This is a genomic window from Corynebacterium sp. HMSC066C02, assembly GCF_001814945.1.
GTDB lineage: Bacteria > Actinomycetota > Actinomycetes > Mycobacteriales > Mycobacteriaceae > Corynebacterium > Corynebacterium aurimucosum.
On the sequence record NZ_KV818476.1, the window covers coordinates 169,259 to 225,281 of the forward strand.

Here is a 56,023-nt window from a genome sequence, read left to right on the forward strand (position 1 = left end):
CACACACGCCCTTAACCTGGGAAAACACGAGCGAGCTGGGAAAATCGAGGGTTAGGAAAGATTTACATGGGGCGTATAGAGTAGGGAGCGTTCATCCGCATCGGGAGGAAGGGTTGAAACATGACGGAACAGTATGACGTCGCCAGCGTGCGAGGTCTTTACACTGGTCTGTCCGATGGTTGGACCTACCTGAACGCGCACGCCGCGCCGCAGATTGCAGAACGCGTGGCCTCAGGCGTTGCCCGCTCGTTCCGTATGTCCGCCACGGTGAAACCGCTGGAGGATGCCGTGGGCGCGCACTCGGCGCATCACGACCCAGGGGAGCTCCACGCGGCGGACATGTATGCTTCCGCCCGCCGGGCGGTGGCGGATCTCACGGGTGCCACGGCGGAGCGGGTCATCCTGGGCCCGTCGCTGCCGGTGCTGTATCAGGCCCTGGGCGTTGCGCTGCGCCCGCTGCTGCGCCGGCAGTCTTCGGTGGTACTCTCCCGTTTTGATTCTCCGGAGTTTACGAGCGCGTTTGAGCATGTGGGCGCTGATATTCGGTGGGCGCAGCCGGATTTGGGAACTGGCGAGCTTCCGGCCTTCCAATACGCCGATCTGGTGGATGGCTCGACGCGTTTTGTCGCCTTTTCTGCCGCCCACGAGCTGCTGGGCACTGTAACATCGGCCTCGGAGATTATTGATTCGGTCCATGAGCGTTCGCGCGCTTGGGTGCTTGTCGACGTCTCCTCGATCGCCCCTTACCGCCTCCTCGACTTTGACGCGATTGGGGCGGACATTCTCGGTGTGGATGTAGGCGCGCTGGGTGGTCCGCAGATGGCGGCGCTGGTCTTCCGGGATACCGCGATGTTCCGTCGCCTCGATGAGCTTGTCGTTGGTCCGGTCTCCGCGGGTTTGGCGGGTGGCGTTGGCCCCCTGGTGGATCATCTAGCAGAACTCGCCGGCGGGGAGCGCGGTTCCCGCCGCGTGCGCCTGACGCGCTCGATGCAAGCTCTCTCCGGTTATATGGAGGATCTCACTGGGGATCTCTACAGTCTGTTGGGCACGCTTCCGGCCGTTCACATCCTTGGCGTGACGGGGGAGGCGGCTGCTGATGCCTCCGATGATCGCCTCCCGCGCCTGACCTTCGCTGTGCGGGACGTGCCTGCGGATGTGATTCACCGCCGGCTCTTCGACAATGGCTTGGTGACTACCATCGCTCCGCACACCCCACTGCTCACGGAGATGGGCGTGGAAGAAGTCGGCGGTGCCGTCACGGTCTCGCTGAGCCCGTTCAGCACCTACCACGATGTTGAGCACTTGATCCGCGTGGTCGCGTCGCTGGCTTAGACCTCGAGGACAAGCTTGCCCGTGACCTCGCCGGAGTCGAGGGCTTGGTGGGCTTCGGCGGCGCGAGCAAGCGCATACGTCGCGTGCAGGTGGTGCTTGACGCTGCCATCCTCCAGCCAGGGCCAGACGTTCTTGACGGTATCCGCAACGATGGCGGCTTTGTCTTCCGCCGAGCGGGAGCGCAGCGTGGTGCCCTGCAGGGTCAGGCGCTTGTTAAGGAGGATGCCCATGTTGAGCTCGGCCTTTGTGCCGCCCTGCATGCCGATGGTGACCATGTGGCCGCCCTTAGCTAGCGCGATGAGGTTCTTCTTGAGGTACTTCGCACCCATGATGTCGAGGATGACATCGCACTGGTTCTTCAGTTCCTCGGCGAAGTCCTGCTCGTTGTAGTTGATGAGGATATCCGCGCCGAGTTCCTTGCAGGTCTCGAGCTTTTCGTCCGAGCCGGCCGTCACCGCGACGGTGGCGCCGAGTTGCTTCGCCACCTGGATGGCGAAGGTGCCGATGCCGCCCGCGCCGCCATGGATGAGGATGGTCTGGCCCTTGTTGAGTTTCGCTTCCATGGCGATGTTGGACCACACGGTGCAGGCCACTTCGATGACGGAGGCGGCCTCGGCAAAGGAATAGCCGGTGGGGATGGGCAGCAACTGGCCTTGCGGTACGGCCACGTACTCGGCGTAGCCGCCGCCGGCCAGCAGTGCGCCGACCTTGGAGCCAACCTCGACGTCGGTGTTACCGGCATCGACGACCTCGCCTGCGACTTCGAGGCCGATAATCTTCGAAGCACCCGGCGGCGGCGGGTAGTGCCCGCGGGCCTGGAGCAGGTCGGCGCGGTTTACGCCGGCGGCTTTGACTTTAACGAGGACTTCGCCGTCTTGGAGCTGTGGCTTATCGGTTTCCCCCAACTCCAGCGAGTGTGGGTCTTCCAGATTGGTCTGAATGATGGCTTTCATGCCACACCACCGTACTTAAATCCAATCATCCTCGACGAGGAAGCCGTTGACCGTGATAGCAGCAGCATTGGCCTGGCCCATGGCCATCGCCACCTGTGCGGCTGGATTGACCACGTTGCCTACTGCCCAGACGCGCGGGTGGCTGGTGGCACCGGTGAGATCGGCCTTGATCAGGCTGCCGCCCATCGCAGGGGGCGGACTGTGGCGCTCGAGGTTGAGGTCAGCGAGGAACTCATCGTGGGGGCGGGGAATGGGCATGTAAAACAGTGCATCGACGGCATGCTCGTCGCTTTCCAGCAGGACTTTTCCGTCTTGGAAGGCGGTGACGGGGCCGTCGATAAGCGCAATGCCCCGCCGAGTCAGGTCCGCGCGCTGCTCGTCGGTGAATTCCATTCCATTGGTGAAGAAGGTGATGTCCTTCGACCACTGGCGCAGAACCGCGGCATGGTGGAAGGAGAACTCGCCGATGTAGAGAACACCGAGCTTCTTGTCGGCGACCTCGAACCCGTGGCAGTAAGGGCAGTGGAGGACTGTATCTGCCCAGTTTTCTTCGAGTCCCGGGATGTTTGGATGTACGTCGTCCACACCGCTGGCGACGATGATGGAGCGGGCCGCGACGGTATCTCCATTACTCAATGTGGCGGTGAGTGTTCGGTCATTATCGGTGACGGAATCCACGGTGGTGTTGACGATCTGTACGCCGTAGTTGCGCAGCTGCTCCTTACCGCGCTCCTGGAACTCGAGTGGTGGTGTGCCCTCGAGGGCGATGACACCATGGATTTCGTGGGCGAAGCGATTGCGGGGAGTGGTGGAATCAACAACGAGGACACTGCGGCGGGCGCGGACCATGACCAGTGCTGCCTGAAGGCCGGCCGCGCCACTGCCGATGATGAGGGTATCGACTGTCTGCATAGGCCCGAGTAAACCAGAGCAAGGTATATGCGGCAATGGCTTTCAGTAGGTTGCGCTTTGCACAACGTGATGAGGCGAATTCTTCTCCCGCGGCGGAGTCTAGTACTCTGAACGTGTTGCGCGCGGTGCATGCTGACGCGTGACGAGGAGGCGTGGCAGAGCGGCCGAATGCACTGGTCTTGAAAACCAGCGTGGGGAAACTCACCGCGGGTTCAAATCCCGCCGCCTCCGCCAATTGTTTTGGGGGTCATTTGTAGCGGCTTTGCTTCTGTCCCATGCGGCTGTAACGAAGCTCAGAACGCATCCTGCCAGTAGGAATCCGCTAATTTGCAGGTGGGTGGCCGAGTTTCCGCCGCCGCCAGCCACGACGAGGAAAATCGAAAATGCAATCGCGACAAGGCAGTGGATGACCAACCGGCTATGCGCTCCAAGGTGGCATTGCGGCCAAGCTTTCTCGATAGCCCAGCTCACTGCTGCGAGAATGACATAAAAGACGATTCCCGCTAAGGCTCCTGGAACTAGGTAGAGCATGGATTCATCTCCTCTCGGGGGGAATAATGGTTGTGGTAAGGAAGGCGGTTTCGTGATGTCAGAGGATAACTATTCGGCGTGGGTAGAGACTGATTATCTTTTCGGCTCCCCAGTCAATGCTCGCCGGCTATTGGAGTCTTACGAGCAAGTGCTAGACGGAAAGGCTAAGGAGCACGACATCGATCTAGCTGTGTAAGAACTATCTTCCGATCGAAGTGGAGTATTCACCTTCTGGCAGGGTGGAACCGGTTTTGTTTATCTGAGAGGAATTTTACCTATTTCCGGTAAACATCTCGTCGGTGAGCAATGCGCAGGACGAGCACCACGAGTTTTCCGTCTAAGATTTCATAAACTACGCGATAGTGTCCGACTCGAATTCTGTACAGGTCGTCTGAGGCTCTTAGCTTCTTTACTCCATCAGGGCGAGGGGTAACGGCCAAGTCTTCGATTGCAGCAAGTAGTCGCCTCTGTGTCGGTCTGTCGAGCTTGCGTAATTCCTTGGCTGCGGATGCTTTATAGGTGATTCGATAAGTGGAGTTAGCCATAGAAGGCGATTAGGTGAGTCCGAGTTCTTTTTTGAGGTCTTCGTGTGAAATCTCTGCGGCTTCTCCTCGGGCAATCTCAGCGGCCTGAACATCCTCACGATCTTCCAGTGCTTCGACTGCGCGGGCGAAAAATGAAGGAGAGACGACAAAAGCGCGAATCCGGCTTCCACGACTAGTGATGGCGACGGGCGTGTGCTGTGCCTCTTCAAGAATTTGGCTTTGGGATTGGCGAAACTGGCTGGATGCCACTGACATCGTTTTCATACAACGAATGTACATCTTGTACATTTTGGTGGGCAAGGGTCGCGGGATTTCTGGTTGCTACTCGTCTTTGCCATCGATCCGCCCCGCCAAAATGCGAGGCAGCGCCTCCGCTGCGGTGGCGGTGACCACCACGCTGGCAAGCGGCGAGAGATCCGTGGGCTGCGGGGTGACTTCCACGATGGGGATGCCGCGTGCGTGGGCAATCTGCGGCAGGCCGGCAGCGGGGTAGACCACGCCGGAGGTGCCCACAATGAGCAGCGCGTCCGCGGTGGACATGCGGCGTTCGGCCTCGGCCCATTCGTCGTTGGGCAAAGCCTCACCGAACCACACCACGCCTGGGCGTACGAGCCCGCCGCACACGGGGCACTCGGGTGGAGTGATGCTCTCGACCGGTTCCTTCGGCAGCGCAATGTCCTCGTCGTACGGTGTATCGCAGTCGGTGCAGCGGAAGGCGAATAGGGAGCCGTGTAGGTGGACCACGTCCTGGCTTCCGGCGCGCTCGTGCAGGTTATCGATATTTTGCGTGGTCACCGTCATGCCGCGTGCGGCAGCAATCGCGCGGTGCCCGGCGTTGGGTTCGGCCCGCTGCGCCAGCTGGGCGCGCCACAGGTACCAGGCGAACATGGGCTTTGGTTCATTACGCCATGCGCTTATCGACGCCATCGCGACCGGATCCACGTTCTCCCAGATGCCCGTCTGCGCATCGCGGTATGTGGCGATGCCGCTATCCGCACTCATACCCGCGCCGGTGAACACCTCAACGTGGGTGGCATCAGAAAGAATCGAGTGTGCGCGCTCAAACAGGTGCTCCATGCATCTAGAGTACGGCGATGAGCACGCAGAATGCTATGGATACGAGAAGGGCAATGCCCATGCGCCACAGGTAGCGCCGTCCCGGTTCGTGGGCGGTGTTGATCTGCAGCTTCGAAGGATTCGTGGAAAAGACTGCCATGCACATCGGGTCTTTAGGTTCTTTGTAGACTCCCATGCCACCGGCAAAGCGGAGTGCTTCGTTGCGAACCTGTTCATCATCGTCGGTTGGTATGGCTTTCACGGCCTTCGCAGATGTCAGCGTCAATCGGACGCCTTGAATCATGATGAACAGGGTGAAGGCTATCCACGCGGCCACGAGGAGAAAGCCCGAGAAGGGGATGTCCGGTACAACCGTGCAGACCGCGGTGAGGCACACGCAGGTCGTCATGGAGAGGACTGTCTGAGCGATGAACGTGGCGGTCTTTTCAGCGAGCAGCTCCGCGCGCTGTGCGGTGGCCTCGGAGAAAGGAAGCGCTGACTCCGCCGGAACCCGTGTTGTCTTTCGCGCCAGCGAGACCGGTGGCACGCACAGCGGCAGTGCAATGGCGAAGACAACGCCGATCCACACCAAGGCGGTGGCGTTGAAGAAAGACTTGGGTTCGAAGCGGTCCGGGTTGCCCGAGCCATCGAAGTGGACCGGGATGGGATCAGGCACCGAATCCCAGCGCAGCAGCATGTACACCAGCGTGAGAGCACATACGATAGCGGTGGCGACGTAATACTGGCGGCTTCTCATGGCAGTGAGCTTACAAGGTTGCCTGTTGTTGGTTGCGCTGCGGGAGTCGGATTCTTACATGGTTCCAGTCATAAGGTTCGCTTGGGGGCAAGTAAACCATCTGCGCCTAGGTAGATGGTTCGTTTGGGTGCAAACAAACCAGCTGACTAGAACCTGGTGAAGGGAACCTTTTGTGGGGCAAGTAGTGCGGACTCTTGGGGCTGATTGGTCGATGAAGGGGAGCTGTAAATGGTCCCTTCAAATTGGTCTCTTTACTTTGGTCCTTTCACTGAGCAAAAGGACCATCTGGGCGCAGGAAACTGACGGTAAAAGGTCCCTTTGCGGTGAGTAGGGACCAGAGTATGGGGACCAAACTAAAGGGACCATGTGGCAGGGGTGTCGAGAAGGTGACGCTGCCGGCTACGGGGTTAGAAAATCTCATAGCGAGCGGCGCGAAGCTAGTCGTCCAGGTCCTGCTCGGCCTCTAGGTCATCCAGAGAGATGGTCTCCACTTCGCCGCGATGCGCGGTAGCGGCTTCGGACTCAAGCTCAGAAATGTGTTCTTGCCAGGCATCGATGCCGCCGCGCAGCGAGTAGACGTTGCTGAAGCCACGGGCGCGCAGGGCCTCGACTGCTTGGGAGGAGCGCAGGCCGCTGGCGCAGTAGAGGACGGCGAGGTCGGCGGGGTCGATGGGCGGGTTGTGGCCAGCGAGGATCTCATCGAGCGGAAGATGCTGCGAGCCGGGGATGAGGGAGGGAGCGCGTTCGGGGGCGGTGCGGACGTCGATAAGCGTGGCGTCCTCAGGGATCTCGCGGACGTCGGTGGGGTTGTCGGGGCGCGCCGGGGTGGCGCCGTTCGCGCGCACGGGGATGTATTCCCAGGTCCCGACGAGGGAATCGTAGTAGCCAAGCGTACCGATGAGCGGGGTGCCGATGCCGGTGAGGAGCTTAAGCGCCTCCACGGCTAGGGCGGAGCCGGCCACGCCGACGACCGGGCCCATCACGCCGGCCTGTGAGCAGGAGGGTACCTGCGGGTCGGTGGGGAAGAGGTCCTCGTAGACCGGGCCGTGGCCGGAGTGGAAGACGGTGAGCTGCGCGTCGTATCCCAGCAGCGATGCCCACACGTGCGGAATGCCCAGCTCATGGGCGGCCCAGGAGGCCAGGTGGCGGGAGTAGAAGTTATCGGTGCCGTCGATGATGAGGTCAGCGCCGCGCAGTTGCTCCAAGGCGGTATCGGGTGTGAGGCGTGAGAACTGCTCGACGGTGCACTCTGGGTTGAGGGCGCTCAAGGCTTCAGCGGCGGATTCAGTCTTGGGCTGGCCCACGGTCGCCGTGCTGTGGATGACTTGGCGGTGCAGGTTGGAGAGGGAGACGGTGTCGTCGTCGAAAAGCAGGATGCGCCCCACGCCTGCGCCTGCCAGGTAGAGAAGGGCAGGCGAGCCCAAGCCACCGGCGCCGATGACGGCGACGGTTGAAGCGTGAAGCCGTTGCTGAGTGGAGGTTCCCCAGAGAGCTTCCTGACGTGCGTAGCGTGAACTCATTCTGAAGTGCTCCGAGTTTTCCTAGACTTTTGCCTTGATTTCTATTGTTTCCTGCAGTGGATTCTGATTAAAGAATTCGGTTTCAATCCCGGTTGGTGTCGATATTCTAAGCTCTGGCGGAATCGTGCTTCGTCCTACCTCGACGCTCACTCGAACGTCATGCACGCCCTTGATGGCCACCAGTGTGTTGACCTTGATGACGAGTTCATCTTTGTCAGAAATGTCGGCTAGGCGCATCAGCCAGGCAGTGGACTTGCGATTTCCATGCGAGGTAAAGAGCAGAAAATAAAGCTCTTCTAGGCATTATTCCGTCCGTTTATCGAAAGGGTAAATAGACATCGGAATTGTGTATGCACCTTTTGCAGTACCACCTTGCATAAGCTGGCTAAGCTTCGCGATATGCGCGCCATCCTTATCCGCAGCTGGGGCTTTGAATGAAAAAGAATGTACGCGAAGCTCCTCAGCACCGTCAATCGGCTGAGTCACGATATATAGATTTCCGCCGTCGATAGTTGCAGATACAGGACGGCGATCTGCGCCGATTAGCGGTTCAGTTTCTTTAACTTCCTGACGCTCGAGATCAAGTGCCACGATCGTTCCTCGACTCGTAAAGTACGACACGCTTCCTTCTTCGTAGCGAGAGGACCTATTTACGCCTGGTATCGGCAGCCTTTCGATATTTCCTTCGTGTTTTAAAGTTGGTTTTTCATTCGAGGTACCAACCGAGACAACATACGCACCACCAGTATCGTCAGGAAAAGAAATATATGATTTTTCTTTCCCGCACCCAAGAGCAGAGAAGTATTCGGATGCGACTGTTCCGGCAGGTATATCAAGGCGAGATTCAGACAACAACCCGTCGACTCCCATACGCACAAGCGTTAAACCGCTTCCGTCATCTTCATCACGTTCTATCCAGACAGCTTTTTCATCAGTACAAGCCCTTAACGCGACTGGTCTCCTATCGCGAGTTACCGTGCTTGTAGATTCCTTAGTTGCGAGCACTATGCGGCTCGCATACGGACTATCGCTCATGCCTTCGTTAAAAACAAACACTGCTGCTTTATTGTCCACAGAACCAGCAGAAGCTGTTTGGGTCGGTAGACCTAAACCTGCGAGAGGTTTCTCAGATTGTTTGCGAAAATCTGAATCAAAGACAACCAATTGATCCTTATCTGGAGCCACATACCCTTCACCGAGCCTCTCCATCGAAGGGTTATACACCGATGCAAGTTCAGCGAGAGAGTCCACCTCATCAGTGCTCGTTCCAAAAACATAATTGTGATTATTTACGGAAGGAGTCACAGAGACAGCCCTAGCGATCCCGCCCCATTCCCAAGTGGCAAAAGATTTCGATGTCTGTGAACGCTCTTGCACGCACGAAGAAACGACAAGTGCACAGACGCCTAGAGCGCAAACCGCTAGGAGTTTTCGAAGTAGTGCTATGAGCATTGCGCTTTCACTTTCTGGATCTAAGCCCATTTCCCGTCCGTACCGAATTCCGACATTGCATACGACTGTTCAGTCCAGTCCTACCCACGTGGTGGTGTCATCGGTATGCAGCTGCTCTTTCCAGATGGGGACTTCCGCCTTGACGCGGTCGGCGCAGGTCGAAGCAGCCTCGAAGGCGTCCTTGCGGTGCGCGGAGGAAGCGGCGACGAGGAAGGCGGATTCGCCAATTTCTAGTGGGCCAGTACGGTGTGCGCACCAGAGGCGCACGGCGGGGAAGGCGGCGGCGACCTCGCCGGCCACGCGCTCGATCTCTTCTTGGGCGCTGGGATGTGCGGTGTAGGTCAGGAGTTTGACACCCCGGCCGGAGTCGTGGTTGCGCACGATGCCGTCGAATACAACGACGGCGCCGGTTTCAGCGGTGGCGATGTCGGGGGCGGAGATGGGCTCAGCGCTGATGTGGGCGCCGAGTAGGCCGAAGTTAGTGCTCATGAATGCCTTCCAACTGGTTGATGATGTGGTGAAGAACTGGTTCGAGGACCGCGCAGCCGTCCTTGGCCGCGCCCGTGGAGCCGGGCAGGGCCATGGCGAAAGTGGACCCGGTGACTCCGGCAACCGTGCGGGAGAGCGCCGCGGTCGGGATGGCCGCCGAGTGCGCGTAGAAGGCATGGGCCAGGCCGGGCAGTTCGCGCTCGAGGTGTGGGGTGAGCGCTTCGACGGTGCGGTCATCCGGTGTGATGCCGGTGCCGCCGGAAGTGAGGATGACGGAGGGGGCATCGGCGAAGGCAGTGGCCAAGGCGGAGTCGATGTCGGCGTCCGCGACAACGAGGGGCTGTGGGGTATCGAATCCCTGTTCACGCAGGAAGTTCACCAAGATCGGGCCGGAACGGTCCTCGTATTCGCCGGCGGCGGCGCGGGTCGAGGCAACAATAACGAGTGCGCGGCGGGTCATGAGAGTGGGAATACCTCCACGAGGTCGCCGGGCTGAAGCCGGGAGTTGGCAGGGACACGAATGAGGGCGTTAGCGCCGATGGCCTGGGATATCAGGTGGGAGCTGGTGCCGCCGAGGAAGGAGGCGTGGGCGGTGCCGTCGGTGATAGCTAGGGTGCCACGGCGGAACTGTTCGCGGTTGTTGAGGCCTTCGGCGGGCTCAGTAAGGTGTGCGCGAACCGGCTCCGAGGCGTGGCCGAGAACGGGCGCTAAGTAGAGGCGGAAGCTCACCAGCGTGGAGATGGGGTTGCCGGGGAAGCAGACCACGGGGACGTCGCCAAGGCGGGACAGGCCCTGTGGGCCGCCGGGCTGCTGGGCCACATGGCCGAACCAGCCATCCTCTTCAAAGATTTGGCGGATGACTTCGAACTTGCCGTGGGAGATGCCGCCGGAAGTCACGATGGCATCGGGACGATGGGTGATGACTGCCTCGGCGAGGTCGGCGCGAAGGGCAGCGGGATCATCATTGGTGCGCACGAAGCCGGCTACGTCGATGCCATACTGCGTGGCCAAGGCCGCGAGCATGGGCGCATTGGAATCGGGGATGGTGGCCTCGCCCTCGCCGCCGATTTCAGCGCCGCCGGTGCAGATAAGAATGCGGGCGGGCGCGTACGTGAGAACCTCGGTCAGGCCCTGGGAGGCGAGGGTGGCGATGGAGGGGGCGTCGAGAAGCGCGTGCTCATTGATGAGGGTCGTGCCGGCCTTGACATCGGAGCCCGCGCGGCGGATGAACTGCTCGGGAGTTGCCGGCACGGTGACCGTGGCGCCTTCCTCCGGGAAGTGCGGGGGCTCGCAGTGCTCGACGGGGACGATGGTGACGGTGCCCTCGGGGATTTTCGCGCCGGTCATGATGGGCAGGGCGGTGCCTTGCTCGAGCGAGCCCGGGGGATCCCCCGCCGCGATAGTGCGGCCGACGGTGAAGGTGCCGCCGTCACATGTGGGAAGCGCATAGCCGTCCATCTGTGAATTATCGAAAGGCGGAAGGTTGTGTTCGGCGCGGTACGTCGCGGCGGCGCGTCGGCCGAAGGCGCTGTTCAGGGGAGTGGACACCACCCGGGGTTGCGGAAGGGCCGCGCGAACGGCGGCGAGGTGTTCCTCATAGGTGCGCATCAGGTTCCTTCCTGTCACGGAGGCTGGCATAGTGGCAACCATGGTTGACATACACTACTTTGCCGCAGCCCGCGCCGCCGCGGGGCGCGCGCAGGACACAGCGCAGGCAGCGACGCTGGAGGAGTTGCTGGACGTGTTGCGTGCTCAGCATACCGGCAGCACCGAGGCCGGAATGAGCTTTGCGGAGGTGCTGGAGCGCTGCACCTTCCTGGTGGATGGCGCGAGCGCTACCGAGGACGCCGTGCTTGCCGACGCCTCCCGCGTCGACGTCCTCCCGCCTTTCGCTGGGGGTTAGTGTCGAGTTCGCAGCGGGCTGGTGAAGAAGTTCACCACGCCGGAAACGATCGCGAGAACAATCGCGCCGATGATGGCGGCGCCCCAGCCGTCGATGACGAGTGAATCCATTAGCGCGCTGACGAGGAGCAGGACCGCGCCGTTAATGACGAGCGCGAAGAGGCCCAGGGTGAGGCAGGTCAGCGGGGCGCCGAGGAAGCGGAGCACCGGGGTGACGACCTCATTGACGATGATGAAGACCGCCGCGATGAGCAGGAAATTCTGGGTGCTAGCGGGGACGATGTCGATTCCGGGGACAATCGCCACCACGGCCCAGAAGGCCACCGCGACGGCAATGACGTTGAGTGCAAAATTGATAAATGTCTTCACAACTGCACTCTAACGCGGAAACTACTCCTCTGCAGCGAAGGCAGCGTCCCACGCCTTAAGCAGCACGTCGGTTTCCTCAGCTGTGGTCACGGTGACGCGCACGCCCTCAGGGAAGGCGCGGACGAGAACGTCATTCTCGGCAAGCTGTGCAGCAACGTCCTGCGGGGAGCCCAGCTTCGCAATGGAGTCGGCGGCGAACCAGATGTGGTTGGCCTGGGATTCCGGCACACCAAAGTCGGCGAAGTGCTCCACCAGGCGGTCGCGCTGCTCCACGGTCTCGTCGGTGCGCTCACGCAGCTCCTTCTGGGCGGACAGCGAGGCCACAGCGCCAGCTTGTGCCACCGAGTTCACGGAGAACGGGATGGCCACCTTGCTTAGCGCCTCGATGATCTCGGCGTTGCCGAAGGCATAGCCTAAACGGATGCCGGCCAGGCCATAGGCCTTGGAGAAGGTGCGCAGGCCAATGACGTTGTCGTGAGTGTGGACGTAGTCGGTGGCCAGCGGGACGGCGTCGTTGCGGTTGTACTCGATGTAGGCCTCATCGAGCGCCACGATGACGTCCTTCGGGACCTTGGCCAGGAAGGCGTCGAGCTCCTCCTTGGTGATGATGGAGCCGGTGGGGTTATTCGGGTTGCACACGAAGATCAGGCGGGTCTTGTCCGTGATGGCAGCCGCCATGGCCTCCAAGTCCACGCGGTGATCCGCGGTGAGCGGGACCTTGACCGGGGTAGCGCCCACGACCTGCGCGAAGATGGGATAAGCCTCGAAGGAGCGCCAGGGGAAGACAATCTCATCACCGGGCACCGAGGTGATCTGCACCAGCTGCTGGCAGATGGCGGAGGAACCCGCGCCGCAGGTGACCTGCTCCGGTGTGACGCCGAGGTTTTCGGCGAGCGCCTTGCGGATTTCCACCGCGCCCATATCCGGGTAGCGGTTGACGTGCGCGGCTGCAGCTTCCATGGCCTTGAGCGCGCCGGGCAGCGGCTCCTGAGTTGCCTCATTGGAGGAGAGCTTCAAGGCGTGCTCGGCGTTCTTTCCGGGAACGTAGGCGGGCAGGGAGGAAAGGTCTGGTCGAATCATGTTTTCTACCTTAGGCGTTGCGGGGCCCACGAGGCCCGAAGTCGAAGTCAGCGGTCTGCGGCCCGAAGGCCTGAAGGCCCTTCGGCGCGTCGAAAGCATCAAGGCGCACCTCAAGGAAGGCGCCGCGCTCTGGGTGAGCAGCGATGTCGTCTAGGGCCTTCGCCAGCTCGCCTTCGGTTGAGGCCACGTAGGACTCCATCGTGGTGTCCTTCATGAAGGCCTTCGGCAGAGCCGTGTAATCCCACATCTGAATCTCGTTGTATTCGCGCTCCATGCCCAAGATGTAGCGCTCGATGGTGTAGCCATCGTTGTTCACCAACACGATGATGGGCTTCAAGTCCTGGCGCAGGATGGTGGACAGCTCCTGGGCGGTGAGCTGGAAGGAGCCATCACCGATGAAGAGAACATGGCGGCGCTCCGGGTTGGCCAGCTGTGAGCCCAGCACGCAGGGCAGGGTAAAGCCGATGGAGCCCCAAATGGTGGAGTTAATGTACTGCACGCCCTCGGGCATGCGCTGCTGGCCCAAGCCAATGTTGGAGGTGCCGGCTTCGGCGATGACCACGTCATCGTCTTGGATGAAGCCGAGCATCTGCGGCCAGATGCGCTCCTGGGTCAGCGGGGCATCCGGGTTCGGCTCGAAGGGCTCGGGTTCGAAGGCCGCGCTTGGCGACGCCTCGGCTTCCTGGATGCGGTCGAGGAGGACGTCGAGAAGCTCCAGCGTATTGATGCCCACGAAGAACTCGCCGTCGGCGTTGAGGTGCTGGTCGCCGAAGTTATAGACGCGGGCATCGGCCAGATTGTGGGTGAAGGAGCCGGAGTTGACCTCGATGAAGCGCGGGTTCGTGGTGACCAGGAAGTCGGACTTTTCGATGCGCTCCTGCACGCCCGGTGCGGAGGCCGCGCCGTTATAGGTGCCGATGAACAGCGGGTGGCGCTCAGACAGGATGGCTTTGCCGGAGGAAAGCTGGGAGTAAGGCAGCTGGGCCTTGTCGATGATGGCGCGGAGCTTCTCCGTGAAACCGTGGCGGTTGGTGTCCTGATCGATGAGGATGATCGGGTCCTTGGCCTTCGCCAAGTGCTCCAGCACGTAGTCCGCGGCAGCGTTCAGGCGCTCCGGATCGGAGGGGGCGAGTTCGGTGGAGAAAGGCTCGTCGGGGACCTCGATGGTCAGGTGAGTGATATCGGAAGGAATCTGGATGTGCACCGGGCGCTTCTCGCGCAGGCAGGTGTGCAGGGCGCGGTCGAATTCCTCGACCACGTTCATGGGGGACACGCGCGTGGCCACTTCGGTGAAGGGCGCGAAGGAATCGAGCATGTTGGCAAAGTCGCCGTCGGCAAGCGAGTGGTGCAGGTTCCAGCGGAATTCGGTCGCATACTGCGGCGGCGCGCCTGCCAACGACACCAGCGGGACGTGCTCGGCACGTGCGCCCGCAATGCCGTTGAGCGCGGAAAGCTCGCCCACGCCATAGGTGGTGAGCAGGCAGCCCACGCCGCGTTGGCGGGCGTAGCCGTCAGCGGCATAGGCGGCGTTGAGCTCGTTGCAGGCGCCGACGAAGCGGATGCCCTCGGAGGCCTCGATCTGCTCGAGGAAGCTCAGGTTGAAATCACCGGGCACGCCGATGATTTCAGTAATACCGATGGCCTTGAGGCGGTCCAGGATGAAATCACCAATGGTGGTCTGCATGAGAGGGTCCTTTCTATGTGTTTCGTGCGTCGTGGCGCTTCTTCCCCAGCCAGATGAGTGCCAAGGTCACAATCCAACAGGGTAGGACAATGGCACCGGTGCGGTAGTCCGGCAGCATGAACATCAAAGCGATGACGAGGGCGAAGAAGGCCAAGCACAGGTAGTTAGCGATGGGGTAGAGGGGCGCGCGGAAAGCAGCATCCGGGCAGCGTTTGCGGAAGTTCAGGTGAGCTACGGCGATGGCGGACCAGGAGATGAGCTCCGCGCCCACGATGATGGCGAGGAGAACAATCAGGATTTTGCCCTCGAAGAGGAAATTAAGCAGCACGGCAGAACCCATGAGCAGGGAGTTGAAGAGCAGGGCGCGAACCGGCACGCCCTTAGCGCTGACGGAGTTGAAGAAGGGCGGAGCTTGGCCGCCGCGGGAGAGATCCCGCAACATGCGCGCGCCGGAGAAGGTCATGGTGTTGAACACGGAGACGGCGGCGACGAGCACGATGAGGTTGAGGCCCGTGGCGGCAGCCGTGATACCTAGGGTGCTCAGCGCGCGTACGAAGGGTGAGGTGGAAGTATCGAGTTCGTTCCACGGAGCGAGCAGCACGATGATGCCGATGCCGCCGACGTAGAAGATGAGGATGCGCCAGATCACGTTGTTGATGGCCTTGGGCAGGCTTTTAGCGGGATCCTGCGCCTCGCCCGCGGCGGTGCCGATGGAGATGATGCCGCCGAAGGAGAAAATAACAGCGACGAGGGAAAAGAGCACACCGGAGGCACCGTTGGGGAAGAAACCGCCGTGCTCGGTGATATTGCTTAAGCCCAGGGCCGGCTCCGGGGTGAGGCCAAAGATGATGGCCGCGCCGACGACGATCATGAGGATGAGCGCGGCAACCTTGATGAGCGAAAGCCAGAATTCTGCCTCGGCGAAGGCGCCGACGTGCACCAGGTTGATGGCGGTGACGATGACGAGAGCGACGAGGGCGGTGAGCCAGTGCGGGATGCCGGGGAACCAGAAATCCATGATGGTGCCAGCGGCGGTAAGCTCCACCATGCCGACAACGATGGTGGTAAACCACCAGTTCCAACCAGTGACAAAGCCGGCGATGGGGCCGATGTATTCGCGGGCGTAGGCGCTAAAAGAGCCGGCGACGGGGTGCTCCACGGCCATCTCACCGAGCATGCGCATGATGAGGAAGATGATGAAACCGCCGATGGCATAGGCGGCGATAACACCCGGACCGGCCTCCTGGATGGAGGCGCCGGAGCCTAAGAAGAGGCCCGTGCCGATGCACGAGCCAAAAGCGATCATCTGCAGATGGCGCGACTTCATGCCGCGCTGCAGGCCGTCGTCTGTACTGGCGTTGTCGCTGGCGACAACGTCCTGTGCCCTGACGGAATTGTTGGTTGTGGTCATGTAGACGCCCTTCATGAACGTATATCTGTGACGTGAGTCATTGAACTGTAGGAGATTATTGCGCACCACAGTTTTGTTTGTCACTAGACAATATTCGGAAGTATCTTTGACATATGTCAAAAGTGACACCCCCGCAGCTGACGAGCATTCAGGATATCGTCGACGAATGCGCCCAGATCCTGCAGCGCTCCGTCGAGGTGACTACCCCCGCCATCGCGGTGATTGTCGCCAGTGCCCAGATTGGTGCCATCGATAAGAACCGTGCGGCCTCTATTCTTAACCGCACCCCGCCCCCAGAGCCGATCCCGTGGATGTTGAGCTTCGGTATTCAAGAGGCTGTGCTGCCGGTTCGCCTGCCCGCCAACCCGCGCTATGACATGCTGGCCCGCGTAGTCATCCCCCTGCGTCATGAGGATCGGCTCGTGGGCTACCTGTGGATTATTGATGAGCCCGCGCTGGGTGATGCTTCCCTGGTCCGCCTCGGTTCTTTAACGGCTCCGCTAGCCAGGCTTATCGACGAACGCGATGCGCCCCTCGCCGCCCGCGCCCAACAGCTCGGCGAGCTGGCTCGCGAGGTGCTCACCGGTGATCCTGCCGCGCTGGCGGGTGCGCGGGAGCGCGATCTTTTGCCCTCTGATGGCGAGCTGACCGTGCATCGCGTGCTGGTGGAAGGCGATCAGCGCGCGGTGGCCGTGGAACTTGCCCGCCCGTTGGTGCGCCGGCCCTTCTTGGTCGCGGACTCTCATGATTCCCTCGTGCTCGTTGAGTGCCGGCGCGATGACAAGGACACCGAGGCCCTCATGGAGGAGCTACAGAGTGCCGCGCTTGTCGCCGGCGCCGAGGTAGTGGCGCGCGGCTCGGCGCCGACGGCCCCGCAGGCGCGACTCATGGCGGACGTGGCCAAGCTCTGCGGCCAGGATTCACTGCGCTGGGAGGAGGCCGGCGCGTGGCGCCTGCTGCGCGGGTGGGAGCTGACCCCCGCGACGGTGGTGGCGATGAGCCCGGATGCCGCGGTGCTTCTCGACGACCCCCGCAACTCCTACTGGCACACCCTGCTGACCTATTTTGAGCATTCCCGCAACGTTTCTGCGACCGCTAATGCGCTCTACATCCACCGCGCCACGCTGCACTACCGCCTAGACCGCGTGCGTGAGATTCTCGGGCCCGGCGTGCTGGATGACGGCTGGCGTTGCGCGGCTCTCTACGTGGCCCTCAAGCTGCATGCGGCGCTTCAGGGAAAGAATAGGGAAGCCCGATTTTGTCCATAGGGGAAGCGCTCAGGTAGAGTGATGGACGGTTCATTGCGAATCGCTGGAGACGTGCCAGAGCGGCCGAATGGGGCTCCCTGCTAAGGAGTTGACTTACTTGCGTAGGTCCGGAGGTTCAAATCCTCTCGTCTCCGCAAACTACAGAACCCGAGTCATCGTTTCACCGGTGGCTCGGGTTCTGCGTTTTGTTGTTGTCATTCTGGAAGCGGGTGCCAGCGCAGATCTCGGTAGCGGGCAAAGCCCTGATCTTGGCTCAGTAGGGTTGCTTCTTCTTCTATTACGGCCGCAGCTATCCAGGCATCGGGGATGTCGCTGGCTTTAAGTTTGTGCAAGCGCGCCAATTCAGTGAAGGTTGTCCAGGTTCCTGGGCTGGAGCTTAAAAGGGTGCCGTTTGGGGCTTCTAAAATGGTATTGAGTGCAGTCAGCGCTTGCTGGGCGGTAAGTGGTTTGTGAAAAAGCTTGTGGTTCGTCATGACTCGAAGAAAGCCCGTTGCCACAACATCCAGGAGTCCAATTGTTTCATGTCGATTTAGAGCACTACTTAACCATTGTTGAGCGGGTTTATGTTGCGGTGCAGCGGAGTGGAAGGCATAAACGAGAATGTTGACATCAGGAATGATCATCGAGCACCGCCCACACAGCTTCTTTGTCGCTGAGATCAACTAGAGCCGGTCCGCCGCAATCGAAGGAGGGCAGGTTAACGGGGGTGTCTTCGGTACTGATGCGGGATTCCTTCTTGAGGGCAGCGCGGACCGCCTCTTCGACGTATGAGCTCAAAGTGACATTGTTGGCTTTGGCTTGGACCTTCGTTTCTTCAAGGAGTTTCGGGGGGAGGTTTATCGTGGTACACATACCTTTAGGGTAGAAAGCATCAAGTCATCAATCAAGAGGTGAAATGATGTATCTGCCTTCAGGAAGCCGTGAAAGGTTGACTGGTGTCTTAATTCAGTGCGAGCGTCAGGGTGAGCACGCCGATTGAGAGCGCGAGCATGCCTAAGCAGTTAATCCAGAATGCGCTACCGAGGAAGTGGGCGTGGGCATGGGCTGCTGCGGCCGCGCAGAAATAGGCGATGACGCCAACCATGGCTGCGATTCCTACGCCGGGGAACCAGAGGCCGGCAATGAGTCCTGCGGCGGCGAGGCACTTGATGACAATGAGCGCCCACCACCAGTCCTTGGGGAGTTTGACGCCGCTGAGGCAGGCTTCGATGAAGGGGACTGGTTTGAGGGAGAGGGCGGCGTCGCCAAGCAGAATGGCTGCTAGTAGTAGGGAGGGCCAAGCGGGGGAGGATTCTAGGATCATTGGGTTACTCCGAATGCGGTGTTGAGGCGTTCGATCGATGAGGCGGCTTGGGATGTGAGGTGCTCGGTGTCGTAGATTCCGGCGGCCCAGCCAATGAGTAAGCCGAGGTAGACGTTGTACAGCAGGTTGGAGTACTCGGCCGCATCGTCGCTGTTGAGTCTGGAGCCAAGGCGCAGGGCGATTTCATCGGTTAGGAGCGCTTTGAGCGCGGTGAGTGCCTTACCTTGGTTGCCTTGTTGGATGAGCGCCGCGCCGAACGCGCGGGAGAGTTCATCGTGGCCGGTGAACATCTGCAGGAATGGTTCGAGGACGTCGAGGAGGCTATCGGATTGTCCCCGGATGTCGTCGTGGAGTTCTGAAATGCGTTGGCCAATGGTGTGGATGAGCAGCGTTTGTTTGTCGCCGACTCCCATGACGGTTCCCACGCTGACGCCAGCTTCGGATGCGATAGTCCGGATGCTGGTGGTGGCGTAGCCCTGAGTGAGGAAGAGGTCATAGGCGGTGGCTAGGACCTTGCTGTCGGTGCCAGCTTTGGCGGCCGAGCGTGATGAGTGAACGTGTTCAGTGAACATGTTCAAAGAGTAGCGCTTGACAGTTTCAGGGTCAATGGCGTCAGAGTGTTGGTGATTGCAACTAGGTCAGCGCGGGGAAGACGCGGTCACGCAACAGGTGCGCAAGCTCGCGGTCGGGGGCCGCTGGGTTGACCCAGGCGGTGTCGCCGATTTCGGCGGCCGCATGGGGTTCGTCGGCGGTGACCGTGCGGGTGCAGGTGAAGATGGTGCCGACGACGACCTCGCCCGGTTCGTTGGCGGCGGGAGCGTCGAAGGTGCCGAGTTCGTTGAGGCTCTCGGCGTCGAGGGTGAGGCCTACTTCTTCGGCGACTTCGCGCAGGGCGGCGTCGACAAGCGCTTCGCCCGCCTCAGGCTTGCCGCCGGGCAGCTGGTATTTGCTGGAGGACTTCTTGCGCACGGTAAGCACGTGGCCTTGCGGGTTGCGGATGACGACGGCTGCGACTTCAATCATGGCCGCCGATTGTAGTGGGTAGTGAAAGTGCTAGAAAAATTTGTTTATCAATACAAGTTGGCGGGGTGTGGGCAAGGGTTTTGTTTTAGCAAACCATATCAACCTTTAATTGTTAATCATGGAAATTACGTTATGGGTTTCGGCAGGTTAGAGACTCGAAGCTTCAACGGGTACACTGCCTTCAGTGCGCCAAAGTTGGAAGATTTTTATCAGAGATGTAGCCAGGCTTGGCCGCGTCCCCAGGGCGTGGATCATCCTCATCGGACTCATCATCACCCCCGCGTTGTATTCATGGGTGAACATCGCGGCTTTTCGTGACCCTTATGGCCATACCAACAACATTAAGGTGGCCGTGGTCAACGAGGACAAGGGTGCTAACAATGAGCTCACTGGGGACATTGATGTCGGCAGCGAGGTCATTGAGAAACTGAAAAAGAATGACCAGATAGGCTGGCAATTCCTTGAGCGCGACGAAGCCGAGAAAGCCCTTTTAGAGGGAGACGTGTATGCCTCGGTGACGATTCCGGAGGACTTCAGTGAGAACCTCGTGAGCATGCTCGACGGGAAGTTCACGCAGCCGCAGCTGGTCTACCGCGTCAACGAGAAGAACAACGCCATCGCCGTCAAGATCACGGATACCGGTGCCAATGGTCTGGACAAGCAGATCACGGCGGCCTTTAAGGAGCAGGTGGCCACCGTCGCTGCGGAGAACGTCAAGGACACCGGTACCGACTTTGAGCGAAAAGTCACGCGCGCGATGAACAACACCAGCTCCTCTTTTGGGGAGACCGCGCAGGAGATTGACGGCAACCGCGAGAACCTCGCGCGGATCCAGGGAAAGCTTGACGCCGCTGCTGACTCCACGTTGGGAGCTAAGTCTACGGTGGCCAATGTGAGTGCTGCGCTGGGCGACGCCCAAACCGCCCTCGCCGAGGTCTCCTCCCTGGTCGAGGAGGCCCAAGGTGGTATTGGGGACTTCACCGACCAGACCACCGGCGCCTTCGTCAACGGTGCGACTGCGGTGGCGGACGGCACCGCCCAGGCGCAGGAATCCATCGCTGATGTCACCGCTGGCCTGAACCAGGCCGGTGACCGCTTCGATTACGCCACGCAGCGGGCTAATACCGCCATTGATGCGAGCGCAGAATCGATTGCGCAGCTTAAAGCCCTGCGCGATTCCGCAACACTCTCACCGCAGGTGGCTAAGGAAATTGATGACGCCATCCAGCGCCTTGATGAGGGTAATGAATCCAACCGCCAGTTGGTGGGAAACCTCAGTGCGCTGAGCAAGGATACGCAGGCCGCGGCGGATAACGTGCAGGCTAGCGCGGAGGCCATTAATCAGGCGGCGGCCGATACCAAGGCCACCTCGCAGACGCTGCGCGATACCGTGACGTCCGCCGTGCCCGAAATCAACCGTGCCATGAGCAACCTGAGCTCCATGGCGAGCGCTTTGAGCTCCACCCTGGAAGCCCAGAAGGGCACCATGCAGGAGGCAGACGGTCTCCTAGATGGTGTGGCCCAGCAGCTGCGTGCCACGAAGGACACCTTGTCCGATTTCGATGCCAACCTCCTTGCCCTGCAGGACAGTTTGCGCGCGATGCAGGGTGATGTGGGCTCGCTGCGAGCCGCAATGAACTCCAAGGTCGTTCAAGATGTCACCGGGCTGGATGCGGAAGAAATCGGTAGGTTCTTTGCCGAACCCATCGAGCTGAAGACCGAAACCGTGTACCCGGTGGACAGCTACGGCTCCGCCATGGCGGCGCTGTTTACCAACCTCTCCCTGTGGATTGGTGCCTTCGTCCTCATGGTGATCTTCCGGGTCGAGGTGGATAAGGAAGGCTTCGACCGCGTCACAGTGGGCCAGGCCTACTTGGGCCGCTTCCTCCTCATGGCGTTGATGGTTATCATCCAGGCCATCACGGTGACCGTCGGTGATCTGCTCATTGGCGTGCAGACCGTGAATGCGCCGGCTTTCGTCCTGACAGGCATACTCGTGGGACTGGCCTACTTGAGCATTATTTACGCACTGTCCTCATCCCTGGGACACCTGGGACGTGGCCTCTGCGTGGTCTTTGTCATTATCCAGATTCCGGGTGCTTCGGGCCTGTACCCGATTGAGCTTTTGCCCAACTTCTTCCACACCATCTACCCACTACTGCCATTCACGTACGGCATCGATGCCATGCGCGAAACCATCGGTGGGTTCTATGGGAACCACTATTTCAAGAACATGGCCGTGCTCGCCTTCATGTTCATTCTGTTCTTCGTCTTCGGCCTGCTGCTGCGTAAGGCGTTGGCGCACTTCAATGTCATCTTCAACCGCGAGCTGCGGGACACTGAGCTCTTTGACTATGAAAACGTGCAGGTTGTGGGCTCCGGCTACCGCATCGCGGACGTCATCCAGGCGCTGGATAGCCGCAGTGGCCTGAAGAAGGATCTGGACCGCCGCGCGCACAACTGGGGCTATTGGCTCAAGCTGGTGGGCATCGCCGGTGTTATCGGAGTGGTGATCCTCATCGTCGTCTCGGGTCTCTTGCCCGACCAGAAGCCGCTGCTTCTGGCTATTTGGACGGCATGGTGCTTCCTCATCATTATCGCCGCGGTCACCCTGGAGTACCTGCGCATTAGCCTGAAGCAGTCCGCAGAGCTGGTGACGTTGGATGAGGATGACATCAAACATCCAGCGCGCATTGGCGCGGAGTCCACGGAGGGGGATAACTAATGCGTGGAACACTCGATCTTTTTCTGAATGACATGCGCACCGCATGCCGCAACGTGATGAGCGCGGTGATGCTCGTGGGCCTCGTCGTTATCCCGATGCTGTTCACCTGGTTTAACGTTCTGGCCAGCTGGAATCCCTTCGATAACACCAGCCAGCTCAAGGTGGCGGTGGCCAGCAAGGACACCGGCTACAAAAGCGATCTGTTGCCGGTGCCCATCAACGTCGGCGACCAGGTGCTCAATGAGCTACGTGCAAACGAGCAGCTGGATTGGGTTGTGACCACCTCCGATGAGGCGATAGAAGGTACCAAGTCCGGTGAGTATTACGCAGCCATCGTGCTTCCGGAAGATTTCAGTACCGACATGATGAACTTCTACACGGATGGTTCCCAGCCTGCGGATTTGTCCTTCTATATGAATGAAAAGAAGAATGCGCTGGCGCCGAAGATTACAGGTCAGGGTGCAGAGGGCGTGTCGGCGCAGGTGGCCGAGGCCTTCACCACGACGGTCGGCGATGTTTCCTTCGACCTGGTTACCTCACTCTCCGACTTCTTGAGCCAGGGCGATACCAAGGCCGTGTTGGACCGGATGCAGGCGCGCGCGGATGGTGTGCAGACCCAGCTGGATATGGCGGCACGTACCGCGCGTTCCTTGGCTGGACTTGTGGATACCGCGGTTCCGCTCATGGAAAGCGCCCAGCGCATTGCGGACTCGGCGGACCTGGAGCTGCCGGAGGTCCAGTCCTCCTCACTCAATGTTTCGACGGATGCGCTGCAACAATCCCTCGATGCGACCAGCGCCAGCTATGATGTGGTGCGCCAACGCATTGATGCGCTTTACGACGACGCCTCCGCCTCCCGCGCCGACCGCGTCGCCGCGCTCAACACCTTGGCCGGCCAGGTAGAAGGCACCATTGCGCAGTACCAGAACCTGCATGGCCACATTGAGGCCCTCCCGATTCCCGTAGGGGATAAGGAGAAAGCGCTCAGCCGGATCGAGGACGCTATCGACGCCGAGCGTGCCCTTCACGCGCGCCTTACGGCCGCCGCCAACGCACCCGAACCTACGAAGCCGGATCTCTCCAGCCTCGATGATGCCAAGAAGGCAGTGGAGGGAATCTCCACCTCCGGTCTGCGTGAATCCTTGCGCGCGCTGCAGAATTCCCTGGGCCAGGTAAGCGCGGATCTGGATACCGCGAAGACTCCCGTCACCATTGATTCCTCTTCCTTGACGGATGCCCGGGATGCGGTACAGAAGCTCGCCTCTGGCTTGCAGGACAAGGCGAACAAGTTTGGTGATCTAAAGAAGGACATCGATTCCGCTGCGGAATCCGGGGATCTGAAGAAACTCGCGGACCTTATTGGTTCAGATCCGGACGCCTTGGCGCGTGCGATTGCGGCCCCAGTGGACGTCGACAGGCAAGCGGTCTACCCGGTCAAGAGCTTCGGCGCCGGCATGACGCCCATGTACACCGCCCTGGCGCTGTGGGTGGGTGCGCTGCTGACCGCAGTGAGCGTGCGCACCGACGTTGTGGACAAGGACAAGTATTCGCCGATGCAGCGCTTCTTCGGGCGCTTCGGTATTTTCGCGGCGGTCGGCCTCGTGCAGTCGACGATGCTCATCCTGGGCCTCATCTTCTTCGTAGGCATCGAGCCCGCGCACCCGATCCTCATGCTGCTGGCAGGCTGGATAAGCTCGCTCATCTTTATGCTGATTTGCTACACCTTTGTGGTGTCGTTTGCCAACGCGGGCAAGGCGCTAGCGGTGCTCATGCTGGTCATCCAGGTCTCTTCTTCGGGCGGTGCTTACCCATTGCCGGTGCTTCCGGAGTGGTTCCAGAACATTAGCCCCTGGTTGCCAGCGACCTACACCATCCGCGCCTTCCGCGCGGCCATCGCCGGAACCTACCACGGTGACTTCTGGCTGTCGCTGCTTGCCCTCTTGCTCTTTGCCGTACCGATGCTCGTGTTGGGCGTGGTCTTCCACAAGCCGCTGGAGAAGTTCACCAATGGCTGGGTGGAGACCTTGGAAAAGACCAAGCTGATGTAGTGCTTACCGCACGGTGCAGCCGATGCTATTTACATAAAACTCTGGAGATACTCACAGGTTAGTGGGGTCCCGTGAAACGGCACCCAGCGGTAAGCTGAAGCGCTGTGAAACGCGGTCATTTCCTGGGCCCAGCTCGGCTCACCGCCGCGGGCTTTATTCTGCTTATCCTCGTGGGAACGGTGCTTCTTATGCTGCCGATTTCCGCCAACGTTCCACAGTGGACTCCGTTCTTGCCGGCACTTTTTACGGCTACCTCGGCAGTCTCTTTGACGGGTCTCGTGGTGGAGGACACCGGAACTTACTGGACGCCCTTCGGCCAAGTGGTCATTATTACGCTCATCCAGCTGGGCGGCCTCGGCATCATGAGTTTGGCGTCGTTATCGGGCATGCTTCTGACCGGACGCATCAGCTTCAAAGCTCGCAGAACTAGTGCTGCGGAGGGCCGCGCCGTGGTCTCTGGCGGAATTCGCCGCGCCTTGCTGCTTACCTTGGTGATGACTCTGATCTGCGAGGCCATCGTTGCCGTATTTATCGGCGTGCGTTTAGCCACCGAACACGGAGTAGCACCAGGACGCGCGGTGTGGGAAGGCATCTTCCACGCTATTTCGGCCTTCAACAACGCCGGGTTCAGTACCTATTCCGATAGCGTCGTTTCCTTTGCCGCCGATGCTTGGATCCTGTTGCCCCTCGCCTGCGCCCTGATTACGGGTGGCTTGGGCTATCCCATGCTGGCGGAGTTCGTGCGACGGGCCCGCGCACGGCTAACACGCTGGCGTGGTGGCACGCCACGCATTCACCGCATGTCCATGACCGCCCGGATGACGCTGGGTGCCACAGCGTTTTTGTTGCTTAGCGGCACCGTTGTTTTCTTCCTCGCAGAAAACTCTGGGGTACTACACGGGATGCCGCTGGGACAGAAGCTCACTAACGCTTTTTTCATGAGTGCGTCGCCCCGCACGGCCGGTTTCAACGCCATTGACTACGGGGAAGCGCATCCGTTGACGCTGATGGTCACGGATATCCTGATGTTCATCGGCGGCGGCTCCGCCGGTACGGCGGGTGGCATCAAGGTGACGACCGCATGCGTTCTGGGCGCGGCGATGATCTCTGAATTCTTGGGCCGGGAAGACACCTCCATCGGGCACCGTCGCCTGCCGCTGTCCACCTTCCGCCAGGCCCTCGCGCTGACCGCCGCCGGAATGATCGTTGTTGCTGTAGGCGTGGCAACGCTGCGCATCTGGGACCCCGAGTTCACCGCGGACCAGGTCACTTTCGAAGTCATGTCCGCCTTCGCCACCGTGGGTTTGTCCACGGGTATTACCGCAAGTTTGTCCGCACCATCACAGCTCATGCTGTGTCTCATCATGTACGTTGGCCGCGTAGGCCCCACCACCTTCGTGGCGGCACTGGCCGCCCGGACTATTAGCCTGCGCTACCGCTACCCAGAAGAAAGGCCGTTCATTGGCTAACATGTTCAGCGCCCTGCGGCGTGAGAAGTCTTCCATCAATATTCCGCCGGTCGTCGTCATTGGCATGGGGCGGTTCGGTTCTTCCCTGGCCCGTGAATTGATGGAGCATGGCGTGGAGGTTCTTGGCATCGATGCCGAGGAGAAGCACGTGCGCGAGCACGCCGCGTACCTCACCGAGGCCGTGACCGCGGATACGACCGACGCCGAGGCCCTCCGCCAGCTGGGCGTTGATGAAGTGGAACGCGTGGTCGTGGCCATCGGCTCCGATTTGGAAGATTCCATCCTCACCGCCTCGAACTTGGTGGAACTGGGGGTAGGCGATATCTGGGCCAAGGCAGATTCGGATGCGCACGCCCGTATCCTGCGCCAATTGGGAGTGCACCACGTGATCCGCCCAGAGCGCGATACGGGCCGCCGCGTGGCGCACCTGTTGGGCGGGCGCTTCGAGGACTTTGCGGAGATCGCCACCGACTATGGTGTGACGGCGATGACCCCGCCGGCGTCGATAAGCAAGCGTCCGCTCAACCTGCACCAGGTGTGGGAAGAGCACAACGTTCAGCTCATCTCACGCTGTGAGGGGCCTGGCCAGTGGCGCCCGCTTGTCGACGGCACCGAGCTCACCCACCGCGACCTCATCGTCGTCGCCGGTAGCCCAGCGGATCTTGAGGCCTTCTCGCAGTCCTAAGCGCGGTGCTTGGGGTGCCTCGCACTGTGGAGCGAGGAGCGGGGCGCTACAGTGGCGCGTATGACGAAAGCACGTTTCCCGGGCTCGGTGTATGGAACAGGGGAGGAACCCGACCCGCGCTTCAGCATGGCTAATGAGCGCACCTTTTTGGCGTGGATCCGCACGTCGTTGGCCTTTATCGCCGGTGGTGTGGCTCTGGAGACCTTCGAGCTGCCGCTGAACACCACGCTGACTCGCGTCGTTTCCGTCATCATGCTGATCGTGGCCATAATCCTGCCGGCGGTGGCATGGTTTCACTGGGGTGCTTCGGAACGAGCGATGCGCCATGGGCGTCCGCTCCCGGCTAGCCCAGCGTTGGCGTTGATTGTTGGTGTGGTGATCATCATCGGCCTGATGATTCTGGTGGGCGAGCTGCTAGCGTGAGCGAGCTTTTTGATCCCGGCCTCCAACCCGAGCGCACCCGCTTAGCCTGGCAGCGCACGGGGCTCGCAGGTCTTGTTGCTGGTTTGCTCGTCGTGCGTTCCATTGCGCCATGGGCCGCCCTGATTGTTGGGGTAGTGGTGGCCGTGGTGCTGTGGTTGGCCACCGCCAAGCTTCGCCATGTTGACGAGATCCTGGCTCGGACCGAATCACCTGCCCTGCCCGGAGCTCCGGCGCTTGCCGCCGTTGCGCTGGGGACGATGCTCCTCGGGGCAGTTGCCTTTGCCGCTATCTGGTAGAGCCAAACCCCCAGACCTCGATCCCGCAACCCCCTGGTGGGTGGTGGGCGTCGGCAAGCGCTTGGCGACGCCCACCTGCAGGTTGCGGGATCGAGGTCTGGGGATCTGGGGGAGGGGAATTGGCTGCGGACTGCCCACACATTGGTGAGCATTCTTTGCAGCTAATCTGCAAAAGATTTTGCTAACAGGGGTGAATCTGTGGCCTTAGTGGGGGTAATGAGGCGAAAGTGTTTGTTGGCTGTCTGTGGTCTCGATAGCCTGAACGTGTAGGCCCATTCAGTGATTTCAGTAACTCTCTCAACTGAATGGGGGCTGGTTAACCAGGAAAAGGAGGGGGCAGATGACTACCCCGCAAACTCACGTCTCAACCGCACACACGGAGGGTGAAGACGACCGCGGCGTCGATACACGCGAATGGCGGCGCATGGCCATTGGCCTTATCGTCGGACTCGTCCTCGCCGCACTTGTGTGGTTTCTCTTCCCTAGTAACGCCGTCGACACGGTGTTGCAATCACCCGGCGCCAAGGATGATGTTGAATACACCCAGAGTGCGCTGCGTGCCGTGGCGGCCGTGACCATTCTCATGGGCGTGTGGTGGATGACGGAGGCCATCCCGCTGGCCGCTACCGCGCTCTTGCCCTTGGTCATCTTCCCGCTGGCGGGCGTAGGGGCCATCAAGGAAGTCGGCGCGCCGTATGCGTCCGCGACCATCTTCCTGTTCATGGGTGGCTTCCTCATCGCACTGTCCCTGCAGCGTTGGAACCTTCACCGCCGCCTCGCGCTGTACGTGGTGAAGTTGATCGGTACCTCGCCGAAGCGCCTGATTTTGGGCTTCATGCTCGCTACTGGCTTCTTGTCCATGTGGGTGTCTAACACCGCAACCGCTGTGGTCATGCTGCCGATTGGCACCTCGGTGCTGGCGCTGACCGCGGAGACCGTCGGCGGCTGGGATAAGCAGAAGAAGTTCGCCACCGCTCTCATGCTGGGTATCGCATACTCTGCATCTATCGGTTCGCTGGGAACCCTTATTGGTACTCCGCCGAATGCCTTCCTCAATGCTTACATGGCAGACACCTGGGACGTGACCCTGGGCTTTGGTCGCTGGATGGCCGTTGGTGTGCCGCTGGCTGCAATCTTCTTGATCATCGCATGGCTTTTGCTCATCACCGTCTTCAAGCCGGAGATGACCGAAATTCCGGGCGGTCGCGAGCTTATCGACGATGAAATTAAGGCCCTCGGCCCCTGGACCCGTCCCCAGATCATGACGGGCATTATCTTCTTGTTCGCTGCGGCGGCGTGGGTGACCCTGCCGCTCGTGCTCAAGGAATTCGAGAACTACGACGATGCCATCGTGGGCATCGCGGCCGGCATCCTGCTGTTCATCCTGCCTGCGGATAACCAGCGCCGCATTCGCCTTCTAGACTGGGAGACCGCCAACGAGATGCCGTGGGACGTGCTCCTTCTTTTCGGCGGTGGCCTGTCGCTGTCGGCCATGTTCAACAAGTCCGGTCTGTCCCTGTGGATTGGTGAGATGGCCAAGGGACTCAGTGTCCTACCAACTGTTCTCATCGTTGCCGCAGTGGCCGCTCTCGTGCTCTTCCTGACGGAGATCACCTCCAACACTGCGACCGCCGCGACCTTCATCCCGATCATGGGCGGTGTTGCCGTGGGTGTTGGCCTGACTGCGGAGGGTGACATCAACGTTCTGCTGCTCACCATCCCGGTGGCGCTGGCTGCAACCTGTGCGTTCATGCTCCCGGTTGCTACTCCGCCGAACGCCATCGCGTACGGCTCCGGCTACGTCAAGATTGGTGAGATGATCAAGGGTGGTCTGGGCCTCAACATCCTGGGCATCTTCCTCATCACCCTGACCGTCTATCTGTTGGCTGTGCCCATCTTCGGCCTGGCGGTCTAGTTTCTGGTAGTTCTGTCCCTGGCGCCGAAGCGATGACTCGGTGCCGGGGACAGAGTGCGTTTTAAGCTCAAGGCTCCTGCCGGTTAGGTGAACAGTGGGTAAAGTGGAAGCTCGAAACTCAAGGTGAAAAAATGGTCGTGAACTGCTGATTTGTTAGTTTTTCAGACCGTAGGTATAGTTATTCCTCGTTGCACAGCAGAGCACACGCACTGCTTACCAACGGACTGCGCCCGTAGCTCAACGGATAGAGCATCTGACTACGGATCAGAAGGTTGGGGGTTCGAATCCCTCCGGGCGCACCACCTAAACCCCCAGGTCAAACGGTACAAACGCCGGATAGCCTGGGGGTTTATTTGCGTTTTAGTCGCCTAAAAGTAGGCCCGAGTAATCCCAGGTAAACCGAGGTGGGTGCAAACGCGGTGCAAACAGATTGCAAACACCGATCCTTCACCTGGGGCTATACTTTGGCCCATGATTCAAGCGATTCTCTCCGCTATTCTGCTTTTCATTTCCTCTCTCTTTTCGTTTGCTGGCTCCTCGGAGCTGCCGGGGAGCTCGGGCATAGCGGGAGCTGGATCCTCACAGCGCAACATCGTTACTCAAACGCCCGCAGGCCTGGTCACTGCCAATGCGCAGCAGTTGGAGTTTGTGGTGAATGCCGAGTGGAAGTCCGCACAGCAGCCGGATTCCTTCTACGTGGACTTTTGGGACCAGTACTTGGAGTTCTCCTGCGATAATGCCGGTTTCCATTTTGAGAGTAACGAGGCTAGTGAGATAGATATCACGTGGGATTTGATGTCGGACAATATCTGCTTTGGCCCGCAATCGGACGGGGCTCTCATTGGCTTTCTTCAAAGACCAGTAACGGTGATGGTGGACCCCGATGCCTCCGCAACCCCTGAGCGCATTTACCTCGTGCGCGATGAGAAATCCATCGCCCTTAGCCGCTGAGACGCATATCACGCAGAGCTGAGTGAAACGCAGAGCTGAAAACGAACACAAATTAGAAGACCGGCCAGAGCCACTGGTCGGTCTTTCAACGTTTTCAACTGCAAGGAGATGAATAGGTGTCAGCGCGCGCCCGAATAGTGGGCCTTGATATTGCTCGTTCCTTGGCCATCATCGGGATGATTATTCTGCACATGGCCAACCTGGTGTGGAGCACCAAAGTGGTGCTCTCTGGGCTGCCGGCGGCGGGGTTCGCCATCATTGCAGGTACCACGATGATGATTCTTGCTCGCGACTACTCGCTGCGGGTCTTCCTCAAGCTGGTTGCCCGCGGTATGATAGTCATGCTCATCGGTGTGGCCTTGCTACCTGTGGGTGGTGAGATTCAGGTCGTTCTCGTGGTGATGGGCGCGGCAATGGCTCTTACCGCTTGGGTCCCACCGCTGGCTACCGTGTGGAAGGTTCTGCTCTTCGCGCTGGCCACCGCGGGCGCCACGGTGCTCTACGCGCCGTACACCCTCCCGCAGGTCTACCCCCTCGTGGCGTTCTTGGCGTACATGGTGGCAGGCATGCTGCTTTACGACGTCTACCTCACCCGCCCCACCCGCACCCAGATCGTCACGACCGCGGTGGCTGCCGTTGTCACCGGTATTGGCCTGTGGCAGCGCTTCAACCCGGATATCCCCGGCTGGCTGCGCTTTACCGGGCATACGGGTGTGCTTGGTGAAATCCTTCTCTCCGTGGCAGTCACCGCGGTGGTGCTGCACCTGTGTTTGATCATCGGCCGTCAGCTGCCGCGCTTGACCTTCCCCTTCGCGGCATTGGGCTCGATGTCGTTGACCATCTATATCCTGCATATTCTCACCGCACGCTACTGGCAAGCACACGTCTCACTGCACAACACCATGGCAGCAGCAGGCTTTGTGCTCGCGTTCCTTCTGTTGAGCGCGCTGTGGAAGAAGTTCTGTGGAAAGGGTCCGGCCGAGAGGGTCGTGTCTTGGGCAATCAAGGAGGTGGCCGCGTAATGGTGGCACGAAAGATAACTGCTGTCCTGGCCAGCTCTCTGGTCGTGGGGCTAGGCGCTGCGCCGGCCATGGCCTTGGAGTTTGCGCAGCCCGCTCCCCAGTCGGAGGAAAGCGCTGCCGTGGCTGCGCTGCGCATGGGCAAGATCGGAAGCTTCGGTGATTGCACCGGCACGCTGGTGGCTGAGCAGTGGGTGCTGACCGCCCGCCACTGCTTGGAGTCCGTCAACAACGAGGGCTCGCAGGCACGTTTTGGCCAGGGCAAGGACACCCGTGTCTATGACGTGGACTCCTGGGCTGTTTCGCCGACTATCGACGCCGGCCTCATGCACCTGACCGAGCCCGTCAAGGGCGTTAAGCCCGCCAAGCTCGCGGACGCTGTTCCTACCGCTGGTGAGAAAGGCCACTTCTACGGCTGGAGCAGCAGCTCCCGCATGGCCCGCAAAGGCCAGCTGCCGATGGCTGAGATGGAAGTAGGCGAACTCCTGTCGGGTGGCACCCCACCGGCAAGCCCAGACGAGTCTGGCGAGAAGATGACGCCGGTGGCGCCGGGCGATTCCGGGGCCATGGCTCCTGGCGACATGGCTGTGCCTGCCCCCGGCGGAATGGTCGCTCCCGCCCCCGACGCATCCGACGCGCCCCAGGTGATGGAAGGCGGCGACATGCCAGAGATCGCCGTTGGACCCGACGGCGCGGAAAGTATCCCGGCCGGTGAACTCGGGGGAGTAGGCCCGATGATTGCCGCTGCCATCATGGACGTGAAGTCCCTTAATGGTGAGGGCATGCAAGGCGGCGACTCAGGTGGTCCGTTCTTTGTCAACGGTCGCCTCGTCGGCGTGGCCACGGCTGGAACGTCGAACGCGGATCCGGATCTGCCTTCCCCGACCGCGGCGATTACGTCGGTGGTCGAGGTCCGCGATTGGATCGAGGACGTCACCAGCGGCCGCGATACCGACGGCGTCCTCAACGCCGATAACTCCCCGGCACCACCGACAACGATGCAGGTCAGCGCCCCGGTTGCATGGCCAGCGGGCGTTGCTTCGGTAGTAGGACTTATCGCCATAGCCATCATCTCGCGCCTGCTCAACCGCAAGTCTGTCGCCGCGCGGAGTACCAACTAGGCTGAATCTCCATGAAGGAGAAACTCGTTCCGTGTCTGATTGCCGGTGCCATCCTCGGCGTGGTCTTGTGGTTGGCCTCCGGCATGCTGTGGTTGTTGCCGGTGGGCCTAGCGGCAGGCCTGGCCGGCTATCCGCTGCTCGGCATCACCCGCGATGAGTCCCAAGCTCGCAAACGTCGCGACGACACCTTCCGCGACTAAGCGTCCCACGCCGCCACCGCACTTCGCCGCCCGACGCCCCATGCCACCTCACTACGCCGCTTCACAGCCCGCCGCCACCGCGCACACTCCTCCACGGTCGGTCGCTAGATGGCACCCCACAAAAGGCATCCGCTAGAAGGCATCTTTGGGGCTGAAAACGCCATCTGCACGCCCCAAAAGGCGTTTTCAGGCGAGAAAACGCCTTTTGACAGACGCCATCTGCAAGATGCCTTTTGCTATCTGCCCCATGCCCAGCAGCACGCAAAAGGCTTCACTCAGAAGTCTCCAGTCAAAAGGTTCCCTTGGGGGCAAGTAAACCATCTTTAACCCGGTAGAAGGTTCGTTTGGGGGCAAACAAACCTTGTGACGAGAACCATGTGTGGGAGCCCGTTGAAAACCGCCTGCCTAGGGTAAAGGTCAGGCCTAGAAGGCCACCGCCGGTTAGAAAATCTCGATGCGCCCGCCCAAAGACTCCGTCTGGCGCAGCTGCGCCACCCAGTTCGGCGCACCCGGGTGCAAACGCAGAACCGGGCGGGACGAGATCTTCACCGGGGAGACCGATTCCTTCCGGGCACCGGATCGAGCTTCGATGCGGGTACGGGCGCGGAAGCCAGCGTCGGCAAGCGCGGCGATGGAAGGCTGCTCCGAGGCCAGCGAGTCGCGCGCATCCTGCAGCAACTCGAGGGCCTCGTCGAGGGCCTGGATCAGCGCCGTCGAGTTGGTCTCGCACATCTGGCGCACCAGGTCCGGGCGTGTTCCTGCCACGCGGGTTCCGTCCTTGAAGGAGCCAGCCGCCAGGGACTGTGCCAGAATGCCGCCATTATCGCCGACCACCGCGAGGGTCTCCGCCAGCACGTGTGGCAGGTGTGAAATGCGGGCGACCGCGGCATCGTGATTTGCCACGCGTACCGGAACCGCTTCCGCGTGAACCATCTGGGTCATGCGGACAACGTCGGCAAAGATGTTCTCCCACTCGGCGGGGATGCGCTCGCCGCGTGCGTCGCACTCGGCGGCGTAGTCGTAGGTGATAACCCAAGCAGCGCGGTTGAATAGCCCGGTGTGGGAGTTCTCCCAACCGGACTTGGAGGTGCCGGCCATGGGGTGGCCGCCCACGTAGCGTGACTCCATGTTGCGCTCCACGATGAGCTGGCGAACCTCGGCCTTGACCGAGACGACATCCGTCAGCCCGCAGCTCGGGGCGTGTTCCTGAATGGCGTCGAGGACCGAGGCAACCGCATCCATGGGCACCGCGATGACGATGAGCGCATTGTCCTCCTCGGCGCGGCGCAGGATAGCCGGCAGATCATCGGTGACGTCATAGCCCTGCTTAATGGCCGTTCGCGCACCAGAAGTCGAGTGGTTATAGCCGTACACGGAATGGCGTGCAGCAGCTAGGTCTCGCAGGAGGGAACCTCCAATGAGACCGAGGCCGATAATGCAGACGGGGCGTTGAACATCTTGAGAACTCACGGTGACAATTGTCGCACAATCCGACTAATCTGACGAGGTATGAGCCACGACGATCTGTCCTTTGCTATCACCGTCACCAGCGCCGAAGGCGCGTGGGTGATTCGCCCCTTCAAGGATGACTTCACCGACGTCAACACCTCCATCAAGGCGGTGCGCAACCTGCGTTCGGAGGGAGCGGCATTTGCGCTGTTGTGCGTGGAGGATGATTATTTCGTCGTCGTGCGCCCGGTGCCGGGGGATGTGCGCATGCTGCTTTCCGACGCCACCTATGCCTCCGAAGACGATTTCGCCGCGGATTTCCTGGACCTGCGCGATATCGATATCCCGGATTTGGACGAAGACGAGTGGGAGGACGCCGACCCGTACGGTGACGGTGACTTCGACATCTTCGCGGACCTCGGCCTCGATGAGGACCAGGTGGGCTACATCATCGATAACGATGAGGACTGGCCTTCCGATATGCTCCTGCGCATCGCCGGCGAGCTGGGCTTTGGTGATGAGCTGGAGGATTTCATCGACGGCCTCGACTCGGATGATTCTTAAACCAGCGGCGGGGCTGGTCCGCGCGGAGTCTCGCATGCGTCGCGCCCTGGAGGTCGCACGCACCACGTCGGCGGGGGATATCCCGGTAGGAGCCGTGCTGTACGACGCCTCCGGTAAAGAACTCGCCACCGGCGTTAACCGCCGCGAACAGCTGAATGACCCCACCGCGCACGCAGAGGTGGAAGCCATCCGTCAGGCGGTGCGCGTGCATGGCGATGGCTGGCGGCTGGAAGGCTGCGAGCTGGTCGTCACCTTGGAGCCCTGCGCGATGTGCGCTGGTGCGATTCAGGCTTCCCGGGTGTCTTCGGTGGTCTTTGGTGCCTTTGAGCCGAAGATGGGGGCGTGCGGTTCGCTGGTGGAGGTATTGCGCGCCCCTGGCGCCCTGCACGTACCGGAGGTACGCGGTGGAGTACTGGAGGAAGAGTGCGCGGAGCTGCTCACAGGCTTCTTCGGGGGTCTGCGCGGAAGCAGCGAGTAGCCCTGAGTTGGGACGTGGTCTCGGATCCACCTTCCGATTCGCGTGTAGGCTGGGTGTCCCACGTGAGAGACGTAGAGAGTAAGGAGAAAACCATGGGTGATTTCGAGAACAAGAAGGACGAGTTTGTTGGCAAGGCTAAGGAAGCCGCTGGCAACGTAAGCGACAACGAGAAGCTGGAGAACGAGGGCAAGGCCGACCAGGTCACCTCCGAGGCCAAGCAGAAGGCTTCCGACGCCGTTGAGGGCGTCAAGGACAAGGCCAACGAGGTCATCGGAAACCTCAAGGACTAATTCCTAGCCTTAAGTAGCTGAATCGCTGTCCCGCCGCCTGGCGTGGGCAGCGATTTTGTCGCTCGGGGTTACTCGACGTAATCTGGAACGCGGTGGCGTGTCCGAGCGGCCGAAGGTGATCGCCTCGAAAGCGATTGTTGGGTAACCCCCAACCGCGGGTTCAAATCCCGCCGCCACCGCCACATCCGGCACTCCAGTTTTAGCTCTGGGGTGCCGGTCTTTTGTGTTTTAAAAGCCAGCCCGCCCTCTATCAACATCTCTTTGGAAATCCAGCGCGGCTTGGCGTGCCTCGGGGTCGTGGTCTTCAGTGCGCTTGTGAATCCGCCGGCTCATCATGCCTGCTGGGATGGCAATGAGGAGGATGGCCGCGACGGCGACAATGACGAAAGTAGACATGGTGGTGCTCCTAGAGTATTTCAGTAATTCCGCATTGTAGCGCTGGCCACGCTCTGGAGGGGTCGTTGAACTCTTACGAGACCGTTAGGGCTTCACAGCCCAACTGGTTAAACTGGTGCACATTCGTGTCCACCACCAAAGCTTCCGCGAGCAATAATCGCGCATGTGAAGGGGAATTTCCGTGGCAAAGCTGCTCTACCACCTAGGCCGCTGGTCTTACATCAATCGATGGAAGGTCATCATCGCCTGGATCTTCATCGTGGCGGCTGCGGGGGGAGCGACCCTCAGCTTGATGAAGCCGATGACCACGGAGTACTCCATCAGTGGCACGCCAGCAATTGACGCCACCCGTCGCGCGGTGGAGCTCTTCCCGGAGAACGGTAATCCGGCCAATGCGCCGTCGGTCAACCTCGTCTTCAAGGCCCCGGAAGGGCAGAAGCTCAGCGATCCGCAGAATAAAGAAGCGGTCGAGGACGTAGTGCGCCACATCGCAGAGGGCCTGGATATACCGGAGGGCAGCCAGCAGCGCTGGGGTAACCCGCTCGACGTATCGCCAGCACTGCAGCAGCAGGTTATCGAGCAGTTCACCTCCATGGGCTTGCCGGAGGAGACCGCACGGGCGGATGCCGACAACCTGGCCATGGTCAATGCCGATGAGACCATTGCTTATACCACCTTCGACTTCGATGCGGAAAGCCCCTATTCGGTGGACCCCGCGGATAAAGATGTGGTCCATGAGGCCATGGATATCGGCCGTGCGGCGGGTTTGGAAGTAGAGGCCGGCGGCGCGGGCTTCGGTGATGAAATCCAGGTCAACTCGATTTCTGAGGTCATCGGCCTGGCCGTGGCATTTATCGTCCTCATTATTACCTTCGGTTCCTTGGCCTCCGCGGGTATGCCGCTTATCTCCGCGGTTGTGGGCGTGGGCCTGGGCGCGATGGGCGTCATGATTGCTACCCACTGGATTGAGCTCAACAACCTCACCCCGGTGTTGGCCGTCATGATTGGCCTGGCCGTGGGCATCGACTATGCGCTGTTCATCATGTCGCGTTACCGGCAGGAGCGTTCCCGCATGGACGGGCCAGATGCCGCCGGCATGGCCGTTGGCACGGCGGGATCCTCCGTGGTCTTTGCCGGCGCGACGGTCTTCATCGCGCTCTTTGCGCTGCTCGTGGCGCGTATTAGCTTCCTTACCGCCATGGGCCTGGCCGCTGCGGGCACGGTCTTCATGGCCGTGCTTGTGGCGCTGACCTTGGTGCCCGCGATGCTGGGTCTGCTCGGTGATAAAGCCTTCGCCGGGCGCATCCCCGGCGTGGCCGGAAATCCGACGAAGCGCCGACCGCGCCGCACGAAGCCAACGATGGGTAACCGTTGGGTGCGCACGGTGCAGCGTGTCCCCGGTGTTGTTATGGCCTTGGTGGTGCTCGGCCTCGGTGCTTTGACCGCCCCGGTTCTGCACATGGAGCTGGCGCTTCCGGCGGATACCACGTCTAATCCGGATACCACCCAGCGCAAGGCGGCGGACCTCCTGTCCGAAGGCTTCGGCCCCGGCATCAACGGCCCCTTCCTGGTGATCGTGGATGGCGCTAACGCCAACCCGGATTCCGCGGCGCTGCAGCCCTATATCCAGGGCCAGGAGGGCGAAGAGGACGAGCAGAAGAAGGCCGCGCTGTCCTCCTTTATGTATTCCGTGCAGCGCCTGAACCAAGTGGGCGGGGTCAAGCACGCCCAGCTGGTGGGTGTGAGCCAGGATATGAAGGCAGCACAGATCATGGTCAGCCCCACCACAGCGCCGACGGATGAGGCCACGGTTGGCACCGCCTCCGCTTTGCGCACCGCCAGTGCGGAGCTGGAGGATGCCACCGGTGCCGAGATCGGAATGACTGGTCTGACCGCGGTGCAGCTCGACATCACCGAGCGCCTTGAGGGTGCCATGGGGCCATACCTTGCCATCGTGGTAGGCCTGGCCATCTTCCTGCTGTTGGCGGTGTTCCGTTCCATCTTGGTCCCATTGGTGGCGGGCTTAGGCTTCCTGCTTTCCGTCGGCGGTGCCTTCGGCCTGACCGTGCTGGTGTGGCAGGACGGTCTCACCGGCCTGGTGCCCGCGCCGGGCCCGCTGATTTCCTTCATGCCCATCTTCCTCATCGGCGTGACCTTCGGCCTAGCCATGGACTATCAGGTCTTCCTGGTCACCCGCATGCGCGAGCACTTCTCCCGCTTCCCGCAGGGCAGCGGTGGGAAGTACAGCAAGTACAACGCCAACGATGAGGCCACCATCGCCGGCTTTACCGCCGGTGCCCGCGTGGTCACCGCCGCGGCCATCATCATGATTTCCGTCTTCGTGGCCTTTATCAGCCAGCCGCTGCCCTTCATCCAGATCTTCGGCTTCGCGCTGGCGGCGGGCGTGCTTTTCGACGCCTTCCTAGTCCGCATGTCGCTTGTCCCCGCCACCATGTTCCTCATGGGGCACACCACCTGGTGGATGCCGAAGTGGCTGGACAAGCTGATCCCACAGCTCGACATCGAGGGCACGGCGTTGGAAGAAGAATGGGAGCGCAAACACGCGGCAGCATCCCGTGAAGCAGAGGATAAGGCAGCGCAGCCCGTAGAATAGTTCCCTATGACTCACCCTAAGCCGCAGCTTGAGACCGACCTTTCCTTCGACGTGAAGAAGGAGCTGGATTTAAGCGGTCCAGCACAACCGGGAAAGCACGGCCGCACCGGTGTTATCCATACCCCGCACGGTGATATCCAGACCCCGGCCTTCATCCCGGTGGCCACCAAGGCCACGGTGAAGACGCTGACCCCGGAGCAGATTCGCTTGACCGGAGCCCAGGCTATCTTGTCCAATGCCTATCACCTCTACCTGCAGCCGGGCCACGACATCGTGGACGAGGCCGGTGGCGTGGCTGCCTTCGAGAATTGGCATGGGCCGACGTATACCGACTCAGGCGGATTCCAGGTCATGTCCCTCGGCGTGGGTTTCAAAAAGGTCCTCGCCATGGACGTGGCGGACCTAACGGACTCCGATATCCGTGCGGCCAAGAAGGAGCGTATGGCGCAGGTCGATGAGGATGGCGTGGATTTTAAGTCCATCATCGACGGCTCCACGCACCGCTTCACCCCAGAGGTCTCCATGCAGATCCAGCATGGTTTGGGTGCGGACATCATGTTTGCCTTCGACGAGCTCACCACCCTGGTGGATACCCGCACCTACCAGGAGGAATCCGTGGAGCGCACGCGCCGCTGGGCGCAGCGCTGCTTGGATGAGCACGACCGCCTTACCCTCGCCCGTGGCCCGCAGAAACCCCGCCAATCCCTGTGGGGCGTGGTGCAGGGCGCGCAATACGAGGACCTGCGCCGACAGGCCGCGCGCGGGCTGGTGGAGCTTTCCGATCGCGCTGAGGCGAATGGCCGGCGCGGTTTCGGTGGCTTCGGCATCGGTGGCGCATTGGAGAAGGAGAACCTGGGCACGATTGTGGGCTGGGTATGCGATGAGTTGCCCGTCGATAAGCCCCGGCACCTGCTGGGTATCTCTGAACCGGATGACATCTTTACCGCCGTTGAGGCTGGTGCCGATACTTTCGACTGCGTGGCGCCGACCCGCCTGGCGCGCCGCGGTGGCGTCTACACCCTTGATGGCCGCATGAACCTCACCAATGCACGCTTCAAGCGTGACTTTGCTGGTGTGGATGAGGAATTTGGCGGCTACGTCTCGGAGAATTACTCCCGCGCCTACCTCCACCACCTGCTCAAAGCCAAGGAATTCCTGGCTGGCACGCTGTGCACTATCCACAACCTGGAGTTCATGATCCGCCTGGTAGATAACATTCGGGAGTCCATCGACGGCGGCTATTACGAGGCTTATCGCGATGAATTCCTGGGGCGCTATTACGCCAAGTGACCGGTGACGATGACGTTGTACTCCAAGTCTGATGTGCCGTCCACCGCACACGCAATGAGCACGATACGCCCGGGGACCTCGGTATTCATCAGGTCGGCGTCGCTGCCCAGCTGCTCCTTATCAACCAGGAAGGCGTTATCCACGATCCACTCGCGCCCGGCACCACCTTCAGAGGTCATGCGGATGTGGGAGCCGTTGAGGATGGGCGTCGCAAAGCGCTGCACCTGCGCCCCGTCGAGGCCCTCCACGGTGGTGGGGTTGTTCAGATCAACGTCGGCGGTGACCACTTCGGAGAAGGGGTTGAATACCAGTTTCTGCTGGCCCCAGGCATGGCCCAACACGTAGGTGGTGCCCTGCTCCGCCGTGGCGGGTGACTCACCCCAGTCCTGGACCCAGCGCACCATGGTCTCTTGCGGTCCGGCGGGGTTGAGGGGCACGACGAAGGGCATTGAATCATAGGTCGCGCCCGTGATGGTGGCTGGGCCGTCCATCTCAAACGTGCCGGTCAGTGCTGGTGCCGGGCCCTCATTGAGCGGGGGAGGGGTGGGCGCTGCGCTTGGCGACGCCTCACTACTCACCGTCGTCGTTTCCGGTGCCGCGTCGCTCGTCGTTTCGGGCGACGGGTCTTCTTCCGTACCCGAGCATGCAGCAATACTCAGAGCCGTGGCCAGGCCAAGGATAGGGAGGAGTGAAGTTCGTCGATGCTTATGCATCGTAGATGTCCTTCCGGTGGCCAATAGCGAATACCTCAATCGTTACTTTCTGGTCGTGGATGTACGCCAGAATGCGGTAAGAACCGACCCGATAGCGCCATTCGCCTGAACGGTTTGAAGTCAATCCTTTTCCGAGAGCTCGAGGGTCTTCGCAGCCTTCGAGGTTCTTTTGGATCCACGTCACGATGATTCGCGCATCGAATCGGTCAAACTTCTTTAGCTGTTTGCGGGCTTTCGACGTGAATTCGACGTGATATGAAGTAATTCTCTCCGGCATCTTTAGAGATCCTCGAGGACCTCATTAAGGCTAAACCGTTCGCCAGAATCCTCTGCCATTGCTGCGCGCAGTTCCTGAAGGTCGTAGTAGTCTTCGACCCGTTCTAAAAGCGCTGCTCGGGCAAAATCAGATATTGTACGGCCTTCAAATGTGGCTAGATTTCGAACGAGTTCAGCGTCGTTATCATCCATGCGAATTGTCAAAGTAGCCATATTTCCTCCTTAACCATCGTGAATACATTGTATTCAATGGGGAGAGTAAAGGGAAGAGAGAAATAGTCCCCCTCAGCACAGTGTGTGCCAAGGGGGTGAAAATTCGGGACGGGTAGCTGTTGCTGTTACTGAGGCTGTGTTGCCGTAGAGGTTTCGGCCTCGTCGATAGGTGCGTAATCCTCGCGGCGCTTGACCCAGGAGATAACCAGCGTGGTTAGCGGAAGCATGATGACCTCGCAGGCGGTCTTCCAGAGGAAGCCCACGATGACGTAGTTCAGGAAGCCACTGAAGGAATCGATGCCGATGACCGGTGCTGCGATGGCGCAGAACAGCAGGGTATCGCCGAATTCGCCGACGACGGTGGAAGCAACAAGGCGGGCGATGAGACCCTTCTCGCCTGAGCGGGCCTTCATCTTGACCAAGGTGAAGGAGTTGAGCAGCTGGCCCACGACGTAGCCGACGAGGGAAGCCAGCAGGATTTGCGGGACGAGGCCCAGCGTGGCGGCGAAGGCTTCCTGACCTTCGTAGAAATCAGCCGCGGGCAGCCAAATTGCAATATAAAAGGAAACTGCGGCCAGAAGCGCCATGGCGAAACCGATATAAACGGCGCGGCGGGTGGACTTGAAGCCATAGCACTCAGAGAGAACATCGCCCACGATATAGGCGATGGGGAAGAGGAAGAAGGCGCCATCGGTGATGAGTGGGCCGAGCTGGACGCCCTTCGTGGCGTTGATGTTCGAAATGAGGAAGGTAACGACGAACACCGCGACCAGCCACGGGTACAAGGTGGAATGTACCGGGATGAATCGGATGCTCTCGCCACCGTTTGTGGTGGTTGCGGTTGCCGATTGAGTTGTCATGGAACAGCATTTTTCCACGAAACTGGGGGAAGCAGAAATGGGGAGTTTCATTCGGTTCACGCGGGGAGCACTCCCTCACCCGGCTGCTTCCTGAGAAAAGGCAGCGGAACTGGCAGTTTCGGGGGTGGACTTGCGGCACTGTGCCCATAAAGATCTTTGAAGTGGGCAGAAAAAACGCCTCTAGTATGGCATTCTTTTGCTTGCAACGTTTTCGTATTCCCTGAACGTTTCCTGTCTATTGTGTGCACGGTGCGCGCTCGAAGTGATTCGGGCGCGTTCGAATTTCGAAGGCCGTGAAAGACACGTCGTGTCAGGGGATGCGGCTACCTTGGTTTCTAGTCCTTAGAGCTGTCCGGCTGATCTTCTACCTTCCGCGTCGCTAGATGGGGGGAGGCACCAGGTTCGCCGGTGGCCCAACTTCGTATTAGGGAAGGTCATCGATATGACGTTTGGTTCCCCAGGCTCGTCACCACAGTTTGGCGGGCGTCCGCCGCAAGGAGCTGATCAACCAGGTGGAGGTTCCGGGTTCGGTGCGCCCAGTGGGTCTGGGGGCTTCGGTGGCTTTGGAGCCCCCAATCCGGCCCAGAACCCCGCGCAGAAGCCTTCCCCCGGTGCTGATTTTGGCCAGGGCTCTGGTTTCGGTTCTGCCCCCAATCCGGCGAGCCCTGCGGGGAATAACCCAGGTTCGAGTGCAGGCGGCTCCTTTGGCGCGCCGGGCTCGTCTGATGGTTTCGGTGAATCCTCGCCCGCACCGGATTACCGCCGTCAGGTGACTGCACCGACCAGCCCAACGAAGGGGCCATGGCCGCTGCTCATCGCCGCTGGCGTTTCTGCGGTTATCGCGCTGATCCTGTTGGTGATCGCGCCGCTCATCGCTTCGCCGACACAGACTGTGTTCTTTGTCCTGGCTATCGGTGGATGGCTGCTGGCCGGAATCGTGTCCTTTATTCTCTTGGGCCTGTACACGCTGAAGAACACGCAGCGTCAAGCCGAGACCTTTTATGTTGAGGACACCACGCAAACCTTGCTCTACCGCATCATCATGGGTGGAAGTTTTGTTCTTGTCATTATTGCTGCGGTGGAAATCGCCTTCTACGTAGGAAAGGCGGTTGGCGCCTAATGAAGAAGTTCACTCGAGTTCTTGCCCTATCCGCGGCGATGGCAATCGCTGGCTTCGGTGGCAGCCTGGGAGCGGTAGCGCAGGACGCTCCGCCGCCACCTCCGGAAGCTCCTGAAGCCCCAGAAGCTCAGCCGGAAGAACGCCCTGAGGGAATCGGTTCCGAATCCTCGCTCTCAGAAGTCTCACAAAAGAACTTGTCTGATTTCGGCTCCTGTATTGCCAGCGAGAAATCTGCAGACCTGCTTTTCGTTCTTGACCAATCAGCGTCGTTGGTGGGGTATGAGGGCTCGCAGCCGACGGATGCCGATGCCTTCCGCGTTGATGCCACGGCGGACATCGTAAAGCAGCTGGCCAACCTCGGTGAAGACAATGGCGCAGACATCAACGTGAAACTCGCCGGCTTTGGTTCTGACTATTACAGCGATCCGGCCGAGTACGGTGGATGGACCAACGTCTCCGGTAACGGCGATGCCCTGCAGGGGGAATTGGACAAGTTCCGCAAGGAGGACCGCGTAGCGGACCTCGAAACCAACTACGGCGCGGCCTACAAAGGCGCGTTGAAGGAACTGGCTTCTCACCAAGGCAGTAGCTGCCGCGGCATCGTGTTCTTTACCGATGGCAAGTACTACACGGATGCCGAAGCCAACGATCTCCAGGGTGCGCAGGACAAGCTGTGTGAGGTCAATTCCTCTGTCACCGCGTTCCGCAACTCCAATATTCGCCTCTTCAACGTGGGCCTCGTTCCGGCTGCGGAAGCCCAAGATCAGGTTCGCCAGCTCACCCGCATGGCGGAGGGCGAAGACTGCGGTCAGGGTGCCCCGAACGGTGCATTCTTTGACGCGGGTGAGGACCCAGCAGCGCTGTTCGCGGCTTTCCGTAACCTCATCCCCACCTCAGGTGGTGTGACCAAGGACGGCAACTTCAAGGACCAGTTTGATTTCGTCCTTGATAACTCCGTGTCCCCTGTGCGCTTGTCGGCGGTGCCGAAGAATTCGGTGGATGAAGGCGAGCTCATCCCAACGTTGACTGGTCCCGATGGCGAAACCGTGGAGCTCAAGCCGGATACCACCAGCGTCGCCGGTGCGAAGGTTTCTGTCACGGAGAACAACAAGCTGCCGGGCATGGTTGATATCGCCATGGAAAAGGACGGCGATGCCTGGGCAGGCGCGTGGACTTTTGGTTACAAGGTGGCTGAGGGCACGGAAGGCGAGTACCTCGCATCCGTCGTCATGGTGCCGGGCCTCAACCTAGACCTCAAGACCGAAGATGGGGCCAAGGTAGAAGGCGGCATCAACTCTGACCAGATCCTGAAGGGACAGTTGGTCGATGGCAAGGGCGAGCCGCGTGCACTAGAGGGTGAGGGAACCCTGTATGCGGAGTTCGTACCAGAGGACGGCTCCCCGGTCACCCTCGTGGAGAATGCGCCGATCACTGATGGGCAGCAGGTAGATATTCCGCTGGAGAAGGTGGAAAACGCAGCATCCGGTCAGTTGCTCACCCGCGTGGAGATCACCACTAAGGACACCGGTGAGCGTCCGGGCTCGAAGCTGGATCCCATCAATGCAGAAACGCCGTTGACCGTTACCCCGGTCAATATGCCGACGGTGGGCTCGGCGCAGACGATCACCATGACGGAGAAAGAGATTACCGTCGACGTTCCCGTGACCGGCCCCGGCAAGGTGTGGGTAGCGGACCAGACCATGGATTCTGAGGGCGGAATGCTTCCCGCAGGAGTTCCTTCCGTTGCGGTGAGTTCCAAGCACAACTCGGAAGATTCCGCGCTCGAGCTTTCCAAGGATGAGAAGGCGACCATCCCGGTAACCCTCAGCGTGGAAGAGATGGCGGATGGCCCGCTGCGCGTGGAGCCGGTCATTAACCTGCAATCTGCTGAAGACAACCAGCAAATGGAGCTGCCGTTGACGCTGCAGGGTTCCATGACCGCACCATTGAGCAAGTCTGCTTTTGGCTTTTCCTTTGTCCTGGCGGTACTGCTAGCACTGCTGATTCCGCTGGCCATCCTGTACTTCATGAAGTGGTTTAGCGGCCGCATTCCGGAAAAGCCCCGCATGTTTGCGAAGACCATCCCGGTACGCCGTGATGGTGCGAACCTCGTGCGTACCGATAACGGCCGCCCGTTCGCGGTGTCCAAGGAAGAGTTCCAAGGTGCCGTTCCGGTGGAAGCCTCTGCACGTTCTGCCCGCTTGGGCAGCAATGATGCCAAGGTAAAGATGGGACTGAGCCCCTTCACTGCCGCCCACGTGGAGGTCCAGCGCGATGGCACTATCTCCGGCAAGGGCAAGAAGTCCGGTTACCGGGCAGTGTTGCCGCTTGCGGTGCAGAACACGTGGTTCTTCATCGGTAACAAGAAGGACCGCGATTCTGGCGAGATTGTCATGACCATCGATACGTTGGCACAGGCCAGCGCATACGACGAGATGTCGAAGGAGATCAGCCGCCAGGCCCTGCAACTCTTTGACCAAGTCGAATTCCCAGCCGAAAAGGCTGAGAAGGCACAGACGCCGCCGCAGGCAGGCCAACCGGGGCAGCCGGTCCAGCAGAACCAGCCCGGCTCCCAGCCGCCGAGCGGTCCGCCGCCGCAACGTGGACCGCAGCAGGGCGCTCCCCACCCGGGTGGGCGCCAGCAGGCGCCGCAACCTGGCGGTTTCGGCCAGTCCCAGCCTTCCGGACCGTCACCTCAGAACCAGCCAGGTCGCGCTGAAGAGCCGGGACGCCCCGGCTTCGGCGGAGCACCACACTTTGGTGGTGGATCTGGTTTCGGCGGCGGCCCGAGCTTTGGCCAACCGGGCCAGCAGCGCCCAGACAATCCTGGTAACCCTGGTAATAACGGCGGCTGGCCCCCAGCCCCGGGATTTGGCTCCCAGGGTTAAGCCGGCAGAGCAGCACACAACAGACATAAACAGCACAGAAGCGAACCTCCCCTTCGAAAGGTAGTTAAAGATGAAGAAGTTCCTCGTCGTCGGTTGCGGTGGCTCCGGCGCCAAGACACTGGCGTTCATGATGGACCAGCTCAAGGCCGAGCTGCGAAGCATCGACCCGGACATGACCGAGTTGCCCAAGGCCTGGCAGTTCGTCAACATCGATGTGCCGCTCGAGGAGGAGGCAGGCCCGCAGAAGCTGCCGAATGTTACCCAGAATGGCGGCCACTACGTGGGCATTGGTGCTCGCCAGAACTACAACACCTTCGATGAGGGCGTGTCCAGCATCCTGGGCCGTGCCGGCAAGCTCGGTGAGATCGCAACGTGGGCCACCCGCAACCCCTCTACCAATGACGTGAAGCTGGCTGATGGCGCCGGCCAGTACCGCGCGATTGGCCGTATGCTGACCCTGCCGAATCTCAAGAAGATCCGCCAGTCGCTCAAGGAAGCGGTGGATGAGATGTTCACGCAGGAGGCAATCCAGGAGCTCAACCGCCTCAACTACAAGCAGACCAAGCTGGACACCGATACCGGTGATTCCCAGCCGGTTGTCCTCGTTGTCTCCTCCATGGCAGGTGGCGCGGGCGCCTCGATGTTCTTGGATGTGTGCCGTGTACTCACCACTATTCCGAACGTGAACCCGCAGGGCACCCTCATCTTCATGTACACCCCGGAAATCTTCGCCGATAACAAGGCGGATGACATGGCCGGCGCGTGGCCGAACTCGCTGGCTATGTTCGGTGAGGTTGTCGCCGCACAGATGGGTAATGCGTATGATCACGACCGCGCTATCTTTGAGGCCTTCGACATGGGAACCCCGCCGGAGGGGCAGACCTTCGGCCGTATTTTCCCCATTGGTTCCAAGATGGGCACCACCAGCGCTCGCTTCGGCGATGGTTCCGCCATGTCCATCTACCGCGGCTTGGGCCGCGCGTTGGCGGGGCTGATGGCTTCCACCAAGGCCAGCGATAACCTCGTGTCCTACGCGCTGACTAACACCCCGGCCGGTGATGGCGGCCGCCGTTTCTTCGGTTGGGATCGCCCGGACGGCACGCCGTGGGGGCGCCTGCCCTGGGGTTCGCTGGGTTATGCCCAGGTTTCGATGGGCCGTGACCGCTTTGCCGAATACTCTTCCCAGCGCCTTGCCCGCAGCGCCTTCGAGCGCCTCTTCAACGGCCACCTCGATCCGCAGAACCCCGAGGCCGGCGAGATGCAGATTGCGAAGAAGTTGGAGGAGCGCCTGCCTAGCGCCTTTAGCTCTATGACGCTTGATCCTTCCTGGGCACAGGGCGGACAGATCGATAGCGGTAGCGTCTGGAACTGGCTCAACAGTGTGTTCGGTGGCCAAGCCCAGCAAGCCGCGGACAGCGCCGCGAAGCACCTGCAGAACTTCATTCCGGTGGGCCAGGGCCGCAACGTCAACGAATGGCGCGAAGAGTTTGAGGGCAACATGGCCGATCCCCGCAATGAGCAGGCCATCGCATCGGTTCTGAACAATGCTGCGTATGACATTGTTTACCGCTACGCCAACTTCTTCAGCGATGGTGTCCTCGCCACCGTGGAGTCGGAGCTGGCTGCGGTGGGCGTGCCCTATGTGCGCGAGATGCTCTCCAAGATCACGGATGTGCTCACCAACTCTGACCGTCTCCTGCCGTGCCTGTCTGAGTACTCTGGCTACTACCAGAACACCCGCGTGTTGGCGAAGCCGGAAGGCGCGGATCCAATCCTCAGCCCGCTGACTGGCAAGGGCCAGATGACGGACCCGACTCCTACGGTTAATGCTCTGATGGGTCTGTACTTCAACCAGTTCTACAGCTACGCCCTTATGGCCATTGCGCACCTGCTCAAGGATGTCCTGCAGGACTATGCCGATGAGAACCTCTTCCACCTTAAGCGCGAGCTGGGGGATGCCCACGCGGTGTTGGAGAAGGCCGTGTCAAAGCGCCCGGAGACCAACAAGTTGGCCGACGTCCGCACAGACGAGGTCAACTCGTGGCCAACAGAGCTCGATGAGGTCGTGGAAACCCGCTTCAAGGGTGCCGAGAACGAGATCATGCTGACTGATGTCAACACCTTCATCTCAGACTACCGGGACCAGATGCTGCGTACCATCCAGGGCCAGCAGTCCACCTCGGATGTCACCAACTACGAGCAGGCTTATCCCTTTGCGGTGCGTGCGGTCATCCGCGGTGAATGGGAGTCGCTCGATGCGGCCCAGGCGCCGAATGACACCCTGGCCCCGCAGAAGCGTACCAACGATGCCTACTCCAACCGTGCTGGTTGGGTGTCCAAGTACCTCTCGCGCCATCCGCAAAGTGGTGAGTCCCGCGAATCGCAGCGCGCGCACTACCACGCTAAGATCCGCCCGACTGATCTGCTGGAGCGCTCGCGCCAGTGGATTAACCGCCGTGATTATGAGTTCCAGAAGTTCAACTCGGTGGATCTGCGCCGCTACCTCACTCTTACCCCGGACATCAACGAGGTCGAGCACGCTGAGCGCCAGCGCCGCTTCATCGAGGCTTTCCAGCTGGCCCTGAGCTATGCCCGCCCGTTGGCTGCTGTTAACGACGACATGGTTCAGCGCATCCACGGCAAGTCCGTGCAGTACACCTACTCCTTCTCCGATATCCCATTTGCGGAGCTTGGCTCCGCAGAAACTGGCATTGCCTCCCAGCTGGAGTCGGTGCTCAGCCGCCCGGAGATTGACGGGCCTTCCACGGTGGCTCTGCGCAACTCGCTAAACATGTCGGATCACGTTCAGCACATCGAGATCTTCGGTTCCTACCCCAACTACTCGCCGATCGTCTTCTCTTCGATGTTCAACTACATCGCCAAGGACATCGAGAAGCAGGACAATTTCGATGGTTCCTGGTGGTCGGAGCGCCGCACCCGTCCGCTGCCGGCAGCCCTGCCGCTGACGAAGACGGAGCGTCAGGCCATGGTGGCGGGCTGGATCATCGGACGCATTACCGGCCGCGTCTACATTTCCAACGCCGATGCAGCCAATGCGGCAGCCCACATTTTCGATGACACGGATGGTGGCGTGAACGGCTGGGTTGATTTCCCGGATCCGCTGCTTATCTCGCCGCGCCGCATGATCAAGAAGTCCGACTGGATGCCTTCGGTTCTGGAGTCCATCTTCATCGCCTACGCGAAGGTGCAGGAAACCGGGCGCTACGGATTCGCTTCCTCGCTCTACCCATACCAGCTGTTGCGCGGGCTTTTCGACGACGGCCTGGACTTCGCCCATTCCGGTGCATCCACGCACCCGGTGGTTCACCGCCTCGCGCAGTTCTTGGCATCCGGTGAAGCTCCGAACCGCGGAGTCATGGGTACCTCCATCCAGGACCGCTACGAATCCTTCGTGGAGGAGCTGGATAAGTTCACCCGCGGTGCGGACCACTTCGTGCCGGGCCACACCAATTCCTTGCCGGGACAGGGACGGAAGGAAAAGCCCTTTGCGGAGGTACGCTCTCGCGAGGTCGCATCGCATACGCCGTACTACCGTGACTTGGCGCTGGACGTCATCGAGGTGGTCCCGGTCATCCGCAATTACCTGAACCAGGCCAAGACTGTGGCGGAGAATCCCGTCGCCCAGCCTGCCCCGCAGGTGCGTAGCTCCGATTCCGGCTTTGGCCAGGACGTCGCACCGGAATTCAACCTCAACGACCTGGATGACACCTTCTAATGACGAACGTAATCTTTTTCGGACACGGCGCCACGGCGGATGATATCCGCTCGCGCCTGAGCGATTTGCGTGCGGTTGGCCTCCTGCAGGACTTCCTCTGGATTGACTATGCCCACCCCACCAACGGGGCCGTTGTGCGCTCCTTCACGGAGGAGGGCACGGCGCGCTTGTCGACGCTCGACGATGCCCTCCGCAGCTTCAGCGGGGACGTCCTCCTCGCCACCATTGACCCGATGGATGCTCAGCAACCGCAGGACGTCGCCAAGCTCACGGAGTGGGTCGGGGCCGTCGATCAGCGCCTGATTCAAGCCTCCAACCTGCGCGTGCGTTTGCTGCTCTCCGCCCTGCCGCGTGAGAGCGTGGACATCGCTCCGCTGCAGGGCTGGAGTAACCTCGTGCTCTCCCCGGAGGAGGGTGGAACCCCGGCCTCCTCGCGTATTCGCCCCATCAAGCGCACTGCCAACGGTTTCGAGCTTGCACAGTTTGCAGCCCCAGCCGTAGCCAGCATCTTCGGTTTGTGGCGCGGCATGCCCGAGCCGGCAGTGCTGGACCCGGATACGCATCGCGTCATCGAGACCGGTGACCGGCAGCGCTTCCGTTTGGTGCGTGCCTTCCACCGCACCATCGATGCCGGTGATATTGAGGACAAGGTCAGGAAGGCCGTCTTCGATCCCGGCCAGCGCCTACCGCAGCCGCAGGTCAATAACATTTCTCGCGCCGTGCACTACGCCAATCCGGAGCAGCTGACGGATCAGTGCGCCCAGATGTTCATCAACCAGGAGATTTCCCCGTTGGTGAGCGCTCCGACCGCTTATGAGGAGCTGCAGTCCCACAAAGTCAGCGGCTGGGCGGCGTTGAAGGATAACCTGCGTTTGTACTGGTCCACCGTGGTGGGCAAGCCGCAGGATTGGGTCGAGGGCCAGCGCGGTGCAATGAACAAGAACGCGGCTACCTTCCTGCAGAAGATGCTCTACGGTGCGGACTCCAGCGTGGAGGTCGTCTTGGCCGGGCACTCCGGTAAGGGCAGCGGTGCGACGAGCGTCGACGAGCTGCGCCAAGCCAGTGAGCACACCATGCGAGTTGCCCGCGAGCAGCAGTTCTCCTTGGGCCAGGAGCCGCAACTCTCGCGCACGTGGGAGGCCTATCACGATTATGCGCTGGGGCTTGTCGATGGATCCTGGCGCGACAGCATCGACACCAAGGGGCTGCGCAATAACCAGGGCAACATGTACATCGTGCAATACGGTGGCCAGTCCGTGCAGGATGTCAGCGCTTCTTTCGAGGGCTTCCATCCGCTCATGACCAGCACTCTGGGCTATACGCACGAGTCCCAAGCAACCGTCGCGCCTTTCGATCCGGTGGGTGCCGAGCGCTTCGCCGCCGATATTGAGTACACCAGCCAGCAGACCCGCAATGAAGCTGTCAGCCGCAAGAAGCACGAGTTTGCTTCGTGGCGAGCAAAGAACAGCACCACCTTCGCGTGGAAGGTGGGCCAGGGCCTGTGGGAGAAGCTGGGGCACGCCCAGCAGAAGTACCGCGACGCACACGCCAAGGCACGTGAACTGCAAGAGTTGGCCAACAGCTTCCAAGCGCGTGACTTCAACGCGGAGAACAAAGCGCTGACCCGAAAGCTGCGCACGATGTGGATTGTGTTCTTCGTAGTGCTTGCTCTGATGACCTACATGGTGGCCGGCCGCTACAACCCGGACTTGCCGTTGGGTGAGTACCTGCAGTGGTTCGACTGGCCGTGGTACGTCGTGGGCATCATCCTGGCTGTTCTTCTTTTCCTTGTGTGTTCTTGGGCGGTCTTTACCAAGGCTCAGCGTGAGATCTTTGACTACGTGCAGCGCCGCAAGCTGTTGAACCGCAACCAAGAGATCGCCGCGCAGAATCTGGCGACGGCCTCGGCCGAGATCTCGCGTATCTCTAATGCCTATAACCAGTTCCTGAGCTGGTCGGCATTGCTGGGCCGCGCTATCTACGCGCCCTTTGGGCGCAAGGAGACGTCGAGCGATCACCTGCGGACGCCGCAGTCGGGCCTTCCGGAGAACGCTCGCATTGCTCAGGCCGTGCTCAACCGCGATGATGCCGTGCGCATGACGGATGAAATCCGCTCCCACATTTTCCAGACGGAGTGGGCACACCGCTCGCTCAAGTCCCTCCTCGATGACATGAATGACACCTTTGAGCGCAACCGCACTGGCCACTCGGCCGTGGCGCTCAATGAGATGTGGGGCATGGCTGGCCTCGGCTCCAGCACTGCGTTAGATAACCTATCGCGCAGCCTTGACCACCCTTATATGCAGGACCGCGACCTCAAGCAACAGGAATGGCAGAAGGTCATTACGGATCCACGCATGGCCCGCAGCTTGCAGCAATACCTCAGTCGCGTGACCTTCCGCGAGGAAGGCGGCAGCCGCGTTCAGAGCACCGCCGAGTTCCTCGACGGCATGAACCAGGAAAAGGGTGCTCTTCAGGCCTTTAGCCCCAATGCGCTGACCAATGCGGGCGGCGCTGAAGGATATACCGAAATCGACGGCTCGCGCACCCGCATCGTGGAGGTGGACAGCCAGACCGCACTGACCAGTCAGCTCTCACGTTCTGTGACCGTGGTGCAGTACGGAAGGATCACTGATTTCAAGTACCTGATCCCGGATGCGGCGTCTGGTGCTCCGTCCTTTAAGGATTCCTCGGACTTCTCCTTGGATGATCTGGATGACATGGACCACATGGGCTTCAAGTCGCCGGGGCAGAGCAATAGCGAAAGCCCGACTACGCAGCCGACGTTTGGCCGGCCGGAAGCGCCGGACCTCTCAGACCTCGACGAAACTTTCTGACGAGACCTTCTTAAGGAACGTTGATGACACACAATCAGAAACCTTCGATTGCGGATGTGCCGCTGAGTGAGCTTAAGTCCCTGCACCAGCTCAAGCGCGTAAACGCCGATGATGTGCGTGCAGCTGTATCAGCGCCGTTTAGGCAGTTCGCCGAGCAGATTGCCGCCGCGTATAACGGCGAAGCGGTCGAGCACCCGGAGCTGAGCGCGCAGGCGCGCAATGCTGCGGTGGACCAGGAACGTGCTGCGCAGGAGCGCGCGGCACAAGAGAGGGCAGCGCAAGAACGTGCCGCGCAAGAACGCGCGGCACAGGAGCGCGCAGAACGCGAGCGCGCCGCACAGGCTGAAGCGCAGGCCCGCCAACGCGAGCAAGCACAGCGTGCCGCTGCAGCCGCCGGTGTAGCGCAGACAGGTTCCGCGGCTCAACCCCAACCGGCGCAAGCAGCGGCACAGCCGCACGATTTCTTCGCCGAGTGGGAGGCACTGCAGGCAGAGGAAGAGCAAAAGACTCAGGTTAACGAAGAGGACTACATCACCATCCCTGGTTTCGGGATTAAGGCGGAGTACCAGTTTCGCCAGGACCCGAACTGGGAAGCCCCCGGCATCGAGTTTGAAGTCGAGGTGCCGCAAGAGGCGGCGCTGGAGCAGGAATCTCAAGAAGAGCCTGGCTACGGCATAGAGCCAGAACCGGAGCCGGAGGATTCCGATCAGCGCCATCCGGTGCGCCTGTGGTGGCCGGAGCTCGAGCACGCGCCGGATGAGGTGGTGTTCTACCGAGTCGTCGCCGATGACGCAGAGATGGTGGCGTCCCCGGATGCCGGTGACACCCTCGTCTACACGAAGGGAACCGCCTACCGTGAACACGAGCCGGGCGAGACAGGCTTGCGCCACTACGCGGTATGGGCTTATAAGGGCCGCGACCTTCGTGAGCTTGTCAACAGCCAGCCGGTATTCATGGGAGACACGGGCGTGGTCTTCCCGCCGGTGAACGTTCAGGTGTCCACCATCAAGGGCGCCATTCAGGTGTCTTGGGACCTGCTGCCGGGGCACTCGAGCGCCATGGTTTATGCCTGCCGCGATAGCGAGAAGGAAAAGCTGTCCCCGCGCTTCGAACAAGACGTGGACAGCAGCGGGCGCAAGGCGACTATTCCGGTGCAAGAGACCGGACAGACCGTCGTCATCTCCTTGCTGGGCCAGGCGGAGTTCCACGGCGCTACTGAGCAAAGCCAAGACGAAGTCGCAGTCCAGCGCTCCGTGAAGCTCGCCAGCGAGCTGGAGAAGCTGGAGCTCTCCCGTTGCGAGCGCCGCAGCGAATACGGACAGGACACCATCGAGGTGGATTGGTACTCGCCCAAGACCGGCGAGGTAAAGATTTATCTCACGCCCACCGCCCCGCAGGCGGACCTGCGCACGTCCGCAGTGCCGAAGACCTACGTCGAAAGCGCACTGTCGAGTGCTATCAGTGAGACCCGCGGTGTGTCCGAACCGGGCTCCTTCCAAACCACCACGGTGCCGTGGCCGCCAGATTGGTACGAGGTTTACATCACCCCAGTGAACTTCAACGATGCTGATGCCTGGGTAGGTGAATCCAAGGTGCTGCAGCGCGTGCAGTCCATTGAGGATGACCAGTTCCGGCTCATTGAGCGCGTGGACAGCCAGCTCATTACCTTCGATTGGCCGAAGGGTGCAACGGCGGTGGAGTACTCCACCAACCGCGAGCACGATCAGATCCGCGAAGAGGACTACGACCTCCAGGGAGGCATCCGCCTGCACCTCGATCAGCACGGTGATACCGTGCGGCTGAAGCCTTATGCGGTCTTCGCAGGCAAGCGCACCGAGGGCAATGAGCGCGTGATCCAGTACGAAGGTCTGCGCCCAGTGACCTATGACTTTGAGGTCGATTCCTCCCAAGGCCAAGCCAGGGTGTTCCTCTGGAGCTTGGGCAACGGCGATAAGCGCCAGTTCTCCTGCCAGGTGGTCTACCGAGCTGACCGCCTGCCGCTTTTCCCCGAAGACGGCGAGGCGCTCGGCATTGTGGAGACCAATCTGCAGAGCACCACGCACGTGGCTCATGGCTTGGGCCCGATGCGCGGGCAGCACCCAGATTTCACGGTGGCATTAGGCGAGCGCATTCAGCGCGGCGGCTTCATCCGCCTGTTCGCCGTCGAGGGCTTTGATAGCCAGGTTGATACCTCGTTCGACAGCTTCGGTGGTGATGATGCCTTCAGTGGTTTCTCGGAAAGCTACAGCGATGCTTCCTCGACGCTGAGCGCATCAGATAAAGCTGTGGTGGTAGAAGGCGATGTGTCCTACCGACTGGGGCTGTACCCACCCATGCAGAATCAGGCTCCGAACTATGAGGCGCAGTATGAGCAGCAGAACTACGACCAGCAGAACTACGGGCAGGATTATTCGCAGGATCAGTACTTTCAAGGAGGCCAGTAGTTATGGGCGGCGCCTTTAGCTATGCATCATTTTCCCGTGCCAATGGCCGCGCCGGTGGCTGGGGTGTAGGCCAGAAGGCCGGTGATATCACCCAAGAAGAGTTGGCTGAGCTCGTGTCCTTCGTGCCGACCTCTCTCAACAACGGCACGACGATCCCGGATTTCCCCTCTGCCCAGCAGCGCGCGGAACTGGTTCGCCGTACTGCGGTCTTTGCGCTCACCCCTGAGGCGGAAAAGTGGGTCACCATGGTATCCGTCCCCGCGGGCCTGGATGCGACCGGCCGCGGCGGCAACGTCTTTACCTACACCTCGATTTCGCGCACGGGAACCCCGCCGGCACCGGCGACGGTCCTGTTTTCTCCTGACATCCCAGCACCTTTTTCCATCTACGAGGTGGATAAGGTGCAGATTCCGGAAAAGATCTCAGCGCGCGGACCGTTGCACTCGGACGTGTTGTTGGAAGAGTTTTTGGATGGCGAATTCCGCTACCCAGAGAAGCTTCCCGCACCGTTCAAGGCGGTAGCCCCGAACCCGAATCCGAGCTTCAACCGTGCGCTGGTTTCTGCCATGGCCACAGTGTTGAATTCCCGCAACGGCCTGGTCATCCTCGTGGCCCCTGATAACCAGGCAGCGCTGTGGATTGCTGCCACCGCCCGCGAGGTGGGGGAGGATGGTTTCGGCTTCTCCACTTTTGAAAAAGCCGCCGCCATCAATGAGTTCCCGCTGAGCACCTCCACCATGCTCGTGGTGCCGCCGAGCGAGAAGCAGCGTCTCGCGGAGACGGCGATCCCCGGCAATCCGGTCGTGTTCGCCCTCGATGAGGCCCTGCCAGACGTCAGCTCCTATGCAGAAAATGCCGCGGAAGAAGCTGAGTCTGCGGCTCCGGAGCCACAGCAAGAGCAGGCCGAGCAGCGCACTGTTTCGACACCCATAGCAGAGGAGAACGCTGCAACGGGTAGCGAACCTGCACAGCGAGACGCGCAGAGCTTTGACGATTCTTGGGGTCAGGACCCAGCTGATTTCGGAGCACCTATCGCAGACTCCTCACCTTTTGCGCTCCCGGGTCATGGACCCGCGGGTACTCCGCCAAATCCCCTCGATGCGCCTGAGCCGAACACGGCGCAGGAGAACCCTTTTGCCACGAAGGCGGAGGCAGCGCCGTCAGCTGGTGCAGACACCGCGCCGGCAACGGCGTCGGGCGGCAACGCCAACGTTCCTGGGCTCAGCGCCGAGGAGTGGCATAGGCTCACGGAATTCGATCCGCGCTGGTGGATCGAGCACCTTGATACCCACCGTGGTCGCTCCATCCAGCTGGCCTACCTCGATAAAAACTCGTTGGGTGAGGGGTTGGACAAGCTGTTGATGTCCGCGATTGTTGCCTCCTGGGTTTTCTACTTCCCGCGGGATTTCAACCTCC

At 60.7% G+C, this 56,023-nt stretch carries 53 protein-coding genes and 4 tRNA genes (1 of these 57 only partly in view); 30 read left to right on the forward strand and 27 right to left on the reverse strand.

The window, feature by feature from the left end:
* Positions 1 to 120: 120 nt before the first annotated feature.
* Positions 121 to 1,332 carry an aminotransferase class V-fold PLP-dependent enzyme gene (locus tag HMPREF2996_RS11985; protein WP_070731471.1) on the forward strand — a complete coding sequence of 404 codons (1,212 nt, stop codon included), beginning with the start codon at positions 121 to 123 and terminating at the stop codon, positions 1,330 to 1,332.
* Here the strand turns inward: HMPREF2996_RS11985 and HMPREF2996_RS11990 are convergent.
* A complete protein-coding gene (locus tag HMPREF2996_RS11990; protein ID WP_070731472.1) occupies positions 1,329 to 2,285 on the reverse strand; it encodes an NAD(P)H-quinone oxidoreductase in 957 nt (318 codons plus the stop codon). The two genes, HMPREF2996_RS11985 and HMPREF2996_RS11990, sit on opposite strands and share 4 nt — an antisense overlap.
* Before the next feature lie 15 nt (positions 2,286 to 2,300).
* On the reverse strand, positions 2,301 to 3,197 hold the full coding sequence (locus tag HMPREF2996_RS11995) for an NAD(P)/FAD-dependent oxidoreductase (protein WP_070731473.1): 897 nt from the start codon (positions 3,195 to 3,197) through the stop codon (positions 2,301 to 2,303).
* Between the two features lie 146 nt (positions 3,198 to 3,343).
* Here HMPREF2996_RS11995 and HMPREF2996_RS12000 point away from each other — a divergent pair.
* Both HMPREF2996_RS12000 and HMPREF2996_RS12700 read left to right on the forward strand, forming a co-directional pair.
* Positions 3,344 to 3,431 (forward strand) — tRNA-Ser (locus HMPREF2996_RS12000).
* Between the two features lie 295 nt (positions 3,432 to 3,726).
* Positions 3,727 to 3,924 (forward strand): type II toxin-antitoxin system Phd/YefM family antitoxin, encoded by a 198-nt coding sequence (locus tag HMPREF2996_RS12700; RefSeq protein ID WP_141757489.1) that lies wholly within the window; start codon positions 3,727 to 3,729, stop codon positions 3,922 to 3,924.
* A gap of 79 nt (positions 3,925 to 4,003) precedes the next feature.
* Here the strand turns inward: HMPREF2996_RS12700 and HMPREF2996_RS12590 are convergent, their stop codons facing one another.
* From HMPREF2996_RS12590 to HMPREF2996_RS12050, 10 genes are all read right to left on the reverse strand, one after another.
* Positions 4,004 to 4,273, reverse strand: coding sequence for a type II toxin-antitoxin system RelE family toxin (locus HMPREF2996_RS12590; RefSeq protein ID WP_083308526.1), 270 nt, complete (start codon positions 4,271 to 4,273; stop codon positions 4,004 to 4,006).
* Positions 4,274 to 4,282: 9 nt separating this feature from the next.
* A complete protein-coding gene (locus HMPREF2996_RS12010) occupies positions 4,283 to 4,552 on the reverse strand; it encodes a prevent-host-death family protein (RefSeq protein ID WP_246823040.1) in 270 nt (89 codons plus the stop codon).
* 42 nt (positions 4,553 to 4,594) lie between these two features.
* Positions 4,595 to 5,350, reverse strand: coding sequence for an NAD-dependent deacylase (locus HMPREF2996_RS12015; protein ID WP_070710429.1), 756 nt, complete (start codon positions 5,348 to 5,350; stop codon positions 4,595 to 4,597).
* A gap of 4 nt (positions 5,351 to 5,354) precedes the next feature.
* Complete coding sequence (locus tag HMPREF2996_RS12020) at positions 5,355 to 6,086, reverse strand: DUF1648 domain-containing protein (RefSeq protein ID WP_070710427.1); 732 nt, start codon at positions 6,084 to 6,086, stop codon at positions 5,355 to 5,357.
* Positions 6,087 to 6,523: 437 nt separating this feature from the next.
* Positions 6,524 to 7,606, reverse strand: coding sequence for a ThiF family adenylyltransferase (locus HMPREF2996_RS12025; RefSeq protein ID WP_246823041.1), 1,083 nt, complete (start codon positions 7,604 to 7,606; stop codon positions 6,524 to 6,526).
* A 21-nt stretch (positions 7,607 to 7,627) separates the two neighbouring features.
* The gene (locus HMPREF2996_RS12030; protein WP_070444330.1) at positions 7,628 to 7,843 is read right to left on the reverse strand and encodes a hypothetical protein; all 216 of its coding nucleotides are present in this window, start codon (positions 7,841 to 7,843) and stop codon (positions 7,628 to 7,630) included.
* 66 nt (positions 7,844 to 7,909) lie between these two features.
* Entirely contained in the window at positions 7,910 to 8,911 is a 1,002-nt protein-coding gene (locus HMPREF2996_RS12705) for a hypothetical protein (RefSeq protein WP_141757490.1), read from the reverse strand.
* A 216-nt stretch (positions 8,912 to 9,127) separates the two neighbouring features.
* Positions 9,128 to 9,547 (reverse strand): molybdenum cofactor biosynthesis protein MoaE, encoded by a 420-nt coding sequence (locus HMPREF2996_RS12040; RefSeq protein WP_070731475.1) that lies wholly within the window; start codon positions 9,545 to 9,547, stop codon positions 9,128 to 9,130.
* Positions 9,537 to 10,007 (reverse strand): MogA/MoaB family molybdenum cofactor biosynthesis protein, encoded by a 471-nt coding sequence (locus HMPREF2996_RS12045; RefSeq protein WP_070731476.1) that lies wholly within the window; start codon positions 10,005 to 10,007, stop codon positions 9,537 to 9,539. Before HMPREF2996_RS12045 ends, HMPREF2996_RS12040 begins: the two co-directional genes overlap by 11 nt.
* Complete coding sequence (locus HMPREF2996_RS12050; protein WP_070731477.1) at positions 10,004 to 11,155, reverse strand: molybdopterin molybdotransferase MoeA; 1,152 nt, start codon at positions 11,153 to 11,155, stop codon at positions 10,004 to 10,006. The genes HMPREF2996_RS12045 and HMPREF2996_RS12050 overlap by 4 nt, the downstream gene beginning before the upstream one ends.
* A 40-nt stretch (positions 11,156 to 11,195) precedes the next feature.
* Here HMPREF2996_RS12050 and HMPREF2996_RS12055 point away from each other — a divergent pair, with 40 nt between their 5' ends.
* Positions 11,196 to 11,450 (forward strand): MoaD/ThiS family protein, encoded by a 255-nt coding sequence (locus HMPREF2996_RS12055; RefSeq protein WP_070731497.1) that lies wholly within the window; start codon positions 11,196 to 11,198, stop codon positions 11,448 to 11,450.
* On the opposite strand, the gene HMPREF2996_RS12060 is transcribed toward HMPREF2996_RS12055, so the two are convergent.
* The 4 genes from HMPREF2996_RS12060 to HMPREF2996_RS12075 are packed head-to-tail and all read right to left on the reverse strand — an operon-like array spanning position 11,447 to position 15,993.
* Positions 11,447 to 11,818: a phage holin family protein gene (locus HMPREF2996_RS12060; RefSeq protein WP_070645473.1), complete on the reverse strand. Its 372-nt coding sequence runs from the start codon at positions 11,816 to 11,818 to the stop codon at positions 11,447 to 11,449. The two genes, HMPREF2996_RS12055 and HMPREF2996_RS12060, sit on opposite strands and share 4 nt — an antisense overlap.
* 21 nt (positions 11,819 to 11,839) lie before the next feature.
* Positions 11,840 to 12,898, reverse strand: a complete 1,059-nt coding sequence (gene hisC, locus HMPREF2996_RS12065; protein ID WP_070731478.1) for a histidinol-phosphate transaminase — start codon at positions 12,896 to 12,898, stop codon at positions 11,840 to 11,842.
* 10 nt (positions 12,899 to 12,908) lie between these two features.
* Positions 12,909 to 14,582 (reverse strand): alpha-keto acid decarboxylase family protein, encoded by a 1,674-nt coding sequence (locus HMPREF2996_RS12070; protein ID WP_070731479.1) that lies wholly within the window; start codon positions 14,580 to 14,582, stop codon positions 12,909 to 12,911.
* A gap of 13 nt (positions 14,583 to 14,595) precedes the next feature.
* The gene (locus HMPREF2996_RS12075) at positions 14,596 to 15,993 is read right to left on the reverse strand and encodes an amino acid permease (RefSeq protein WP_083313821.1); all 1,398 of its coding nucleotides are present in this window, start codon (positions 15,991 to 15,993) and stop codon (positions 14,596 to 14,598) included.
* Positions 15,994 to 16,106: 113 nt separating this feature from the next.
* On the opposite strand from HMPREF2996_RS12075, the gene HMPREF2996_RS12080 reads away from it, so the two are divergent.
* On the forward strand, positions 16,107 to 17,261 hold the full coding sequence (locus HMPREF2996_RS12080; RefSeq protein WP_070710415.1) for a PucR family transcriptional regulator: 1,155 nt from the start codon (positions 16,107 to 16,109) through the stop codon (positions 17,259 to 17,261).
* A gap of 45 nt (positions 17,262 to 17,306) precedes the next feature.
* Positions 17,307 to 17,395: transfer RNA gene (locus HMPREF2996_RS12085), tRNA-Ser, on the forward strand.
* Between the two features lie 60 nt (positions 17,396 to 17,455).
* Here HMPREF2996_RS12085 and HMPREF2996_RS12595 read toward each other — a convergent pair.
* The 5 genes from HMPREF2996_RS12595 to HMPREF2996_RS12105 form a co-directional block, all read right to left on the reverse strand.
* The gene (locus HMPREF2996_RS12595) at positions 17,456 to 17,884 is read right to left on the reverse strand and encodes a TA system VapC family ribonuclease toxin (protein ID WP_083276414.1); all 429 of its coding nucleotides are present in this window, start codon (positions 17,882 to 17,884) and stop codon (positions 17,456 to 17,458) included.
* Positions 17,871 to 18,038: a hypothetical protein gene (locus HMPREF2996_RS12090; RefSeq protein WP_246823042.1), complete on the reverse strand. Its 168-nt coding sequence runs from the start codon at positions 18,036 to 18,038 to the stop codon at positions 17,871 to 17,873. The genes HMPREF2996_RS12595 and HMPREF2996_RS12090 overlap by 14 nt, the downstream gene beginning before the upstream one ends.
* Positions 18,039 to 18,201: 163 nt before the next feature.
* Positions 18,202 to 18,564, reverse strand: coding sequence for a DoxX family protein (locus tag HMPREF2996_RS12095; protein WP_070444309.1), 363 nt, complete (start codon positions 18,562 to 18,564; stop codon positions 18,202 to 18,204).
* Positions 18,561 to 19,136, reverse strand: a complete 576-nt coding sequence (locus HMPREF2996_RS12100) for a TetR/AcrR family transcriptional regulator (protein WP_070444307.1) — start codon at positions 19,134 to 19,136, stop codon at positions 18,561 to 18,563. The genes HMPREF2996_RS12095 and HMPREF2996_RS12100 overlap by 4 nt, the downstream gene beginning before the upstream one ends.
* Positions 19,137 to 19,197: 61 nt before the next feature.
* Positions 19,198 to 19,587: an NUDIX hydrolase gene (locus HMPREF2996_RS12105; protein WP_070710743.1), complete on the reverse strand. Its 390-nt coding sequence runs from the start codon at positions 19,585 to 19,587 to the stop codon at positions 19,198 to 19,200.
* A gap of 184 nt (positions 19,588 to 19,771) precedes the next feature.
* Here HMPREF2996_RS12105 and HMPREF2996_RS12110 point away from each other — a divergent pair, with 184 nt between their 5' ends.
* From HMPREF2996_RS12110 to HMPREF2996_RS12165, 12 genes are all read left to right on the forward strand, one after another.
* On the forward strand, positions 19,772 to 22,312 hold the full coding sequence (locus HMPREF2996_RS12110; protein ID WP_070731481.1) for a YhgE/Pip domain-containing protein: 2,541 nt from the start codon (positions 19,772 to 19,774) through the stop codon (positions 22,310 to 22,312).
* Positions 22,312 to 24,360 carry a YhgE/Pip domain-containing protein gene (locus tag HMPREF2996_RS12115; RefSeq protein WP_070710745.1) on the forward strand — a complete coding sequence of 683 codons (2,049 nt, stop codon included), beginning with the start codon at positions 22,312 to 22,314 and terminating at the stop codon, positions 24,358 to 24,360. The genes HMPREF2996_RS12110 and HMPREF2996_RS12115 overlap by 1 nt, the downstream gene beginning before the upstream one ends.
* Before the next feature lie 104 nt (positions 24,361 to 24,464).
* Positions 24,465 to 25,829: a TrkH family potassium uptake protein gene (locus tag HMPREF2996_RS12120; protein WP_070444299.1), complete on the forward strand. Its 1,365-nt coding sequence runs from the start codon at positions 24,465 to 24,467 to the stop codon at positions 25,827 to 25,829.
* 1 nt (position 25,830) lies between these two features.
* Positions 25,831 to 26,514: a potassium channel family protein gene (locus HMPREF2996_RS12125; RefSeq protein WP_070444297.1), complete on the forward strand. Its 684-nt coding sequence runs from the start codon at positions 25,831 to 25,833 to the stop codon at positions 26,512 to 26,514.
* A gap of 60 nt (positions 26,515 to 26,574) precedes the next feature.
* The gene (locus HMPREF2996_RS12130) at positions 26,575 to 26,937 is read left to right on the forward strand and encodes a YidH family protein (RefSeq protein WP_046648866.1); all 363 of its coding nucleotides are present in this window, start codon (positions 26,575 to 26,577) and stop codon (positions 26,935 to 26,937) included.
* On the forward strand, positions 26,934 to 27,233 hold the full coding sequence (locus HMPREF2996_RS12135) for a DUF202 domain-containing protein (RefSeq protein ID WP_070524591.1): 300 nt from the start codon (positions 26,934 to 26,936) through the stop codon (positions 27,231 to 27,233). Before HMPREF2996_RS12130 ends, HMPREF2996_RS12135 begins: the two co-directional genes overlap by 4 nt.
* 340 nt (positions 27,234 to 27,573) lie before the next feature.
* Positions 27,574 to 29,148: an SLC13 family permease gene (locus HMPREF2996_RS12140; protein WP_070444291.1), complete on the forward strand. Its 1,575-nt coding sequence runs from the start codon at positions 27,574 to 27,576 to the stop codon at positions 29,146 to 29,148.
* A gap of 226 nt (positions 29,149 to 29,374) precedes the next feature.
* A tRNA-Arg gene (locus tag HMPREF2996_RS12145) sits at positions 29,375 to 29,450 on the forward strand.
* 169 nt (positions 29,451 to 29,619) lie between these two features.
* Positions 29,620 to 30,099 (forward strand): hypothetical protein, encoded by a 480-nt coding sequence (locus HMPREF2996_RS12150; protein WP_246823043.1) that lies wholly within the window; start codon positions 29,620 to 29,622, stop codon positions 30,097 to 30,099.
* Positions 30,100 to 30,215: 116 nt separating this feature from the next.
* A complete protein-coding gene (locus HMPREF2996_RS12155) occupies positions 30,216 to 31,121 on the forward strand; it encodes a DUF418 domain-containing protein (RefSeq protein WP_070731483.1) in 906 nt (301 codons plus the stop codon).
* On the forward strand, positions 31,121 to 32,239 hold the full coding sequence (locus tag HMPREF2996_RS12160; RefSeq protein WP_070731484.1) for a trypsin-like serine protease: 1,119 nt from the start codon (positions 31,121 to 31,123) through the stop codon (positions 32,237 to 32,239). The genes HMPREF2996_RS12155 and HMPREF2996_RS12160 overlap by 1 nt, the downstream gene beginning before the upstream one ends.
* A gap of 11 nt (positions 32,240 to 32,250) precedes the next feature.
* A complete protein-coding gene (locus HMPREF2996_RS12165; protein WP_070444283.1) occupies positions 32,251 to 32,439 on the forward strand; it encodes a hypothetical protein in 189 nt (62 codons plus the stop codon).
* A 441-nt stretch (positions 32,440 to 32,880) separates the two neighbouring features.
* Here the strand turns inward: HMPREF2996_RS12165 and HMPREF2996_RS12170 are convergent, their stop codons facing one another.
* Positions 32,881 to 33,909: a prephenate dehydrogenase gene (locus HMPREF2996_RS12170; protein ID WP_070444281.1), complete on the reverse strand. Its 1,029-nt coding sequence runs from the start codon at positions 33,907 to 33,909 to the stop codon at positions 32,881 to 32,883.
* 39 nt (positions 33,910 to 33,948) lie between these two features.
* Here HMPREF2996_RS12170 and HMPREF2996_RS12175 point away from each other — a divergent pair, with 39 nt between their 5' ends.
* From HMPREF2996_RS12175 to HMPREF2996_RS12190, 4 genes are all read left to right on the forward strand, one after another.
* Positions 33,949 to 34,452, forward strand: a complete 504-nt coding sequence (locus tag HMPREF2996_RS12175) for a tRNA adenosine deaminase-associated protein (RefSeq protein ID WP_070444279.1) — start codon at positions 33,949 to 33,951, stop codon at positions 34,450 to 34,452.
* Positions 34,453 to 34,486: 34 nt separating this feature from the next.
* Positions 34,487 to 34,930: a nucleoside deaminase gene (locus HMPREF2996_RS12180; RefSeq protein ID WP_070731498.1), complete on the forward strand. Its 444-nt coding sequence runs from the start codon at positions 34,487 to 34,489 to the stop codon at positions 34,928 to 34,930.
* A gap of 92 nt (positions 34,931 to 35,022) precedes the next feature.
* Positions 35,023 to 35,220: a CsbD family protein gene (locus HMPREF2996_RS12185; RefSeq protein WP_010188406.1), complete on the forward strand. Its 198-nt coding sequence runs from the start codon at positions 35,023 to 35,025 to the stop codon at positions 35,218 to 35,220.
* A 91-nt stretch (positions 35,221 to 35,311) separates the two neighbouring features.
* Positions 35,312 to 35,402, forward strand: a tRNA-Ser gene (locus HMPREF2996_RS12190).
* 46 nt (positions 35,403 to 35,448) lie between these two features.
* Here the strand turns inward: HMPREF2996_RS12190 and HMPREF2996_RS12855 are convergent.
* The gene (locus HMPREF2996_RS12855) at positions 35,449 to 35,616 is read right to left on the reverse strand and encodes a hypothetical protein (RefSeq protein WP_010188407.1); all 168 of its coding nucleotides are present in this window, start codon (positions 35,614 to 35,616) and stop codon (positions 35,449 to 35,451) included.
* A gap of 181 nt (positions 35,617 to 35,797) precedes the next feature.
* On the opposite strand from HMPREF2996_RS12855, the gene HMPREF2996_RS12195 reads away from it, so the two are divergent.
* Together HMPREF2996_RS12195 and tgt are read left to right on the forward strand one after the other, a co-directional pair.
* Positions 35,798 to 38,230 (forward strand): MMPL family transporter, encoded by a 2,433-nt coding sequence (locus tag HMPREF2996_RS12195; RefSeq protein WP_070731485.1) that lies wholly within the window; start codon positions 35,798 to 35,800, stop codon positions 38,228 to 38,230.
* A 6-nt stretch (positions 38,231 to 38,236) separates the two neighbouring features.
* Positions 38,237 to 39,520, forward strand: coding sequence for a tRNA guanosine(34) transglycosylase Tgt (gene tgt, locus HMPREF2996_RS12200; RefSeq protein ID WP_010188410.1), 1,284 nt, complete (start codon positions 38,237 to 38,239; stop codon positions 39,518 to 39,520).
* Here the strand turns inward: tgt and HMPREF2996_RS12205 are convergent.
* The 4 genes from HMPREF2996_RS12205 to HMPREF2996_RS12220 all read right to left on the reverse strand — a co-directional run bounded on the left by HMPREF2996_RS12205 (position 39,508) and on the right by HMPREF2996_RS12220 (position 41,582).
* Positions 39,508 to 40,233, reverse strand: a complete 726-nt coding sequence (locus HMPREF2996_RS12205) for a sortase family protein (protein WP_070731486.1) — start codon at positions 40,231 to 40,233, stop codon at positions 39,508 to 39,510. The genes tgt and HMPREF2996_RS12205 overlap by 13 nt on opposite strands.
* Positions 40,226 to 40,510, reverse strand: a complete 285-nt coding sequence (locus HMPREF2996_RS12210; RefSeq protein ID WP_070444271.1) for a type II toxin-antitoxin system RelE family toxin — start codon at positions 40,508 to 40,510, stop codon at positions 40,226 to 40,228. The genes HMPREF2996_RS12205 and HMPREF2996_RS12210 overlap by 8 nt, the downstream gene beginning before the upstream one ends.
* A gap of 2 nt (positions 40,511 to 40,512) precedes the next feature.
* Positions 40,513 to 40,722: a type II toxin-antitoxin system RelB family antitoxin gene (gene relB / locus HMPREF2996_RS12215; RefSeq protein WP_070444269.1), complete on the reverse strand. Its 210-nt coding sequence runs from the start codon at positions 40,720 to 40,722 to the stop codon at positions 40,513 to 40,515.
* Positions 40,723 to 40,847: 125 nt separating this feature from the next.
* Entirely contained in the window at positions 40,848 to 41,582 is a 735-nt protein-coding gene (locus HMPREF2996_RS12220; RefSeq protein ID WP_070444267.1) for a queuosine precursor transporter, read from the reverse strand.
* A gap of 442 nt (positions 41,583 to 42,024) precedes the next feature.
* Between HMPREF2996_RS12220 and HMPREF2996_RS13050 the strand changes: the two genes are divergently transcribed.
* The 6 genes from HMPREF2996_RS13050 to HMPREF2996_RS12250 all read left to right on the forward strand — a co-directional run.
* Positions 42,025 to 42,702 carry a PMP-22/EMP/MP20 family protein gene (locus HMPREF2996_RS13050; RefSeq protein ID WP_246817259.1) on the forward strand — a complete coding sequence of 226 codons (678 nt, stop codon included), beginning with the start codon at positions 42,025 to 42,027 and terminating at the stop codon, positions 42,700 to 42,702.
* A complete protein-coding gene (locus HMPREF2996_RS12230) occupies positions 42,702 to 45,590 on the forward strand; it encodes a vWA domain-containing protein (protein WP_070731487.1) in 2,889 nt (962 codons plus the stop codon). The genes HMPREF2996_RS13050 and HMPREF2996_RS12230 overlap by 1 nt, the downstream gene beginning before the upstream one ends.
* Positions 45,591 to 45,660: 70 nt before the next feature.
* Complete coding sequence (locus HMPREF2996_RS12235) at positions 45,661 to 49,326, forward strand: tubulin-like doman-containing protein (protein WP_070444263.1); 3,666 nt, start codon at positions 45,661 to 45,663, stop codon at positions 49,324 to 49,326.
* Complete coding sequence (locus tag HMPREF2996_RS12240; protein WP_070731488.1) at positions 49,326 to 52,163, forward strand: AAA family ATPase; 2,838 nt, start codon at positions 49,326 to 49,328, stop codon at positions 52,161 to 52,163. Before HMPREF2996_RS12235 ends, HMPREF2996_RS12240 begins: the two co-directional genes overlap by 1 nt.
* 23 nt (positions 52,164 to 52,186) lie before the next feature.
* Positions 52,187 to 54,607 carry a SaeA-related protein gene (locus tag HMPREF2996_RS12245; RefSeq protein WP_070524554.1) on the forward strand — a complete coding sequence of 807 codons (2,421 nt, stop codon included), beginning with the start codon at positions 52,187 to 52,189 and terminating at the stop codon, positions 54,605 to 54,607.
* Between the two features lie 2 nt (positions 54,608 to 54,609).
* A protein-coding gene (locus tag HMPREF2996_RS12250) for a GAP1-N2 domain-containing protein (RefSeq protein WP_070731489.1) crosses the window boundary here: on the forward strand, positions 54,610 to 56,023 show its 5' portion. Its footprint extends 284 nt past the window's final position; the window shows 1,414 of its 1,698 coding nt (coding positions 1–1,414); it begins with the start codon at positions 54,610 to 54,612; the stop codon falls past the right edge of the window.

Coding starts and splice junctions, on each gene's coding strand:
- HMPREF2996_RS12165 (WP_070444283.1), top strand. CDS start 32,251: ATGAAGGAGAAACTCGTTCCGTGTCTGATTGCCGGTGCCATCCTCGGC.
- HMPREF2996_RS12010 (WP_246823040.1), bottom strand. CDS start 4,552: ATGTACATTCGTTGTATGAAAACGATGTCAGTGGCATCCAGCCAGTTT.
- HMPREF2996_RS12595 (WP_083276414.1), bottom strand. CDS start 17,884: ATGATCATTCCTGATGTCAACATTCTCGTTTATGCCTTCCACTCCGCT.
- HMPREF2996_RS12100 (WP_070444307.1), bottom strand. CDS start 19,136: ATGTTCACTGAACACGTTCACTCATCACGCTCGGCCGCCAAAGCTGGC.
- HMPREF2996_RS12855 (WP_010188407.1), bottom strand. CDS start 35,616: ATGTCTACTTTCGTCATTGTCGCCGTCGCGGCCATCCTCCTCATTGCC.
- HMPREF2996_RS12040 (WP_070731475.1), bottom strand. CDS start 9,547: ATGAGCACTAACTTCGGCCTACTCGGCGCCCACATCAGCGCTGAGCCC.
- HMPREF2996_RS12140 (WP_070444291.1), top strand. CDS start 27,574: ATGACTACCCCGCAAACTCACGTCTCAACCGCACACACGGAGGGTGAA.
- tgt (WP_010188410.1), top strand. CDS start 38,237: ATGACTCACCCTAAGCCGCAGCTTGAGACCGACCTTTCCTTCGACGTG.
- HMPREF2996_RS12220 (WP_070444267.1), bottom strand. CDS start 41,582: ATGACAACTCAATCGGCAACCGCAACCACCACAAACGGTGGCGAGAGC.
- HMPREF2996_RS13050 (WP_246817259.1), top strand. CDS start 42,025: ATGACGTTTGGTTCCCCAGGCTCGTCACCACAGTTTGGCGGGCGTCCG.
- relB (WP_070444269.1), bottom strand. CDS start 40,722: ATGGCTACTTTGACAATTCGCATGGATGATAACGACGCTGAACTCGTT.
- HMPREF2996_RS12050 (WP_070731477.1), bottom strand. CDS start 11,155: ATGCGCACCTATGAGGAACACCTCGCCGCCGTTCGCGCGGCCCTTCCG.
- HMPREF2996_RS12245 (WP_070524554.1), top strand. CDS start 52,187: ATGACACACAATCAGAAACCTTCGATTGCGGATGTGCCGCTGAGTGAG.
- HMPREF2996_RS12700 (WP_141757489.1), top strand. CDS start 3,727: ATGGATTCATCTCCTCTCGGGGGGAATAATGGTTGTGGTAAGGAAGGC.
- HMPREF2996_RS12205 (WP_070731486.1), bottom strand. CDS start 40,233: ATGCATAAGCATCGACGAACTTCACTCCTCCCTATCCTTGGCCTGGCC.
- HMPREF2996_RS12045 (WP_070731476.1), bottom strand. CDS start 10,007: ATGACCCGCCGCGCACTCGTTATTGTTGCCTCGACCCGCGCCGCCGCC.
- HMPREF2996_RS12075 (WP_083313821.1), bottom strand. CDS start 15,993: ATGACCACAACCAACAATTCCGTCAGGGCACAGGACGTTGTCGCCAGC.
- HMPREF2996_RS12175 (WP_070444279.1), top strand. CDS start 33,949: ATGAGCCACGACGATCTGTCCTTTGCTATCACCGTCACCAGCGCCGAA.
- HMPREF2996_RS12160 (WP_070731484.1), top strand. CDS start 31,121: ATGGTGGCACGAAAGATAACTGCTGTCCTGGCCAGCTCTCTGGTCGTG.
- HMPREF2996_RS11985 (WP_070731471.1), top strand. CDS start 121: ATGACGGAACAGTATGACGTCGCCAGCGTGCGAGGTCTTTACACTGGT.
- HMPREF2996_RS12150 (WP_246823043.1), top strand. CDS start 29,620: ATGATTCAAGCGATTCTCTCCGCTATTCTGCTTTTCATTTCCTCTCTC.
- HMPREF2996_RS12030 (WP_070444330.1), bottom strand. CDS start 7,843: ATGCGCCTAGCCGACATTTCTGACAAAGATGAACTCGTCATCAAGGTC.
- HMPREF2996_RS12590 (WP_083308526.1), bottom strand. CDS start 4,273: ATGGCTAACTCCACTTATCGAATCACCTATAAAGCATCCGCAGCCAAG.
- HMPREF2996_RS12210 (WP_070444271.1), bottom strand. CDS start 40,510: ATGCCGGAGAGAATTACTTCATATCACGTCGAATTCACGTCGAAAGCC.
- HMPREF2996_RS12095 (WP_070444309.1), bottom strand. CDS start 18,564: ATGATCCTAGAATCCTCCCCCGCTTGGCCCTCCCTACTACTAGCAGCC.
- HMPREF2996_RS12180 (WP_070731498.1), top strand. CDS start 34,487: ATGCGTCGCGCCCTGGAGGTCGCACGCACCACGTCGGCGGGGGATATC.
- HMPREF2996_RS12115 (WP_070710745.1), top strand. CDS start 22,312: ATGCGTGGAACACTCGATCTTTTTCTGAATGACATGCGCACCGCATGC.
- HMPREF2996_RS11990 (WP_070731472.1), bottom strand. CDS start 2,285: ATGAAAGCCATCATTCAGACCAATCTGGAAGACCCACACTCGCTGGAG.
- HMPREF2996_RS12070 (WP_070731479.1), bottom strand. CDS start 14,582: ATGCAGACCACCATTGGTGATTTCATCCTGGACCGCCTCAAGGCCATC.
- HMPREF2996_RS12105 (WP_070710743.1), bottom strand. CDS start 19,587: ATGATTGAAGTCGCAGCCGTCGTCATCCGCAACCCGCAAGGCCACGTG.
- HMPREF2996_RS12130 (WP_046648866.1), top strand. CDS start 26,575: ATGACGAAAGCACGTTTCCCGGGCTCGGTGTATGGAACAGGGGAGGAA.
- HMPREF2996_RS11995 (WP_070731473.1), bottom strand. CDS start 3,197: ATGCAGACAGTCGATACCCTCATCATCGGCAGTGGCGCGGCCGGCCTT.
- HMPREF2996_RS12235 (WP_070444263.1), top strand. CDS start 45,661: ATGAAGAAGTTCCTCGTCGTCGGTTGCGGTGGCTCCGGCGCCAAGACA.
- HMPREF2996_RS12025 (WP_246823041.1), bottom strand. CDS start 7,606: ATGAGTTCACGCTACGCACGTCAGGAAGCTCTCTGGGGAACCTCCACT.
- HMPREF2996_RS12185 (WP_010188406.1), top strand. CDS start 35,023: ATGGGTGATTTCGAGAACAAGAAGGACGAGTTTGTTGGCAAGGCTAAG.
- HMPREF2996_RS12230 (WP_070731487.1), top strand. CDS start 42,702: ATGAAGAAGTTCACTCGAGTTCTTGCCCTATCCGCGGCGATGGCAATC.
- hisC (WP_070731478.1), bottom strand. CDS start 12,898: ATGATTCGACCAGACCTTTCCTCCCTGCCCGCCTACGTTCCCGGAAAG.
- HMPREF2996_RS12125 (WP_070444297.1), top strand. CDS start 25,831: ATGTTCAGCGCCCTGCGGCGTGAGAAGTCTTCCATCAATATTCCGCCG.
- HMPREF2996_RS12015 (WP_070710429.1), bottom strand. CDS start 5,350: ATGGAGCACCTGTTTGAGCGCGCACACTCGATTCTTTCTGATGCCACC.
- HMPREF2996_RS12055 (WP_070731497.1), top strand. CDS start 11,196: ATGGTTGACATACACTACTTTGCCGCAGCCCGCGCCGCCGCGGGGCGC.
- HMPREF2996_RS12080 (WP_070710415.1), top strand. CDS start 16,107: ATGTCAAAAGTGACACCCCCGCAGCTGACGAGCATTCAGGATATCGTC.
- HMPREF2996_RS12020 (WP_070710427.1), bottom strand. CDS start 6,086: ATGAGAAGCCGCCAGTATTACGTCGCCACCGCTATCGTATGTGCTCTC.
- HMPREF2996_RS12240 (WP_070731488.1), top strand. CDS start 49,326: ATGACGAACGTAATCTTTTTCGGACACGGCGCCACGGCGGATGATATC.